Below are 55,914 nucleotides of genomic sequence, written 5' to 3' on the forward strand. Positions count from 1 at the left end.
GGATATTCACCGTCAATCTCAACCTCAACTGGTCGGCGAATTAGTGGGGCGACCTCGGCCAATGCCATGTTTTCAACGCCATCCGTGATTTCTACGAAAGCGTTGAGTAACATCGCTCGGGTGTCGTTTTCTATCGCCTCAAGCTGATCCTGCCGCCTGCGAAGCTGTTGCTCCACGCTATCCAGACGCTCCACCAAGACCCGTTGTTCGTCCAACGGCGGAAGTGGAATTGTGAGGTTCAGAAATTTGCTTTCGTTCAGTCGTACACGGTTTGTCGATCCCTTGCTTGCCTGCCTGCACAAAGAAACGAAGGTCTCTGTACGTGAAAACCACGCCAAAAACCGTGGATCAAGAAGATCGCCATTCACCTTGAAACATGGGAAATCGTTACTGACTACCGCGCCTGAAAGCTTTGCCGGTACGAGACCGAAAGCTCCATGACGTGCGTCTATCTTTGAGATTAGAAAATCATCGGTATGCACTGGTACTTGGCTGACAGCAGCAATGTCCGATCCGTCGCGTACACCTCGTAGCGTAAGCCCTTTTCCCCACAAACGAACGGTAATCTGTCTGTACTCGGATCCCGGCTCAATCGGTATGCGCTCGCGCCTTTGCTCCAGTAAATCGGCGAGTTTAACCTGAGGCCAAGCCATTAGCCCATCTCCGACAGAGTACGCTTGATGTCCTTCAGAATGGAAAAGACAGCTTGCTCTTTTTCTTCGATGCTCGCGATAATCTCCGTTGGTGTCCGATGGTCAGCCACGCCGCCAGAGTTCGGATTCTTTATGTCCAGATTGCAGGCCATTACCCTGCCTGCATCGTCAGTCTTAACGATATTCGGGCCTTGAACTTTCCACGCCCTTTCATTCTCCTGTCTGTCTCTCCACCAGTCTAGGCAGGGCTGTAGCTCGTCATAGGTTAGCGGGGCTGTTTTTGAGTATTTTTTCCGGCCCTCGGGCTTGGGCTGCTCATAGAACCAGATGTCATCGGTCTTTTTCTCCGTGTCGAAAAAGATGATGTTGGTTGCGATGTCTGTATATGGCGCGAAGACCCCTTCCGGGAGGCGGACAACTGTATGCAGGTTGAAGTTCTTCAGGAGATCGGCCTTTATGCGGGCCGCAATACCGTCACCGAACAAAACCCCATGTGGGACGACGACAGCAGCGCGACCTTTCCCTTTGCGCTTCAGTTTTCGCATGATGAGTTGCAGGAACAGCAATGCCGTCTCCGCCGTGCGGCGGTCTTCCGGGAAGTTGTTTAGGATTCCGGTCTCTTCCTCACCACCGAACGGCGGGTTTGTCAGAATGACATTAACGCGGTCGCGGTCACCAATCTCCGAAAGCCGGACTGTGAGCGAGTTTCCGGGGGTGATTTTGGGTGCTTCTAGCCCGTGCAGGAGAAGGTTCATCTGAACAAGCAGGAATGGCAGCGGCTTCGCCTCCCCACCGAAAATGCTTGATGATTGAAGCACCTCCCGCTTTTCGACCGTGTCGGCTTGCTTGGCCATGTGCTCATAGGTTTCGGTCAAAAATCCGCCCGTGCCGCACGCTGGATCAAGTATCGTTTCACCCAATTGCGGATCTGTCACTTCAACCATGAAGCGGACAATCGGACGTGGAGTATAGAACTCGCCAGAATCCCCGGCGGCGTCACGCATCTCGCGCAGCAGCGTCTCATACAGACGACCCAGAGTGTGGATTTCCTCCGAGGAGTCAAAGTGAATGCCGTCAACCAGATTGATGACATCACGCAGCAGGTACCCGCTTTCCATGCGGTTCGAAAGGCCACGGAAGACAGTTGCGATTACATCTTTTCGGCCCCGCATTCCGTTCTCTCCACGGAGATTCCGAAGATAGGCAAACAATCCTGGTCCAATGCTGCCATCAGGGCGCGTGGTTTTTTCTAGTGTTAGGAAGTCGATCAGGTCAGGGCCGGTGATACCACCTTCATCAGCGGCCCAGTCACGCCAGCGATACGGAGCTTCAATCGCCCCGCGGTACGTCTTCCCTGCAATATCCGCTCGTTCTTCTTCGATATGCTCCATGTCGTCCAAAAACTTCAGGAACATAATCCAAGTCAGCATTGGAAGGCGGTCGATATCGCCGCTCAATCCCTTGTCTTTGCGCATGATCTTGCGAGCAGACTTGATGATACTGTCGAGTCTCTGGGCGGTGGTTAGGGGTTTGTTTGGTCGGCGTGCCAAGTCTTTTCACTTTCTTATGCGCCGTACAGGCGTTTTTGCAGTTCATTTACGGACTCCCGCATGGCCTTACCACCACCAAATCGGGCGGCGATCTCGACAACGTTCCCCCAGCTATTGAAAGGGGGGATTTCGAGAACGTCCGGCATCTTGAATTGAGCGGTCCCGTGCTCCGCGTATTTTTCAACGAGGGCGTCAAGGACTTGCCGCGCACCATCTCCGTGTTTCTCGAAGAATTCTGACTCATCACGCTTTAGTCTCTCAGCCCGCTCCCTCCGCGTTCTGAGGGGAGCGTTGTAGGCGAGGTGACATAACAAATCGAAAGGGTCGGCTTCTGGCTTCCCTACGGCCTCTCCGAGAGCCTGTGCGTCGATACCTTTATGTTCAAGTTGTACGATTATTTCGGCACGCCGGGAGGGGTCCAGCCAGTCCTTCCGGAGTTCTGATGCGTTGGGGTAAAGGGTGCGAACCTTGTCCCCCGTATAGTCGGTTAGTTGACGGCAGGCGAGTTGCCTGCCTTCGGAGTCCAATTCATAGACAAGTTGCCGGATTATTTCGACAGTACCACCATCAAAGTAGAATTTGCGTGGCAGGATCGGTTCGTCGTTGTTCGGAAGTGCGTCCACAACTTGATCGATGTCCGTCGTACTGGTCTCGTCAATGGAACTGGTTTGGTCTGTGACATCTGTTTCCGAAACCACTTCGCCTTCTGCGTCGATAGCCTGCTCTCGCTCTCGAACCGGCTCGCCATCGAAGGAAGGGTCCGCGAACTTCTCAGTGGCGGTTCCTGTATAATCGATGATGTTGAAGGCGAGCTTACCGTAGTCTGGTCTAAGTCGAGTGCCCCGGCCTATAATTTGCTTGAATTCAGGCATCGATCCGACAACACGAGCGAGAACCACGTTCTTACAAGTCGGTGCATCTACTCCTGTGGTCAGAAGTTGCGACGTAGTCAGGATGACCGGTGAATCCTGATCTATGTCCTGAAACTTGGCTCGGTGGGCCGAACCAATATCGCCTTCATCAGAGGTGACGCGGCAAACGTAGTCTGGGTGTTCTTTGACTAGATCAGCGTTCAATCGCGCCAAGGCATTTCGCATCTCAAGGGCATGTTCTTGGTTGACGCAGAAAACGATGGTTTTCGCCATCCGATCGGTTTGATGAAGAAACGAAGTCAGATGAGAAGCAAATGCTTCGGTTCGGGCGCGCAACGCGACTACGCGTTCGAAATCACGAGTCCCATATTGGGCATCGGGGATTTCTCGCCCAAAGCGGTCGAGTTCGCCCTGAGATGGGCGCCAACCTGCTGCATCAAAGTCGGAGATGACGCGGTGAACGCGATAAGGGGCCAAGAACCCGTCTGAGATACCTTGAGCTAAGCTGTACTCGTAGACCGGGTCGCCAAAGTATTCATATGTATCCGCATTGTCTTCGCGCTTAGGGGTAGCGGTCATGCCAATTTGATAGGCAGGTTCGAACCACTCGAGAATCTGACGCCAGTTGCTGTCATCGCGGGCGCTCCCCCGATGGCATTCATCCACGACTATGAGGTCAAAGAAGTCCTTGGCGTACTCTTTGAATAAACCCTCTCTGGATTCATCTCCGGCGATTGCCTGATAAATGGCAAAGTAGATATCTCGCCCCTTGCTGATCTCACCACCCGAGATTTTGAAGCGGGCATCGCCGAACGCGGAAAAATCCTTGTCCTTGGGGTCATCGACCAAAACATTGCGATCGGCCAAGAACAGCACCTTTGGCTTCCTGTGTTTTCCCTTGGGGTTCCACCCGCCATTCCAGAGCTTCCACGTGATCTGAAATGCCACTGCGGTTTTCCCTGCCCCGGTGCAAAGGGTCAGCAGAACGCGTTTCTCTTCCTGCAGTATGGCCTGCACAGCTCGATTTACCGCTATTTCTTGGTAGTAACGAAGCGGTTTTTCCTTGTCAGGGAAGGTCGGTGCAAGGAGCTGTTCCTTCACCGTCTCATCCAATCGTTCCGAACGCGTCAGACGCTGCCAGAGTTCGTTTGGGGTTGGAAAGGTAGATAACTCTCGCTCGACGCCAGTCGTGTAATCAACTTCGATGATTTCCCGCCCGTTGGTCGCATAGGCAAACTTCAAGCCCAAAATTTCGGCATATTCTTTCGCCTGTTGTAGACCGTCTCCCGCGTGTTTGTACTTGGACTTAGCCTCCACCACTGCAATCGGAAAATCGGGTCGATAACGAAGAATGAAGTCCGCTCGCTTTTGACGCCCACGACGTGCTTTCCCTCCAACGAAGATAATTCGACCGTCGGTGAAGGTCCTTTGCTCATTGATTGCATAGGGAGACTGGTCCCATCCAGACTCCACAAGCCTCGGAATAATTTCCTTTCGACAGGTATCGGCTTCACTATCCAAAATAGGGAACTCCCACGATTTGCTTATTGATTAGAATTCCCGCCCGCGCGCGATGAGAGTGAACACTTAAACTCGCACAATAAGCAAGTGTGGAAGTCGGGATTTCGGGATGATCCGACCGGGTTTTGAATCAAAATACGCAGCGGGCTAGTAGCGCTTTCAAGCGGTCGGTTGAACGAAGAACCGCGTCAGCGGTTTTTTGTCTCGTGGTGGGCAAGTCAAAGTCCTATAGAATGACCTGATCCAACCAACGGAACGAATGGGACCCAAAGGGGGTATCAGTCGTTTGTAATATAAAAAATATTAAAATTGTTAGCGAACAGTAAACACGTGGAAGATGATTTATTCTCCGTGAGACAGCTTAAGGCGGCGCGAGCGTTGATCGGTTGGTCTCAAGAAGACCTGGCTGTGGCATCTGGTGTTTCTCTGCCAACTATCGCGCGGTTAGAAGCCCAGGACACCGAGGTGTTGGGTGGGCGTGCCGTCACAATCCAAGCAATCCGCTCCGCCCTTCAAGCGGCGAACATTGATTTCATAGGGTCCACCGGTGGGGGTCGCGGCGTTCGACTGGTGCGCCGAAGCTAGACTTGCCTTTTCCACTTCCACGCCCCCGCTCCCCCGAACCACAAAATCCAGGGCATTGTAGGGAGTTAGCGCTTGGAGAAAGTCGCGAATTGCACAGTATGATTGACGCAGAATGACATAATGCAGGGATCAACAGGGAACCACAGGGAGGAACTAGGGAGGTCGAATTTGGGGCGAGAACTCAGCATTATTGTTTAAATACAAGTAGTTATGGTTATTCTTGTTATATATAGGGAGTTAGGGAGGATATTACCTACCCCCCACGCAAGAAACAGGCAATTTGACCAATAATACTTAGCCCCAATAGAAACCGCTCCCTAACTCCCTGAGCGGCTTTTTCGAAGCAGCGTCGGGTGGAAATCCACTCAATAATCTAGTTTTGGGTCCTTCTAGCGATGTGCAACGTGGGTATATTCGCACCACGTTACTCTGGCCGACGAGCAATTTTGGGCAAGTGGGCTTTTCGATTGGGGTTGTTGTTAAAGCCCTAGTATTACTTTGGCCCAAGCAGGTCCTTGAGATTAAGGTCCACTTTAACCGACATTACACGAGAAATTTTAGCTATCAGCCCTTCGCTTGGTCTGATGTTCACCACTTTCCGAACGGCACGGCCTTCGTCTGTCAATTCCGTGCTGAATTCTCCTTCGATAGCGTATCCGTTCGCTTTAAGTGCCTCTACTATCCCAAAAAGCTCATCGACATCCGGCACAATTGCGTTTTCTGACAATTGATGCCCTTGCGTTTGAGCAAGCGCAAACCCGTCAAGAACCTCCCTATCTGTTGCCATTCCTCTGTCGATCAAACCGAGCGCTAGGCTATCCGCAGGAGGGAAAAAATATTGATAGATATCAAGGTCACGCAATCGCGCTTGAATTTCATCAATGTGTTTATTTTGATGGAATAAATCCCAATCAGACTCAGTCAATTCATAAGTTGGCACCGGGCATATACCTTGTTCCCGGTCTCCGGCGAGATTGTCCATGTTCGAAAACTGAGTGAGTAGATCCGTGGCAGTTTGTATGAAATTGCTGTCTTTGGGTTTTGCTACCTTAGACCAGTCCAGGAAACCAAATTGCTCTACCAAGTTTAGGATGTGCGTTTTCGCAGGAAGCGAACTTAGGTATACGGACATAATTAGCTGAGAGGCAGGTTCACCAAACAGCTCTGTGAACATGTCCTCCTTTTTATCCTCCTCTTCTTGGAGGATAGAGGCAACCTGCAACAGTTTGGAAACGTCGATTGTTCCTTCTTCTGTGAAGAACATTTTCTTCGCAGCGTAGGCTAGGTCAATCGCTAGGGGTCGAGCAACGATCACCTTCATTCCCGGCATTGTAGCCTGAACATCGCCCCTCATTAGTGCCGATACTCGCGGGTTGTACTCGCCTGACACTAGAACGACGCGCTTGCCCTTGTCATCTACACCAATAGCTTCAACCGGATGTACCAGACCGCTAGCGCCGGTAATTTCTTTGGCTTCGCGGTATTCAGTATCCAATGCGCTGCAAAACGCTCCCCAGATAGGAGGTTTTTCTTCTTTGTCCTCGCTCATAAAACCTCTTGATAGTTCGCTTCAAATTTTTGCTTCTTGAGATTTGTACCGGCACCTTAAAGCTGTATCGGTGTTTGTCGAGATCGCGATTTCAGGATCGCATCGCTTTCCCACCTCTAACGGTTTTGGGGAGAGGGTTGCACGCACATAGGGGCGCGGGGAAACCAGAGTTCAACGTCTGTAACGACGGCGCATGTTACGTCCGATTCTAATTCGTATGCCTCGCTCCTGCAGTTCTCGTTGCATCAGAACTGCAAACCTGGTTTCCCAACCATCGGTGTGAATGATGCGATCAAATTGACTCGTTCTTTGCTTAAGAAGTTCATTTCGGGGTTTCTGAGACAACTCTTCCCAGTTCTCGTATAGCACGTATAAGGCATTCCCGTATTTCAGGTTTTCAAACACAACGAGATCATCTGAGTATTTAGCACCAATATAGTGGTCGTTTCCTCCAAGACCGCGCATGTACTCTGTCGGCTGGAATTGTTCAAACAGCTGCAGTCGCTCACGAACTGTCTCTTCCGGCACGGGCCTCCGACCGCGTGACAACTCCGAGACTGCTGCTTCAAGATCGCCTGGTGGGAAAAGCTCCCAGTTCAAGCTGCTGGTAAACACAAACTCCGGGTTTTCTGCAGAAACAACACCGGACACTCCAGTGTTCTCTTGTAGCAGATTCACTGCGAACAACAGGTCGTTGTCGAAGTCAGGGGTGTCGCGAAGCAAAACTTCGTCAACAGAGAACACGACACCGAATGAACCATCCGGTCGAACCTCCTGAACTCTGGCCTCGATATGAAACAAGAACGGTGGAAACTCGTCCCGCTCATATACCTCTCGAGGAATAGCTACCGTTGACCAGCCATAGCGAGCACCATCACCAAAATTCTGAATATCGTGATAAAAGTACTTTGTGAATTTGGGCAGGTCTTTTCTAACTTGGACCCAGCCTTCAACGTTGCGTTTTGACCGCGTTCCCATAGTCGATGGTGGAAGCACTTCCCACGAGTTGACAGGGATCAGTCTCTCCTCAGTTAATCCCAGATGATCATACAGCCCCGCGTCGACCTCTTCAGGTGTAATGATCTTCCCCGCCAAAACCTTAATGTTCTCGCCTTCAATGTTCGCCAAATCGGCTCTCAGCTTGGCTGGAATTGACCGGAAACTCTTCTTCCACTTTCCCATAAATTCTTTCCTTAAGAAATTCTCCTAACGCCACCATAGCGAATGTAAATTTTACTTCCATCAACTTAGAAGCACTTCGCACAACAAATGAACTACGTGCCTCACCGCACAGTTTGCATCGGTCTCCAGCCGAATAAAATATACATGTTCTCAATATATTTTCTGACGTCGCTTCTTCGAGGAAGACGATAGCTACACTGATCGTTGCACGATCTGTCGGAGCGGCTCGTTCACTGCTCTTTAAGCCTTTGTACACCTGCTGGCATCAACAAGCTAACAACTTAGGGAGCCAAAGGTGACCTGCTCGAAGCAATCGTACTCTCTACCGACAAAATTGGCCCGCGAGGTCGGCCATGCGGGCATAGAAACTCAAGAGGCATTGGACATCCTGCGAGACACCCCAGACAAAGTTGAGGCGGCGGTGACGTGCGGCCCCGACGCCCTGGTCGTTTACCGACTCGACCCTAACGGGGCGCGGGGGATCGTCAGTAACAAAGATGCAAAGCTGCGGCGCTTTGTGGCCGCCGCCGAACAAGACAACGCCCCGTTGTTTGGCTTCTGCCCGGCGGTTGTCGCTGAGTTTGCTGCACACATAAATATGGGTGTCGCATCCTTGAGAAACGATGCGTGACCGATGTTGCACCAGCGTTTCAAAGATCAGAAAACCCCCGCATTTGGCCCCGAGATTTCGGCCGATGCGAAGTTGGAAGAAGGCGACCGTTTAGTCCGCCTATCATTCTCAAGCGAAATTCCGGTCCTGCGAAATACCGAGATGGGACCGGCATATGAGGTTCTGGGACACGAACCGAGCGAGGTTGACCTGGTGAGGCTCAACAGCGGTTCTGCCCCTGTCCTCAAAGATCACCGGCGTGATGTCGACTCGATGGTTGGGACGGTTGTTTCCGCCCAGATCGAGGACCGCCGGGGCCGCGCAGTTGTTCGGCTGGCAGACACCAAAGAAGGCAACTCAATGCTATCCCGTATCGAGGCGGGCGAAGTGCAATCGGTGTCGGTGGGTTACGCCGTCCATGAGTTGAAACCGGCGGGCGAACCCAACGGTTATGTTCCAACTGCCGTATTGGCTGGCCGTAACCTGGTCACAACCACAAACGCCTCGTCGCTGATCGGAACCCAGCAGATGCACGACGCATTTATTGAGGTATTGAAACCCCAGGTCCGCGTGATGGAATTGGGCGCAACCGTTCTGCCCGGTCTGGTAGAAAACGTATCCATCCCCCGGCAGACGGCCGGATGTTCGGCCGAGTGGATTGAAGAAAATGCAGAGGCAACCGAATCCACACCTGGCTTCGATGCAGTCACGCTGACAATGCACCAGCTTTCAGCCAACACCCGGATTTCCCGCCGCCAACTTAAGCAAAGTCTACCCGCCGTGGATCAAAGACTATCTAACGATCTGCGCGCCCAAATCGCGGTAGCTTTGGACAAAGCTGCAATTGCGGGGAGCGGGGTAGCCGAACAACCAACGGGTATCTTGAACCAAACCGGCATCGGCTCTGTTGAATTGGGGGCCGATGGCGACCTCGTGACCTGGGCAAAGCTCATGGAACTTGTGAGCAAGGTAGAGTCGGCGAACGTCGATCCGGCGACTTTGGGCTTCCTGAGCAATCTCAAAGTCAAAGGCTACCTCATGTCCACTCCGCGCATCGCTGGCACTGACACAATGATGTTGGACCCTGATGCGGCAGCGACTGCAGAGGACTTGCGTCTGGCTGGATACAAAGCCCGGTTCTCCGGCAACGTACCATCCGATCTAACTAAGGGCAGCGGAACCGACTTGTCGGCCGTAATCTTTGGCGCCTGGGAGGATTTTCTGATTGGCCAATGGGGAGGCATTGACCTCATAGTGGACGATGCGACCGAGGCCGCGAAAGGGAATGTCCGGCTGGTGGCTCATTCCGAATGGGACATTGCCGCCCGCCATGCAGAATCGTTCGCGGCAATCCAGGATATACAGACCCCGTAACCGCCTCTGAACGAACTTCCTGCCCCTTCAACGTCTACTCTGTTGGGGCAGGCCACTCTGCGTCAAACATGCTGAGGTCCACATGCTTCAATCAGCCTCAAGTCAAAGTGCTGGCCTTGTCCCGCTTCCAACACGACGCGGCCTCTCAAGGGTGGAATCCGCCGAGTACATTGGTGTCGGCGCGTCTAAGTTTGACGCAATGGTGGCTGACGGTCGAATGCCGAAACCCAAGAAAATTGACGGCAGAAGGGTGTGGGACGTCCGTTTACTGGACATTTCATTTGAGGCTTTACCTGGTGGTGAGGACGCGGACTATAATCCTTGGGATGATTAAATGACCGAGGAGCAAATGAAATTTCGATTGAAATATGTTGTCGAGGATACAGATCGGCACGGCAATGTGCGGCTTTATTACCGTCGCCATGGTCGAAAGATTCGACTACGCGGCCCAGCCGGTTCACCTGAATTCCTGGCAGACTATCGAGAGGCAGCAGCAGGGCTTTCTGAACGCAAAGATAAAAGCCTTGAGGTTGGAAAGGTAATCCCGCGCAGCGTTCGCTGGCTATGTGTTCAGTATTTCAAAAGCGCAATGTTCAAAGAGTTGGACCCACGCACTCAAAAGGTGCGTCGTGCAATCTTGGAACGCTTCTGCAAGCACAAGAACGACGGGGACAAACCTTTTGCTCTGCTACAGCCCAGACACGTCCGTATTCGACGCGATGAAATGTCAGACCGCCCAGAGGCCGCAAACAGCATGGTCAAGGCATTGCGACAGCTTTATCGGTTCGCGCTGCGATACGACCACCACGACGACAATCCGGCGGACAAGGTGGAATATCTAAAAGGTAACGCTGATGGCTTCCACTCCTGGACGCTGGACGAAATCGAAAAGTACGAGGAGGCATATCCCGTCGGTACGACCGCGCGCCTGGCTTTAGCCCTCGCCCTGTACACTGGACAACGACGCTCTGACCTGGTGCAGTTTGGTAAGCAACACATCCGCGACGGTTGGTTAGTCTTTACGCAGCACAAAGGGCGAAATCGCAATCCTGTGCGAATGGAAATTCCAATCATTCCTGAGTTGCAATGCGTCATAGATCAAACACCGACCGGCGATTTGACCTTCCTAGTAACGGCCTTCAATCGCCCTTTCACTTCGAACGGATTCGGGAATCGGTTTCGTAAGTGGTGCGATGATGCGGGCTTGCCGCAATGCTCCGTCCACGGACTGCGCAAGGCTGCGGCAGCGCGGTTGGCTGAGCTAGGTTGTACCGAACAAGAGATCATGGCGATCACCGGACACCGCACCAGCAAAGAGGTAACGCGATACACACGCGCAGCGAGTCAGAAGACACGTGCGCAGAGCGCATTGGAACGACTGTCCGGCAGCAAGAAACCGAGTTGATTCAATTCCAGATTTTCTGGCCTGGCCCTTCTGAGCCAGGAAACTGAAAGCCCATACTGGTCACAGTGTTGATAACCTCCGCAGCAAGCTCTGCGGCATGTCTTTGAGTTTCCAGCAAAAACTGAGTATCGACCGCGCTGTCAAAACGCTGCATGTCTTTCTTTTCAACGTAAAATAGGCGAGAAGCACCGTCGGCATTGGGTGCGCGCCAAGAACCATGGCACAGTGCGTTGCGGAGTCTTGTTGCATTCCTGAGGTCTTTCTCGAAAGCCTCAATGTTAGTGATTGTCGCGTCCGGATTGGTTTCCACAGCCTTAACGTATTCGTTTATTAGTCCTCCCAAGGGATCGGACACTGCTCGCTCTAACGTCTTCCGCCATTTTTCTAGCTCAGCTTCAATCTCTTCTTCCGGATATTGCTTCGTTCCGGTTATCACAAAAATGGCCTTGCCTAAAACTTCCTCCAGGAAACCAAACGTCGCCACCACGCGCCCCAGAGATTCCCAGAACTTCGGCTCATGCCTGTGAGTTGGATAGAACTCAGGAAGGGCGGACTTGTTGACAACGAATTTCATGTGATTGCCTTTGGAAAATCGGTTGGAGTTGGGAACAGAACAAATACAAAAGTGTCCCACTTTCTTGCCCCAAATGGTTCGGTGAGACAATATCTCTAGGTAACATTTTGATATTAAAGGGATATTTTTTTGAATGGTGCCCGGGGGCGGAATCGAACCACCGACACGAGGATTTTCAATCCACTGCTCTACCCCTGAGCTACCCGGGCACGGGAATGGCAATAGCCATTGGGTGGAGGCCTTCTATGACTTGCACCAAGCAGTGTCCAGAGGCTTTTTGATATTTTTTCAGTGCGGACGGCGGGGGATGTCTTCGGGTTCGGAAATCGCGTCCTCGATATCTTCTTCGCGTTGCGAGGGCACGGCGTAGGATCCGTTCAGCCACTTTGCCAAGTCCAGATCCGCACAGCGTTTCGAGCAGAACGGGCGGTATTTGGAAACCGTCTTTTCCTGACAGATCGGGCAGGTCATCGAAGCACCTCGCTTAGAGGGATACGTCCGCGTTTGCGCTGCAGTTCGAAATGGCCCAGTGGTGTCCAGCCCGCGAGCGTCGTTTCGATCCCGTCCGCCTTGAACGCGGCGCGTAGAGCTTGCTCCAGACCGCGACGGTCTTTCTTGGGCATTGGGGCCATGTCGATGGTGATTTGCCCGCCCAGACCGCGCACCCTCAGGGCGCGTGGAAGGGTCTTGGCGCAGGCGAAATTGGCTTTTGTACCGGCTGCGAGCGACGTGTCGGCGCCGGTGTTCACATCCACTGCAACAAGCGCGCGAGTGGGTTCGATGTATAGATGCCCTCCGCCCGGCAGAGGCTCGGCACTGCCACGGGCAATGTCCAGCGCGTCCAGAACGCCGTGGTGTTCGAAACCACCGGCCTCGGTCACGACATCCACCGGGTCGGTCCAGTCTCGCCAGGCCAGGATATGTGGGCCGTCACCCTCGGCCAGGGTTTCAGGCTCGGTGCCCGGATCGTTCAGGACCTGTTCGGCTTGCGTCAGCATGGCGCCGATGTCTTCGGCAATGTCATCCGCATCCGCACCAACGCAGCAGGATCGCAGAATCAGGCCGTAGGCGCTGTCAGCCATGACCTCGTGGGCGATTTCCAGCAGGCGGTCGCGCTCATCCTCATCCTTGATGCTGCGCGAGATGTTCAGGCCCGGAGCCTCGGGCGTGACAATCGCATAGCGGCTTTTGAACAGAACGCGGTCGGTGACCGGAATGGCTTTGCCCGGTTCGGCAAAACCTGTCACCTGCACCAGAAGTAGCGCTCCGGGCGCGAGGCCCTTGACCTGACGCAAAAAGGCGGGCCCGTCTGGAGTGGTGAGGAACATGCCGCCTTGGCCTTTGACCGGGCGATCCGCGCGGGCGCGGTAGATCGTGCCGGGGGGCGGTGCGTCTCCGGCGATCAGAAAATCGTCGAGCTTGCCGTCGACCATCAGCGCGGCTGCTTCGCGGCCCTCGATATGGTCCAGAACGATTGTGCGGCCTTTCATGGCGCCTCTCTGTACAATGGGTAACCGATTGCCTGCAAAAGTGCGGCGGTCTCGGACAGGGGCAGGCCCACGATGCCGGTGAACGATCCGGAAATCCAGGGAATGAACGCCCCGGCGGGACCTTGGATGGCATAACCACCCGCCTTGCCCTGCCAGTCATCTGTCGCAAGATAGGCGTTAACCTCGACATCCGACAAGCGTTTCATCTTGACCTGAGAGACCACGTCGCGCTGCAACATCTGATCGCCGCAGCGCACCGCGACCGAGGTCACGACCCGGTGCCGACGCCCGGACAAGGCGTGCAGAAACTCGGCCGCTTCGCCTGCGTTTTCGGGTTTGCCCAGAATGCGGCGCCCCAGCGCCACCGTGGTATCGGCACACAGGACGATATCCGCCCTATCCGCCTGAACGGCCTGCGCTTTTTCGCGCGCAATTCGGCTGCAATAGGGAACCGGAAGCTCGCCCTTCAAAGGCGTTTCGTCAATGTCAGGAGGGCGCACGGCATCGGGCTGCACGCCAAGCTGCGCCAGCAGGTCCAGCCGCCTTGGGCTGCCCGATCCGAGGATAAACGCCATAAGGTAGAGCGTTACTTGAAGCGGTAGTTGATCCGACCCTTGGTCAGATCGTAAGGGGTCATCTCGACCTGAACTTTGTCGCCGGCCAGAACACGGATGCGGTTCTTGCGCATCTTGCCTGCCGTATGTGCGATGATCTCATGGCCGTTTTCCAGCTCGACCCGAAACGTCGCATTAGGCAGGAGTTCCTTCACGACACCGGGAAATTCGAGCGTATCTTCCTTGGCCATGTTGTCTCCATCATTACGTTGCACTCGCAGAATCTGCGAGGATGTGCGCCTAAATGAGCCTATTTGCCCCTTATTTCAAGGGCGGAATCATCAAAGCGCGGAGAATGTGACAGATTCGACTCGGGGCGGTTGCTCGTCCCAGTGGGTTCGATTCAGGACATGCCCGTCGGCGCGGACATCGGCGATGGCGCTCAGGTCGATATCGGCATAGGTCCAGCCCGGTTGGTTCAGTGTCCCTTCGGCCAGAACGCCGGTTTGCGGAAAGCCCTTGTCAGGCGGGCCAAAAATGCCGCCCGTCCCGGTGTTCATATCCACAGCCTCGGACCAGTCGTTGTTTCCCACCAGCGATGCCATGACCGTAACACATTGATTTTCCAAGGCACGCGACATCGCCCCGATACGCACGCGCCAATATCCGGACAGCGCTTCGGTACAGGAGGGGACAAGGATTAGATCCGCCTCACTCAGCGCGCGGCCCAGCAGGGGGAATTCGCTGTCATAGCAGATCAACACGCCGATCTTGCCCAATGCCGTGTCGAACAGTTTGAGAGGACCGCCGGGGGCGATATCCCATTGCTCGCGCTCGAAACGGGTCATGATCTGTTTGTCCTGATGATCCTGACGGCCATCCGGCGCATAAAGTTCCGCCCGGTTCACCGGACGCCCCGCACCTGCCACAACTGGGGCCGAGGCCCCGAGGATGTAAGTTTTGTATTCCTTCGCCAAGCGCTGGTGCAGGTTTTGCACCTCCTCCATCCGGTCCGAGACCGCCTGAATCGACCGCTCCAGATCGCCTGCCACGTCGACCCCATCCAGTGTCGACAGCTCCATTGCGCCGTATTCGGGAAAGACCAGCAACTCGGCTCCGTTCCCAGCGGCCTGCGCTACCCATGCGTTCAGCTTGTCCTCATACTGCGCCCAACTGTCGAGCCAATCGAGGTCATAGGCGGCGGTGGCGACTCTCATCGATCTGTCCTTCGATACTGATTTGTCGGGACACTAAGTGACGATGGCTGGGCGTGTACAGGCCCAACCTTTCGGTCTGATGAAACGACGACAAAGTGAATTGGAGGTCTCAGGCCCATGTGGTTTAATCGTAACTGGAGGGCACCATGCAAAAACCGGAAAGCTTCGAGAAGTTCTATTTCGCCAAGGTCGGCATGGGCGAGGCCTGCGGCTGCGCGGAACGTGTCATTGACGTATATGAGTTCAATCGCAAAGGCGGCGCGCAGAGCAAAGACAGCATTGCCTCTAAGCGGCGCAAAACGAGGTCTCTACGGGGCTGGGCTGTGAAATACGGTCTGATCAGTCGAAGGCGCCAGGGTTGAGAAAAAGACCTTTCTGAAGGTCCTGATTGGCATCACAACAACTGTGTTGCGTGCGCCCTTGAAGAATGACAACCATCGCGCATGGTTCGAATTGCATTTCATATTCTCATCGTTTTGATTTTAACGCTTCTGACACAAATTGGCGGCATCGCTTGGGTGATTTCACGTTTCTTCAAACGGCATCTCTTGGCATTTGTAGCCGCCTACATGACTCTTTCTTTGGCAAGCATCTGGATCGCACCGCATTTCGGGCGCGTGGCGCTGAGTTGTACGAAAGAGGGTCCTCTAGAAGTACAACGTTGGATGTACTGTGCGTTGAACAGAAACTACGTCTCTCCGGAGATGTATGACGTCCTGACCAGCACTGCGGAGGAAATGGAAAGAAGGCATCCGGGCACAGTTACAGTTGTGCTTGATGCCAACTTTCCCTTCTTGGACGGGTTCCCGCTACTGCCTCATCTGTCACATGATGACGGGGAAAAGGCAGACCTTGCCTTCTACTACGCGGACGAAACGGGCTATTTGAAAGGCGCGACGCGTTCACCGATCGGCTATTTCGCATTCGAACAGGGGCCAACAGAGTGTTCAAAGACGTGGCCCACACTCAGATGGGATTTCGATGCGCTGCAACCCCTCTGGCACGGTTACGGCATCGATGAAGACCGCAACCGATCCGTGCTAGAGGTTCTGGTCGAAGATGACCGTGTCGGGAAAGTCTTTGTTGAGCCTCACCTTGTGGATCGCTTGGGCGTTGCGCATCCGAAAATCCGGTTCCAAGGGTGTCGCGCGGCGCGCCACGATGACCATATCCACTTTCAGTTGTAGGCCAGATTCCATCTCTGCGACGATGCTCACAAATCCCGGATCCAAAACTGCAATGGCTTGAGCGTCTCGCCCTTGTCCCCGACATCTTTCCACGAGAATTGAGCGATCGCGCCGGGTAATGGTTCGTAGCCGCGGGATTTCCAGAACGTATCAAGTGGGCGATAGGTTGCGGGCCGCATGGGGTGATCTGCCGGGCGTTGGACGCTGCAGAAAGCACATTTGGTGAAACCCTGCGCGCGGGCGTGGGCCTCGCGTTGGTCGAAGAATTTGTGACCAACGCCTTGGCCTCGGTAATCGGACAGAAGGACGGATTCGGCACAGTAGAAAATCTGTGACAGGTCCAGACCCGTGCCTTGAAACGCGGCGGCAAAATCGTCAGCGTGGTCGGTCAACGGCGCGCCCGTCGAGGCTCCGATCGGGCAGTCATTGTCGAAGGCGCCGACAACGATGGCTTTGTAGCTGTCGCGATAGGATTGCAGGTAGCTACGCTCGTATTCCAGATCGCCGTCATAAAGGTAAGGCCAGGCCCGAAATACCTCGATCCGCAGGCGCGCGACGTCGTCCAGAGCGGCTTCAAGGGTCGCTCCTGTCAGGGGCCGGACGGATGTGACCTCAGCCATTCGAGACCTGTTTGGTCCAGTCCGCAAGGTTATAGAAGGTAGTGACGCGGGTGATCTTGCCGTCATGCAGGTCAAAGAACGACCCTGCAGGCAGGCGGTAGCCCTGGCCGTGCGCTTCGGGCAGGCCCTCGTCGGTTTCCAGATAGGTGCCGTTGACGACGAACTCGGCCGCAGCGCGGGTGCCACCTTGGGCATCGAACACCACGATATCGGTCAGGTTCTCTTTATAGCAGCGGTTCATATGGGCGCAGAAGGCTGCGAATTTCTCTTTGCCGACGCGGATCTGGCCTTCGTTCACATGATGGGCCACGTCATCTGAGAGACAGGCCAGCATGCCATCGACATCACCTGCGTTGAAGGCGTCGAAATAGGTCTTCACGGTCTGGTTCATGGGTCACTCCGTTGGTTCGCCCCAGCGGTCTTTCAGATGCTTGATGATCTGATCGCGGGTCTGTCGGTAGTGATGTAACTTTGATTCCCGCGTCTCGCCCATCCCGGTAGGGTCCATTATTGGCCAATAATCGACATCGAGGTGGAAAATCCGGGTCAGCTCCAGCGCCCGCCGCTGACTGGCCGGGGACAAAGCGACGATCAGGTCGAACGAGCTGAGATCGTCGCCCCATTCCTGCATCTCGTCAAAGGATCGGGTGCGGTGGCGGGACAGCTCAACGCCCATTTCCTGACAGACCGCGATGCAGAAGCCGTCAATATCCAGATCGTTTCGCACACCAGCGGATTGCACATAGGTGCCGGTGCCGTAGAACTTTTTCATGATGCCTTCGGCCATCGGAGACCGAACCGAGTTGTGGTCGCAACAGAACAGAATGGACTGCGGCAGAGGCGTCACCCGTTAGCCTCCGAAATGTAGCACGCAGATCAGCGTGAACAGGCGTCGGGCGGTGTCGGTGTCTACGTCGGCCTTGCCTTCCAGCCGTTCCTGCAGAACCCGGCTGCCTTCGTTGTGAATGCCGCGCCGGGCCATATCGATGGTTTCGATCTGGCTGGGCGGCAGAGATTTGACCGCGTCGAAATAGCTTTGGCAGATCTGGAAATAGTCCTTCACCACCTGCCGGAACGGCCCGAGGGACAGGTGGAATTCGGCCGCTTTCTGGCTGTCTTCGGTGCTGATATCAAACACCAGTCGTTTGTCGCGGATCGAAAGCTGCAGGTGATAGGGGCCGTCGGGAATGGCACGATCCTCCCGCTGAGGCAGGTCAAAGCGGTTCTCCTCAAGCAGATCATAGATGGCGACCTTGCGCTCCTGCTCGATCTCGGGGGTCGGCGGGGGCAGGTTCCGGTCATCCAGTTCGATATGCGAGATACGGGTCATTTTAACGGTCACAATCCTTCACGTCTGCTCAGACCTATAACAATGGATTTCAATGGGCAACGCACAGAAACGCCTCAAGCTGGCGATCTGTGCGTTTCATCAGCCGTTCAGCCGGTTCAGGCGTGCAGTGACGGACAAACCATGCGCTTCGAGGCTTTCCGATTGCGCCAATGTCTCAGCCGCGGGGCCGATCGCGCGCAGCGCTTCTGGGGTCACCTGGCTGAGGGTGGTACGCTTGAGGAAATCCATCACGCTGAGGCCGGATGAGAACCGCGCCGAGCGTGCGGTGGGAAGCACATGGTTGGGGCCGCCGACATAGTCTCCGATGGCCTCCGGAGTATATTGCCCAAGGAAAATCGCGCCTGCGTGGATGGTCTTTTCGCTCAGTGCGACCGGGTCGGCCACGCAGAGTTCCAAATGCTCTGGCGCGATGCGGTTCGACAGCACGGCAGCCTCATCCAGATTGCGCACGGTGATGATCGCGCCAAACTCGCGCCAGCTGGCCCCGGCGATGGCGCGGCGCTGTAGGGTCTCAAGGCGTTTTTCGACGGCCTGCGCCACGGTCTGACCGAACCCGGCATCATCCGTGATCAGGATCGACTGCGCGCTTTCATCATGTTCGGCTTGGCTGAGCAGATCCAGTGCGATCCAGTCGGGCTCGTTGTCCTTGTCGGCAATTACGAGGATCTCCGAGGGACCCGCGATCATGTCGATGCCGACCTTGCCGAACACCCGGCGTTTGGCTGCGGCGACAAAGGCGTTGCCAGGGCCGGTGATCTTGTCGACCGGAGCGATGCTGTCGGTGCCATAGGCCAGCGCGGCGACGGCTTGCGCACCGCCGATACGGTAGATCTCATCCACACCGGACAGTTGCGCGGCCAGCAGGACCAGCGGGTTTGCCTGCCCGTCCGGCGTGGGCACGACGATAGCCAACCGCTCAACCCCTGCCACCTTGGCCGGGATCGCGTTCATCAGAACGGATGAAGGGTAGGAGGCCAACCCGCCCGGCACGTAAAGGCCCGCCGCCGAGACAGCCGACCAGCGCCAGCCCAGCGTTGCGCCGGCTTCATCGGTCCACTGGTGATCCTCGGGCATCTGCTTTTCGTGATAGGCGCGGATGCGCTCTGCGGCCAGTTGCAGCGCGGCGCGGTCTTCGGGGGTTACCTGTGCGACGGCTTCGGCAGTTTCGTCGGCCGAAAAGGCCAGTGTCTCGGGCGTCAGTTCCAGACGGTCGAATTTCGAGGTCAGCTCGATCACCGCCGCATCGCCACGGCTGCGGACATCGTCGATGATCCCGGCCACCACCGCATCCACATCCGGGCTGTCTTCACGCTTGGCCGATAGCAGCGTTTGAAAGGCGGCCTCAAACTCGGGCGAGGTGGTGTTGAGGAAAACGGGCATGATCTGGCACTCCGGAGCGTTTCTCGGGGACATATCGCCCGTAAGGGTTGGTCTCAACCCTTCTCGGCAGGGTGCAGCGATTTGCGCAGGGGGAATTGGGTCATCCCGTGCCACTCTTCTACATCGCCTGCCGAAACCCAGCCATATCTGAGGTAGAAGGCCCGGGCTGTATGGGTTGCATCAAGATAGGCCTGCGCACAGCCCTGATCCGCCAGCTCCTGCTCCAGCCGGGCCAAAAGGGCCCGCCCGATTCCACGCCGCACTTGTCCGGGATCGACATAGAGCAGTGAGATCATCGAACCGTGGCGCAGCCCGCCGACGGCTACGATCTGTCCGCCCAACTCAGCCACCCAGATATCCGAGCCGCTTTGTATCCACCCACGAACGGTCTGCGGGTCTTTGTTGGCGGTCCATAGCGCCACAAGTTCGGGGTTTTTGTGGTGATCCGCCGCGCAGAGATGGGTGATGGAGCGGATCAACACCTGGCTGATCTGGAACACATCGAACACGGTCGCACGGCGCAGCTCCAGACCCGAGGCGGGTCCGGAGAAGGCCTGCGATATGCCGCGTTTATTCTGGATGGTGCGGTGCCTGGCCCGAAGGGGCCTGATAGGGGCGCGTCACGTCTTTCAGGGTGGCTTCAATTGCCTCGACCGTCAGGCGGATCGCGCCGTCACCCGCAAGGGTCAACAGGATCTGGCCTGCTCCGTCCTCGCCGGCCTCGAAATCGACCGAGAGCAAGGACATCACCATATCCGTGTCGCGGCGGTCGATCCCTTGACTGGCAACAGACAGCACCGAGTCGAACACCAGAACCGACTGCACGCGCTCAAAAGGTCGGTCACGGCGGGTGGCGGCATCCTTGTCCTCCCACCTAAAGCGGTTCAGCAACAGCCCGAAACGGCGCTGCGAGGGCTGCCATTTCATCTCGGTCACAGGGAATACCGCATCCTGCGCAAGCGATGAGATCACCTGCAGGTCATCGCCGTCCTCGGCGCCCAGATTCAGCGGCGCTTCGCGGCCGTCTTCAAAACTTGCGTCTGTCATTCGCCCTTGATCCGTTCGATTTTGGCACCCACGCCTTCCAGCTTGCGCACCACATGCTCATATCCGCGGTCCAGATGATAGACCCGGCTGACAGTTGTTTCGCCTTCTGCCGCCAGACCCGCCAGTATCAACGAGACCGAAGCCCGCAGATCTGTGGCCATAACCGGTGCGCCTTTCAGCTGCTCAACCCCTGTGACCGTGGCCGTCCCGCCATGCACCTCGATCTGCGCACCCATGCGGGTCAGCTCCGGCGCGTGCATGAAGCGATTTTCGAAAATGCGCTCCTCCAGAACCGAGGTCCCTTCGGCCGTACACATCAGCGCCATCATCTGCGCCTGCAGGTCAGTGGGGAAGCCGGGGAAAGGTTCAGTGACCACGTCCACGGCCCGCACGCGACCATTCTTGCGCGCAACTTTCAGGCCCTTTTCGGTTTCCGAAACGCTGACGCCTGCGGCTTCGAGTTTTTCCACGAAGGAACTGACCAGCGACATGCGCCCGCCCAGTAGTTCTACCTCGCCACCGCAGATCGCAGGAGCCAACATATAGGTGCCCAATTCGATCCGGTCCGTTACCACCTGATGAGTCGCACCGTGCAGGCAGTCGACGCCCTGAATTTCGATCGTCGATGTCCCTTCACCCGAGATCTGAGCGCCCATCTTGCGCAAACACTCCACCAGATCGACAATCTCGGGCTCGCGCGCTGCGTTCTTCAGGACAGTGGTGCCTTTGGCCAGGGTTGCAGCCATGACGATGTTCTCGGTCGCCCCGACCGAGGCAAAGCGCATCTCGTGCACCGCGCCTTTCAAACCGCCCGGAGCCTTGGCATGCAGATACCCGTCTTTCAGTTCGATCTCGGCGCCCAGAGCCTCGAGCCCTTCGACATGCAAATCCATCGGCCGCGCGCCAATGGCACAACCACCCGGTAGCGACACGACCGCCTGCCCGAATCGCGCCAGCAACGGCCCCAGCACCAGATTTGAGGCCCGCATCTTGCGCACGATGTCATAATCCGCCGTCTGGCTGGTCAGATCATGGCTGGACATCGCGATGACCTGCCCGTCCTGCAGCGCGGACACCTCAGCCCCCAGCGATTGCAGTAGCGCTGTCATGGTCTTGATATCGCTGAGGCGTGGCGCGTTGGTCAGCGTCAGCGGTTCTTCGCTGAGAAGCGTCGCGGGCATCAGCGTCAGGCACGCATTCTTGGCCCCCGCAATCGGTATCTGACCGTTAAGCGGGCCGTTGCCCGTCACCAGAATCGAATCCATCTGCTCTTATCCCTCGTCCTTGTCGGCTTTGTCATCCGAGGCCGCCCGCGCCTTGGCCTGCGCCTTGCGCCGCGCCATGTTGACTTTGAGCGCCGCTTTCAGCCGCTCTTCCCGCGCATCACCGGATTTGCCGTGTTCTTTAGGTGTATCTTTGTTTGCCATGGTCTTTCTCTACAGGAGGCGAAAAAAACCGTCCAGACACCCTTGCGCCGCGTTTCGTTTGAGTCTAATCACCCGCCCACGATGCTGCTGTAGCTCAGAGGTAGAGCACTCCCTTGGTAAGGGAGAGGTCGAGAGTTCAATTCTCTCCAGCAGCACCATGATTTCCCTTGATACATCAGAAACTTACGCCAAACTAAAGGCTTACGTCGCCCGACTCCTACACAGGAGTCCTACACAGTGACCCTGACAATGCCCTCACCGACCAAAGACAAGAATAGCGGAATTTTTTACCTTCGGGTGAACGAAGCGGCAGCGGTCATAGAGGTAAAGGCGCTGGGCGATTACTCAGACAGCGGTTAGACGGACAAATACCCAGAATACGTTGACCCGAATGCACAGGAAAAAGATCACGATAATGGCGGCAACAGCAAAACCCTAAAAGATGTTCTGGATCAACGGATCGAAGACAAAGCGCTGGGGAAAGACGCCGTTCCGGTTAAGAAAGGTACTGAAGACAAACTACGCATTGTTATCCGAAGGTTTAGCGACTTCAGAGGTCACGAGACCATCAATACAATAACCACTGAACAAGTGGACCAATGGAAACGGGCAATGCTGAAAAAGGGTAGGCTGAGCAACAATACGATTGCCCAGCGCATCCAAAACCTCACGACTTTAGTAGAATGCGGGCGGGTACAGGCTCACGGAAAGTTCTTCCCCGAAGGAAATCCTGTGGACTTGGTGGAACGACCAGAAGCCGCTGCAGTACCCAGTTCAGAACACACATTTCGGCTTGAAGAAGCAAGGGCGGTACTGCTCGCTACGCGCACCAAGTCACTCAGTGATGAGACACGCTGGCTCCCATGGCTCTGCGCGTATAGTTGGGCGAGGATCAGCGAGCCTACCCAGCTACGAGCTGAGGACATATTCGAGGTAGGCGGGCGCTGGTTCATGCGGTTGACAACCATGGGCGGAAGGTCACTGAAGACCCAACACAGTGAACGGCGCGTTCCTACTCATGACGACGAGTTGAGCGAGGGTTTCCTTAATTTCGTGGAAGACAAAGAGGCGGCTTCCAAAGGAAATCCGTCATGCCGTCTCTTTGCTGCGTCCGGCCAGTCGAAAATGGGCGATTGGGTCAGGAGAACCCTCAAGATCACGCGGGCAGAGCTGCAGCCTAACCATGGTTGGCGACTCCTATTTGAAGACATGGCGTTGTCCGCAGGGATGCAAGACAGCGCTCGCAATTACATCACTGGACGTACAAGGGGCAGATCGGACGAAGGGTACGGTAATAGCGAAGCAATGCTCCCCGGATTGGCCGTACAGATGTGGTAGGTGCGCCTCTATCTTTTCTTAGCCTCTGCTGCTGCGTATATCACCTGGCATACTTTGAGCCAAATTCATCTACTTTCGTGCGCGCTTTACAGTCATGCCTTCGGACACCAATTTGTATTGAAATGTGTTTTTCGAGTAGACACCATGTTTGAAATAGAACTTTTTTGATTTGAAATAGCCATCACCTTCTGGTGGAGTATAGCTTCCTTGAGCCGCGAGTTTGCCATCAAGAGCGACTTGTACATTGAACTGGGAACTACCGAGAAACTGGACAACAACTTGGAGTTTCTGAGGAGATCCATCCCGCTTGAAGGTTACACTCGTCGGACGCTGAGAAAAGACATCTCGAACACAGCTTTCGCCCGGTCCAGTCTTGTAGTCGGCATCAAGCTTGAAGCGATTGTTCTTCAGAACTGTAACTTTAAGTGGTGGCGCGCATCCATTTCGACCGTCATGCATCTGAAATATATCAAACGGCTCGTTTCTTTCACTCTTCATAGAAACCATCGTAGAGAAGACGTAGGTTCCCTTGGTATTGGGATCGACCGACTTCGAATTTATTTCTGCTCGTTGGCTAAAAGTGCCTCCAGTGCACTTGTTCGAGCTAGTGGTGAAGGTCCACGTCTTTCCTTTCTTCTTTATTGATCCTTTATCGACACCGCATGATATCTCCCATTTGTTTAGCGGGGTCGCGTTTGATAATTCGGCAATACAACAAAAGGCAAAAAACAAAATTACAATGCGGAACATCGGGACTTCTAACCTCTACATTCTTTGGTACGCTGAGGTTAGAGCTGATATAAGTGTTTGTAAATCAATTGAACTTTTCGGATTATTGATTAAACTGAAATTCTTAGCCTTTACTTTTGGCGTCATGGCGACCTGTCGGGAAATCGGTTTGATTTCGCAAGCAACAAATTGGCGTTTGCCTAGGGTTCAAACGTAGGCAAACAACTTTGCCAAGCAATCTAGCAATATGCGAACTTGAACAGGCAACTGTGCTTCTGGGCCAGAGGTGGTATCTAGGGAGGTAGGCTATCTATGAAGCGCGTATTCAAGTTTAGTGTGTTAGCCGTAATCGCAGCGTTTCTTTCAGCTTGTGATACCGGTCCGAACGGCTTTGGAACAGCGCCTCCGGGTGTGTCGCAATCAGAATGGGACGCGCAGCAAAGAGCCAAGCGCGAAGCTTATAGAAAGTGCATGAGCGGCCCAAGACCAGGTGGCGGCACTGAGAGATGTGATCGACTCAGGTGAGGTTTGCCACTGAGCCTCAGTTGAACAGAGTAGGCTCAATTTCTCGATCCATGAACCCGCAGGGTTAGTCATGACTTGCAACTTTTCCGGCAAAAGGCATTGATAACGCTTGAAAAAAGCGAGGCTATCTTGCCCTTGGACTCTATAGTTCTTTCGGCATTGCCCATCTGTAGCGTATGGCATTGGCTGACCTATCCATTTTGCAACTTTATTGCGTCGTGATGGCTACGGCGGCTGTTTTTGGTTTTGGCTGCTGGGCAATGTGGAGCGTATTGGTCGATACAGACCGCCAAATGTCCTTTCTTGGTTGTGCCTTTGTCGATTGGGCTGCGCTTTGTGGCGTACTAGGCCCCGCGCTGTTCGGAACCTATATTCTTTACTCGAGCTTAAACCGAGGCCCAACGCCGTTCAGCATCAGCGCCCGCACTATCGCTTCTTTCACCTTGCCCGGGGCTTTCGCAGCCACTTTCCGAACGCTAACCGGCAACCCCGCATCTGGGAGAATCTTTGCAATGACATGGGCAACTCTTGCCTCGCGACCAGCCGTCGCGCCTCTAAGAGCCGCAGCGCCGCCATGACGGGCTAACAGTGCCGCTGCTACGCCAACCCCTGCGCCTGTAACATATTCAATGGTTACAAAGCCCAGCGCGCCACCAGCGCCGCCTATCAGGCTTTGTTCAATCAACTGTCGTGCAGTGGTGGAATTGCGAACCGCCACCTTGGCGCTTGTACAACCACAAAACGCGTCCATCTGAATACTCGCCCGGCGGATGGGCCTTGGCAGCAGCAGCGGTCAGCTTGTTCAATGCAAGGGTCAAGTCGATCCACTTTCCAATCCCCCTTCAGCATATAGTAAACGATGGAGCATGCTGGAACACCTTGGTGCACATTTTATAAGTACTTGTGCAGGAATCTAGACTGTTTGGAAAATAGTGAAACACCAAGACATAGAAGTTCAATTCTCTCCAGCAGCACCATGATTTCCCAGACGGAACCGAGACGTGTTTACCAAGGTTTGAGACGGTGCCCGAGCTTCGTTGGAGAAACCCGGGCAGAGCTATGTCAAAGCGACAGTGTTTTGACGCGGTCACGCAGTTGGAATTTCTGGATCTTACCGGTTGAGGTCTTGGGAAGCGTCTCAAAAACAACCGCTTTTGGGGCTTTGAACCCGGCCAAGTTATCGCGGCAAAAAGCGATGATGTCCTCAGCGGTTGCCTCGGCCCCGTCGCGTAATTCGATAAAGGCGCAGGGGACCTCGCCCCATTTCTCATGCGGCATTGCGACCACGGCGGCGGCCTGAACCGCGTCATGGCGATACAGCACCGCTTCGACCTCGACGGATGAGATGTTTTCGCCACCCGAGATGATCACGTCCTTCAGACGGTCGCGGATCTGGATGTAGCCGTTTTCATGCATCACAGCTCCGTCGCCGGACCAGAACCAGCCGTCCTCGAAGGCGTTTGAGGTCGCCTCAGCGTCTTTGTAATACCCGGCCATGACCGTGTTTCCCCGAATGGCGATCTCACCTTGTGTGGCGCCATCGCGCAGTACCGGCGCGCCGTTGTCGCGGTCGATCACCGTGACCTCTTCGACCATCGGGAAGGCGATGCCCTGTTGGGCCTGCAACTCAGCCTGTTCCGCAGGGCTGAGATCGTTCCACTCCTCCTGCCAGAGGCATTGCGAGATGTGGCCGTAAGTCTCGGTCAGACCATAGACCTGCATGACGTCAAACCCCATCGCGCGGGTCTTCTCCAAGACCGAAGGGGGCGGAGGTGCGCCGGCGGTCAGCACCCGGATCGCAGGATCAAAGGGGGCAGCGTCGCTTTCGGCTTCGGCCAGCATTTGCAGAACGATGGGGGCGGCACCGAAATGGGTCACGCCATGGGTGCGGATCGCCTCCAGAATACGGTCTGCGGCCGGGATGCGTGTAAAGACAACCGTCCCCCCGAGCATTGCCATCAACCAGGGATGGCCCCAGCCGTTGCAGTGGAACATCGGCACGACGGACAGATAGACCGGATAGGGCGGCATCTGCCACGCGGTGCCCGTACCCAGCGCCATCAGGTAAGCGCCGCGATGGTGATAGACGACACCCTTGGGGCGGCCCGAGGTGCCCGAGGTGTAGTTCAGCGCAATCGCGTCCCACTCATCATCGGGCAGATCGACTGGCAGGGGCGGGGCCGTGGTCAGCGCCTCATAGGTCTGGCCGCCGAGGCTTTGACCAGTGGCGGCAGGATCAGCGATTTCAACCACGGGTATTGTGCGACCCAGCAGATCAAAGGCTTTGGACAGAAGGGGCACCAGTTCCCGGTCCACAATCACCAGCTTGGTGTCCGCATGGTCCAGGATATAGGCGATGGTTTCGGGCTCGAGTCGGGTGTTGAGCGTATTCAGCACCCCTCCGGTCAGGGGCAGGGCAAAATGCAGCTCAAACAGTTCGGGGATGTTCGGGCTGAGGACCGAGACCGTATCGCCCTTTTGCACGCCAAGTGTTGCCAACCCACTGGCCACCGCGCAAATGCGGGCGGCGGTTTCCGCCCAGCTTCGTCGGACATCACCATAGATCACAGCGGTGCGCGCGCCGTGCAGGGATTCCGCGCGGCGCAGGAAGGACAAAGGTGACAAAGGCACATGGTTGGCCCGTGTCTTCTGAAGAGCTTCGAAATGGTGACGCATCCGGGTCCTGCCTGTCTTAGCTGTTGGGCCGCACGCGGGCGGCGGTTTTGTTGGCAAAAGCTTCCAACCGTTCGCGGGCGGCAGGCTGGGTGTTGACCACACCGCCCACCACGGCTTCGGCATAAGCTGCATCCATGCCGGACATGTTGTTCAAATGGCTGATCGCCGAGCAGATCGCAAAATTGGTTAAAGGCAGGTTCTGCGCGATTTGGTCTGCCAGTTCCATTGCCTTGGCCATGCTGCCACTGTCTTCGGTGATGTACTGTGCCAGGCCCAGATCGACGGCCTCTTGCCCCTGATAGACGCGACCGGTCAGGATCATGTCGATCATGCGATATTTGCCGATCATGTCCGAGACGCGGATGGTTGCACCTCCGCCTGTGAAAATCCCGCGCTGACCCTCGGGCAAAGCGAAATAGGTGCCGGGGTCAATGACGCGGATATGGGCGGCGCTGGCAAGCTCGAGCCCGCCGCCAACCACCGCGCCTTTCAGGGCGGCGATGATCGGCACACCACCATATTCCATCTTGTTGAACGCCTCATGCCAGCGTAGGCAGACATGCATGAAGTCATCGGGGCTGCGGTCGGCTTTCCAGTGTTCAACCAAATCAAGACCCGCGCAGAAGTGGTCGCCCTCGCCGGTCAGCACCACAGCCCGCACGCCGGCCATACGTGCGCCGCTGAAAAAGCGGATCAGTTCTTCGATCGTGGCCACGTCCAGTGCATTGCGCTTGGTCGGGCGGTTCAGGGTCACGACATAGAGGCCATTGTCACGCTCGGAAATCGCGAGGTTCTCATAGGTGGCGGGGTTCACGACATCATTCATTTTACGGATCCTTTTAAAGGCGTTATTCGGGAAAGGCCGCGTCAAGCAGGCTGCGCGCGCCGTGTAAGATGCGGGCGTGTTCGGCACTGCATTCAGGCAGGATGTGCTGGGCAAAGAACAGCGCGGTGGCGATCTTCTGGGTCATGAAATGCGTGTTCTGCCCATCATTCAACGCCGCTTGCGCCGGGGTGACACCTTTTGCCAGTTTCCAACCCGCCGCAAGCGTACCTGCCAGCATCAGGAACGGGACCGAGCCCGCAAAAGCCGCGTCGATGTCCTTGCGGCTGTTTTCCAACAGCCATTCCAGCGCGGCTTCAAACGCGTTTCGCGCCTGTGCAAGGCTTGCACCGATGGCTTGCGCGGTAGCATCGCCCTTTGCAAGCTCGGCCTCGGTTGCCGTAATGCGGGCGGCGAACCGGCGGGCGGTCTCGCCCTCGTCGCGCATGACCTTGCGACCCAGAAGGTCGTTGGCCTGAATGGCAGTGGTGCCTTCGTAAATCGGCAGAATGCGAGAGTCGCGGTAGTGCTGAGCGGCTCCGGTTTCTTCGATGAAGCCCATGCCGCCGTGGATTTGAACGCCTAGTGAGGCGACTTCGACCGCACGTTCCGAGCAGAAGCCCTTGACCAGCGGAACCATGAACTCGGCCAGGGCGGCCATGTCCGGATCATCCTGATGGTGCGCAATGTCCAGCAGCCCGGCTGTGGCCGCCGCCATGGCGCGCCCGCCTTCGGTGAGGCTGCGCATCCGCATCAACATGCGGCGCACGTCTGGGTGTTCGATGATCGCCACAGCGTCCTTGACCTGCCCATTCACGGGGCGGCTCTGAACCCGGTCCCGTGCATAAGACAAGGCGCGCTGATAGGCGCGCTCTGAGGTCGCGATGCCCTGAACACCAACCGAAAAGCGCGCAGCGTTCATCATGATGAACATATATTCCAGCCCGCGGTTTTCCTCACCGATCAGGAAGCCCGTGGCGTCTTTGTATTCCAGCACAGCCGTCGGGCTGGCGCGCACGCCCAGCTTGTGTTCGATGCTGATACAGTTCACCGAGTTCTCAGCCCCGACCGAGCCATCCTCTGCCACCATCTTCTGCGGGACGATGAACAGGCTCAGCCCCTTTGGTCCGGCGGGCGCGTCAGGGGTGCGGGCCAGAACCAGATGGATGATGTTCTCGGTCAGGTCATGAGCGCCATATGTGATGAAAATCTTGGTGCCGGACACGCCATAGCTGCCATCCGCGCGCCGCACCGCCTTGGTCGAAACGCGACCCAGATCGCTGCCCGCCTGCGGTTCAGTCAGGTTCATCGTGCCCGACCAGCGCCCAGCAATGAGCGGCTCTAAGTAAGTGGCTTTCTGTTCGTCCGAGCCTGTCAGCAGCAGCGCTTCGATCGCGCCGTCGGTCAGCAATGGGCACAGACCAAAGCTCATGTCGGCGGCATTCAGCATCTCAACCGCCGCCGCACCAACCGTTCGCGGCAGGCCCATGCCGCCAAACTCAGGCGGGTGCGTGAGGGCCTGCCAGCCCATCTCAACAAATTGCGCATAGGCCTGTGCATCCCCTTCGGGCATTTTCACGCGACCGTTGTCAAACTGTGCGCCCAACGTGTCTCCGATATGGGACAGGGGCGCGATCTGTTCGCTGCAGAACCGCGCATAGCCTTCCAGCGCAGCGTCGATATCGGTCAGGTCGAAACCCGAGTATGCGTCCAGAGTGGACACTGTTTCCCAATGGGACAGGTGTTCGATACAGAACATCAAATCCTGTACGGGTGGCTGATAAGACATGCCAGATTCCCCCAATGGTCACTATGGTTTCACGTCATTTATCTTCTGTTTAGCTTGCCGAAAAGCTCATATTTTGCCAAGTTACTATCCGATATTGCCAAACTGGGGGCGATTATGGTCAGCAATGACCCCATCTCACTTACAACCGTTTCTGCCGGTTTCATCCAGGATTGGCTTGAGGCGCTGAGGGTGTGTTGCAGCGCAGATCAGATGCAGTTCCTGCTGAGCCGTTCGGGCCTGCACGTCACTGCGTCAGAACCTACGCAGCGCGTGACGCTTCAGGAAATCGCCCGCCTGTACCAGCTGGCCGCGCCTGAGACTGGGGACGAAATGATGGGCCTGTGGAGCCGTCCCATTCGGCCACGTGCCCTGCAGCACCTTGTGACTGTCCTGCGGGAAGCAAGCAGCCTGACCTCGGCGCTGTATCGTTTCTCGACATTCTGGAACTTGTTGCTGGATGATTTCCGTCTGGAACTGTGCACCGGGCCAGATTTGGCTGAACTTTCGCTGGTACCGTATCGGCAGGACACTGTACCTCAGCGCTTTGGCCATATGCTGATCCTCAAACTTGCACATGGGCTGCTGTCATGGCTGAGCGGATCGGAAACGCCGGTTAAGGCCGTTCGCTTTGCCTTTGCGCGGCCCGATTTTGCGGCGGACTATGCGGTTGTCTTCCCTTGCGCGGTCACATTCGATGCCCCGCAGACCAGTATCCTGTTCGATCCGCGCCGCTTTGATCCCCCGATCACGCACAGCCCGGCTGAGGCGTCCCTTTTTCTGGAGCGCGCACCGATCGACTGGATTTTCACCAACTCGCGCGCGCACACGAACAGCCTGCAGGTCCGTGCGTTTCTATATAGGACGTCCTGGAAAAGCAGCCAGCTTCCTGATGCGGCCCTTGCCCTGAAGATGACACCTCGGACCCTGAACCGGCGTCTCAAGGACGAGGGCACCTCGTTTCAGGACATCAAGGACGCCCTGCGCCGCGATATTGCGATCCGAGCCCTGCAGCAAAGCGGTGACAGTATCGAGCAGATTGCGTTCGACACGGGGTTCTCGGCCCCGGCGAATTTTCACCGCGCATTCCGGAAATGGACCAATCGCAGCCCGGGTTCGTATCGCGCACAGGATCGCGTAGTCTGAACGTCGCGGCGCTTGCATGTCTCTGTCATATTGAGCCTTTATGGGTCGCAGTACAGCAACGGTTCGGGGTGTCTGCCCAAGGGTCAGCTTTTGTATTGAATGGGGAATGAATGTCATCGGATGACAATAACGGCATCGGCTTCATCGAAAACCGGCCGTTTGATGAGATCAACATCGGAGATACGGCCGAGCTATCCCGCACCCTGACCGCGCAGGATATCGACGCCTTTGCGGCGGTCTCAGGTGATGTGAACCCGGCCCATGTGGATGAGGCCTTCGCGCAGGAGGACATCTTTCACAAGGTGGTCGCACATGGCATGTGGGGCGGCGCGCTGATATCCAATGTGCTAGGCACGCAATTGCCGGGGCCGGGGACGATTTATCAGGATCAGACCCTGAAGTTTCTCAAACCCGTTGGCATCGGCGATACGGTCACTGTGCGTGTCACCGTGACCGAAAAGCAGCCCGACAAGAAGCACATCACTCTGGATTGTCTCTGTACGACTGGCGATGGCAAGCCTGTGATTACCGGGCAAGCCGTCGTGATCGCGCCGGACAAAAAGGTCAAAAGGCCCCGAATGGCGATGCCGGATCTGGTTTTGCATCACCGGGGCGCCTCCTATGACCGATTGCTGAGCGCGGCTCAGAAAATGGATCCGTTGCCGACGGCCGTAGTCCATCCCTGTGATGAAAGTGCATTGGAGGGGGCGCTCTCGGCCCGCAATTTGGGTTTGTTAGAGCCTGTTTTGGTCGGTCCGCGCAGTCGGATCCAACATGCGGCGGATACGGCCGGGTTGGATATCAGCGGGCTCGAGATCATTGATACGCCGCACAGCCATGCCTCGGCCGAACGGGCGGTGCATCTGGCGCGGGATGGTCGTGTGAAGGCCCTGATGAAGGGCGCGTTGCACACGGATGAGGTCATGTCGGCCGTCGTCTCTAAGGCCAACGGTCTGCGCAGCGAACGCCGGATGAGCCATGTCTACGTAATGGATGTGCCGACCTATTCCAAACCGCTTTTGATCACCGATGCGGCCATCAACATTGCGCCCGATCTGCAGACCAAAGCGGATATGGTTCAAAACGCGATTGATCTGGCTCGCGCCATCGGGATTGAGATGCCAAAAGTAGCGATCCTTTCAGCGGTTGAGACCATCACACCCAGGCTTCAATCCACGGTCGAGGCCGGTGCCCTGTGCAAAATGGCGGATCGCGGGCAGATCACGGGTGGTATGCTCGATGGCCCTCTGGCCTTTGACAACGCGGTGTCGATGCGCGCGGTCACGACCAAGGGCATCAAATCCGACGTGGCGGGGCAGGCCGATATTCTGGTCGCGCCGGACCTTGAGGCCGGCAACATGATCGCCAAGCAGCTCATGTATTTGGCAGGGGCCGAGGCTGCGGGGATCGTCCTGGGCGCGCAGGTGCCGATCATGCTGACCAGCCGCGCCGATGACCGGCGCACCCGCATCGCCTCGGCGGCGATTGCGGTACTGTATGATCAATCATTGCGCTGATTAGGTTACTGCGTCGCGGGTTCGGGAAACCGGGCCCGCGTGCGGTTGGCGAAAGCAACCAGTGACAACATCACCGGTACCTCGACCAGCACACCCACCACAGTTGCAAGCGCCGCGCCGGAGTTCAGGCCAAACAGGCTGATAGCGACCGCAACGGCCAGCTCGAAAAAGTTCGAGGTACCGATCATGGCGCAAGGGGCCGCAATGCGGTGCGGGACCTTCAGGGCAAAGGCGGCCCCATAGGCCAGAGCGAAGATACCGTAGCTTTGGATCAGGATCGGCACGGCAATCAGGACGATGACCATGGGTTTGGCCAAGATCGTCTCTCCCTGCAGGCCGAAAAGGATCACCACCGTCGCGATCAGGCCCATGATCGACCAAGGTTTGACGCGGGCAGAGAAGGCGTCGATGGCCTCCTGCGAGCCCAGCCGCTTGCGGGTGATCAAACCGGCAATCAGGGGCAGAACCACATAGAGAACGGTGGCCAGAACCAGCGTTTGCCATGGGACTGAGATATCGGTGACCCCCAGCAAAAAGGCCACAATCGGCGCAAAGGCCACGACCATGATCAGGTCATTCACCGACACCTGCACCAGAGTATAGGTCGCGTCCCCTTTGGTCAGTTGCGACCAGACAAACACCATCGCGGTGCAGGGTGCGGCCCCCAACAGGATCAGACCCGCGGTGTATTGTGCTGCGTCCTCTGGTTGAATCCACGGGGCAAAGACGTAGTCGAAGAACAACACCGCCAGCAGGGCCATGGTGAAGGGTTTGATCAGCCAGTTGACCACCAGCGTCACGATCAGGCCTTTGGGCTGCCGCGCCACGCCAGCGACGGCTTTGAAATCGACGCCCACCATCATCGGATAGACCATGGCCCAGATCAGCAGGGCCACGACCAGGTTGACGCTGGCCACCTCGGCCCCGGCGATCAGGCCGACCAGACCGGGCGCGGCCAGCCCGATCAGCACGCCGCCGATCATGGCGAGGGCGACCCAGATGGTCAGATAGCGCTCGAAGATGCTCATGAATATGCCTCAGTTGTTTGGTCGGTCAGTTTGCCCGAAGTGAGCGCCGCAAGCGCCACCATGACAGCCGCTGTGCCCAGCACAAGGGGCAGGCCGCCGACCTGATAGGTAAAGCCGGACAGGACGGTGCCCAAAAGGCGCCCCGTCGCGTTGGCCATGTAGTAGAAGCCGACATCCATCGTGACCCGTTCGGACTTGGTGAAGGCGAGGATCAGGTAGGAATGCAGGGATGAGTTGACGGCGAAGATTGCCCCAAACACCAGAAGGCCTACGACCAAAGTGATTGTCAGCCATGTCTCCGGCCCGGAAGACAGCAAAACTGCCAGTGTTAGAGCCGCAGGTATGCAGAAAAGCATTACGGCCCAGCTGCGCGCGGCGCGGATCAAATCGCCCTCGGACCGGTCTGAGGCCCGCAGGATTTTGGGCGCGTTGGCCTGAATGACGCCGTAGAGGATGATCCAGAATGCCATGAAGGTGCCGATCATGAAAAAGGCTGCGCGGTTGCCCTCTTCGGTGCCATCCGAGAGGACGGCGTAGAAATAGATCGGGATGCCGACCACGAACCACACGTCGCGGGCACCAAACAGAAAGACCCGCGCGGCGGACAGCCAGTTTACGTTGGCAGATTTCGAGAAGACCTCAGAGAACTTCGCGCCCTTGCGCCCTTTGGGCAGGCCGGGGGGCATCAAGCGGATGACGGCGAACAGGATCACCGCCAGAACCACTGCCATCACGATGATTGCCGCCTGAAAGCCCAGCGTTGCCAGCATCGCCGCGCCCAACAGGAAGCCCAGCCCTTTGACGGCGTTCTTGGAACCGGTCAGCACCGCCACCCAGCGAAACAGCCCGCCGCCCTCGGTCGGGGCCAGCAGTTTCACCGCAGATTTCGAGGACATTTTGGCCAGATCCTTGGCCACTCCGCTTGCGCCTTGGACGATCATGACAAAGGCCACAGATGCGCCAATCGCCCAATTAGGGTCTAGTTGCGTCAGCGCCAGCAGCGCCACAACCTGCAACCCAAGCCCGGCATAGAGCGTCGAGGTCAAGCCAAACCGCGCCGCGATCCAGCCCGCTGCAAGGTTCGTAACCATCCCCGCGATTTCATAGAGGACAAACAGATAGGCCAGCTGCACCGGCGAGAAGCCCAGCGTATGAAAGTGCAACAGCACCAGCATCCGCAAGGCCCCATCGGTCAGCATAAAGGCCCAATAGGCCGCCGTGACCGCGATATAGGCCGACAGCCCCTCGGGCCGGTCGGTCACAGCGAGGCCCCAACCATCAGCGCCACATCGACCAGACGGTGGGCATAGCCCATCTCGTTGTCATACCAGGCGTAGATTTTCACCTGCGTCCCGTTCACCACCATGGTCGACGGCGCATCGACGATCGAAGAGCGCTCGTCATTGGTGTAGTCGGTCGAGACCAGCGGACGGGTCTCATAGCCCAGAATGCCTTGCAGTTCACCTTCGGCGGCTGCTTTGAAGAAGGCATTGACCTCGTCGACGGTGGTTTCACGCTCAACCTCGAACACGCAGTCGGTCAGTGAGGCGTTCAACAGCGGCACCCGCACCGCATGGCCGTTCAGACGCCCCTTGAGTTCGGGGTAGATCAGCGTGATCGCCGTGGCCGAGCCGGTTGTGGTTGGGATCAGAGAGTTCAGCGCCGAGCGCGCACGCCGCAAATCCTTGGCGGGACGGTCGACGATAGTCTGCGTGTTGGTCACGTCATGGATCGTGGTCATCGAGCCGTGGCGGATGCCCAGATTCTCGTGGATGACCTTCACCACCGGGGCCAGACAGTTCGTGGTGCAGGAGGCTGCGGTCACGATCTGATGGGTCGCCGGATCATAGATGTCGTCATTCACACCCATCACGATATTGGCGGTCGGGCCATCCTTGACCGGGGCCGACACAACAACCTTCTTCACGCCCGTCTCAAAATAAGGGGCCAGCTTGGCTTCGGTCTTGAAGACCCCAGTGCAGTCGATCACCACATCGACGCCGTCCAGCGGCAGGGCGCTCAGGTCCTTGGTGCCGATGAAGGGCAGCCGGGTGCCGTTGATGGTGACGCTGTCGTCATCATGCTCGAAAGTGGCGTCCCAGCGGCCATGAACCGTGTCGAATTCCAAAAGATGCGCGTGCATCTCGGCGTCACCCACCGCGTCATTGATCCAGGCGATCTTGGCGCCTTTTTCCAACAGCGGTTTCAGGGCCAGCTTTCCCATCCGGCCCAGGCCATTCACAGCATATGTGGTCATTTCAGTCTCCGACAGAGGTTCTGCCGATGTCATCGACAGCAGATTGTAGGGCGATCCGGTCGAGGCTTTCGACCGGCAAAGAGGTAAACGCCTCAATCCGACGCTTCAGCGCGCCATAGGCGTTTTGAAAGGCGAGGCTTTTCTCGGCGTCGGTTCCTGTGGCTTTCACCGGGTCTTCCATGCCCCAATGGCCGCTGATCGGTTGGCCTTCCCAGGCCGGGCAGTCTTCGTTCGCAGCTTGATTGCAGACGGTAAAGACAAAATCCATTTCCGGCGCGCCGTCGGTTGCAAATTCCGACATATGCTTGGAGCGCAGGACCGAGGTATCGTGGCCCTTGTCCTGCAGCACTTGCACGGCAAAGGGGTTCAACTCGGACGCGGGCTGCGTTCCGGCGGAATAGACGGTGAACCTGTCGCCACCCAATTGGCGCAGCAGTGTTTCGGCAAAGATCGAGCGGGCGGAATTGCCCACGCATAGAAACAGGACGTTGAACTTGCGGTCAGTCATGTCTTCATTTCCCTGTGTGAAAGGCATGCAGATATCGGGACGACCCCGGCAGCAATCGACCACCAGAAAATCCAGCATTCCCTGAACTTTAGCCATGTCGACGGAATAAAGCAGAGACGTGCCTGAGCGTTCCTGAGTCACCAGCCCGGACCTTTGCAGCGCATTCAGATAGTTCGACATGGTGCTAGGTTTGATATCCAGCTCCGAGGCCAGCTCACCCGCTGGCACGGTGTCAGGAAACCGTCGCATTAACATGCGAAAGACTGTGATGCGTTGCGGATGCCCCAGAATGGCAAGCTGATCGGCGATTTCTTCTATCATATTTCATGAATTATGGAAATGGTAGTTGGTGGTCAACCGGAAAACCTGTTGTGTCACAGAATTTTCATGAAGCCTCGGCGCGCTGATCCGGGCTTGCAGGCGCAGACCTGACGAATTAAAGAAGCCTTCGCATCCTTCCGAATTCAGTTTCGGAGGACCAACGGTGCCGCTGTAGCTCAGCTGGTAGAGCACGTCATTCGTAATGATGGGGTCGGGGGTTCGAGTCCCTTCAGCGGCACCACCTGTTTCCAAATATTCATCACGGCGGAAGGGAATACATCTGACGCACGAGTTTAGACGCGCGACTGGCTGTCGGCCCGTCTACGTCCAAGAATCTTCGATCCGTTTTAGGGAAAAAAGATATCAGATGAGGGAAGCTCTGACGTATAGGTTGCCCCCCTCAACGCGATGAGAAGGAGGCAGTCTTCCAGATCAGACCGACAGGCAGACGTATTTCATTTCCATATAGTCTTCCATGCCGTGGTGGCTGCCTTCACGGCCAAGGCCGGATTGCTTGACGCCGCCGAACGGGCCCAACTCGGTCGAGATGATGCCGGTGTTCACGCCGACGATGCCATACTCCAGCGCCTCAGCCACTTTGTAGACGCGGCTCAGGTCCTTGGCATAGAAATACGAGGCCAGGCCGAAGATCGTGTCGTTGGCCATGGCGATAACGTCATCTTCGTCCTCGAACTTGAATAGGGGAGCTAATGGGCCAAAGGTCTCGTCCTGCGCCACCATCATATCCTGAGTCACGCCGGTCACGATCGTGGGTTGGAAGAAGGTGCCGCCCAGATCATGAGGCAGGCCGCCGGTCAGAACCGCGCCACCTTTGTCTGTGACATCTTTGATATGCTCTTCGACTTTGGCCACCGCGTCATCGTTGATCAGGGGGCCGGTCGTTGTGCCAGCGGCTAGGCCGTCGCCAACTTCAAGCGCCTCAACTGCGGCCTTCAGCTTGGCGGCAAAGGCATCGTAGACGCCCGCCTGCACGTAGATGCGGTTGGCGCAGACACAGGTCTGGCCGTTATTGCGGAATTTGCACAGCATCGCACCTTCGACGGCTGCATCCAGATCGGCGTCGTCGAACACGATAAAGGGCGCGTTGCCGCCCAACTCCATCGAGCATTTCATGACCTGATCGGCCGCCTGACGTAGCAGGATACGGCCCACCTCGGTAGAGCCGGTAAAGGTCAGCTTGCGCACGGCCGGGTTCTCGCAGAACTCCTTGCCGGTCTCGCTGGCCTGAGTCGATGGCACGACGTTGAAGACACCCGCAGGCACGCCCGCCTGTTCCGCCAGCAGCGCCAGAACCAGAGCTGACAGAGGGGTCTCGGTCGCGGGGCGCGCAACAAAGGCGCAGCCAGCGGCCAGTGCCGGGCCTGCCTTGCGGGTGATCATCGCGTTGGGGAAGTTCCACGGCGTGATCGAAGCCGCCACACCGATTGGCTGTTTCATCACCATGATCCGCTTGTCGCGCTGATGGCCGGGGATGGTTTCGCCATAGACCCGCTTGGCCTCTTCCCCGAAAAATTCGATGAAAGAGGCCCCATAGCCGATTTCGCCAACAGCCTCGGCCAGCGGCTTGCCCTGCTCGGCGGTCAGGATCTTGCCCAGATCCTCGGCGTTTTCCATCATCAGGTCGAACCAGCGACGCAGGAGGGCGGCGCGTTCCTTGCCGGTCAGCTTGGCCCATTCCTTCTGCGCGGCTTCGGCCTGCGCGATGGCACCAGCGACTTGCGCGCGGCTGACATCGGCAACTTCGGCAATCACGTCCCCGCGCGCGGGGTTGGTCACTGCGAACGTGCCGTTATCGCCATCCACCCATTGGCCACCGATATAGGCTTTGGTCACCAGAAGGTCGGGATTCTTGAGCAGGGATTTCAGATCGGTCGTTGCGTCCAGCATGGGTCAGCCTCCGGCAATATTTGCGTTGCGCGCAACCAAGCAGGTGTCATGCGCTTTGTCTATGTCCATTGTCGCGCGGCGATGAACCCAGTTGTGCCCCTTTTCCACCGTGTAGGGACTTTGGCCCCCCGTCCGTGCCATATGGCTTTCTTTTCCCTTGGGAGTTTGCGACAGTTTTCGAAATTTCCGAGCGATAGGGGATGTAAATGAGCGTTACATTGCCTATCTATATAGAAATATAAAGAAAAAGGGATAGCATAGATGTCGAACCAGCAATTTGAGGCATTGATCAAAGAGACTCAGTCCAAGGTGCGTGAGTCGCAATCGCAGATCGAAGGCCTGACCTCACGGATCGAGGCCGCACGCGCCAAAATAGGTACGGCCGAGGCGGATATCGACATCGAAAACGCCACGCTTGAGGATGTGCATGCCCATACCGAGGTGATGAACGCCAATATCGCCGAGCTGATCATGGGGCTGGACGATGTCACCAGTGCGTTTTCCAAGGATTTCGATGAGATGCGCTCGAAAACCGGGTGGGAGTCGTTTGTTGGCATCTTCTCGAAAGGCAAATCCGAGTCGATGCGGCAGGAGCGGATGCGCACGGCCAATATCGACGACAAGCTGCAGGACCTGATCGCCAAATCGGACGTGATCGTGAGACTGCTGGAGGGGCAACTGTCCGTGCTGGAAGAACAGCGCGTCAAGGTCGAGGACAACCTGACCGTCACGCTGGACGACCGGGAAGCGACCGTTGCGGAACTCGAGGCGCTGCGGGCCGAAATTCAGGGCATGGACCCGACGATCATCACCTTGGAGAACAAGATCAGCGTCGAACAGGATGCCGCCGCACGCACCCAGCTGGAAACCGAGCTGGCCGAGCTGAACAAGCAATACAACGCCAAGGTTCAGGAGGAACAGGTCAAGCTGGCCAAATCGCAAACGCTGGAGCGCTATATCGAAAAGGGCAAAACCTGGGTCGATTCACTGCAGAACCAAGCGGCGACGCAGATGGTGTTGATCAACAAGCTGCAGACAGACACGCAACAGCGCGTGGTGCTGTATGACGCCCTGACCAAATCGCTGAAAACCGCGCAGCAGCAGGACGTGGCCCACCGCATCAACGAGATCGGCGTGCAGACCGACCAGGAGGCGCAAACCGCCATGGCCGCCATCGGCACCGCGACCAACCAGAAAATGGCCGACATGCTCGAGGCGCATGAGGACCACATGGTCTTTGCCCGCGACGTGCTGGAAAAAAAGGCCAAGGCGGATGAACGCTTTGCCCGTCGGTTCGCCTCGATTGTCGAGAAGCATGATAAGAATTTGTATGGGGGTTGAGAGTGTGCGTTACTCCGCACGAGACATCTCTCTAGCCGTGTTGGCAATTCTAACAGTGGCCCTCGCAGTTGCATTTGGTGTTGGACTGATTGCGGATATTCCAACGTTAAGTGAAATTGCGATTTGGACCCTGCTGCCGAGCAAGCTTTTGATCTCGATTTTCGCGGCGCCAGCCGAAGAACTAGACCGGCATATTAGCTTTGGAGAAGCAGTTCTCACAAAAAAATTGTGGCAAAAGTACAGGAGAGAATGGGCTCTGCCCTTCGCAGGTATGTTCCTAGGAATTCCGTTGTTTTTGCAATGGGGGCTGCCTGCGAGCGGTATCGTTGGGCTCTATCTGTTTATTTTTGTAGCTCAACTTGAAGATTGCAGGACAAAAATTTGTCACTCACATATGCCCAATGACTGACCCCACCCAAGACCATGTCGGCCTGACCGACACCTTCGCCTCGCGCCGCTATTTCCGCAAATTCGAGGTGATCACCGTCCACCTCCTGCGCGTGGCCGCGACGATGGAGGCCGAGGGCGCGATCAGCAAGCAAGAGGTGCGGATCGTGTCGCGCTACCTCTCGGGGCTGCTCTACACGTTCCGCGCGCTCTCCATGAAATACCTGCTGGTCGGGCGCGATACGGGGCGGTTCTTTGGCAGCCTCGCCATGGACAAGCGCGACAGCGGGTTTCCGGTGGCGGCCGAGCTGCTGACCATGGCCAATGACGCCCAGCAGGCGCAAGTGCATCTGGCGAATATGCCCTCGGAAGATGATCTGAAAACCGAAATGGTGCGAACAATCATCGGCGATCAGGAAATCCCGACCAAGCTGCAATTCGCTTTGTCCCAAAGGCTCTATTACGAGGAATTGCTAAAAGGTCAGCTGTTTTGGGCACGCAATGATCCCGAATGCCACTGGATCGGGAATGAGGGTGAACGGCGCAAGTTTATGATCCATTGGGCGGTCTATGACAGCCAGATCAATCTGCCGGTCATCTACCTGATGCAGTTGGAGGATAGCGGTAAGACAGCTCTGCCCAAGGATCAGCGACGATGGCCCGAGGTGCAGGCGCATCTGATGGCGCAGTCTTTGGGCGGGTTGAAACTGGTGACCATCGCTAAGGGCTTTGATCAGGATTTTGATGACTTGCACCCCAAACACCTGCGCCGCATTCATGTGGGTCCGATGTATTCCTCGGCCTTTACAGAGCAATCCGGCCCCTTGCGGCAGGTGCTGGAGGATGCGCAGGCGCCCGAAGGGCAGGATTGGGCGCTGGCCTGGACCACCGAGGAACTGGAAAGCGAAGAGGTGATCGAAGAACGCGCCGGTTGGTTTTCCACCGTCGAACGCGAGGTCTTTGCACTGGACCCGTTCGGCGGGCAGGGGGCCGAGACTGGGGCGACGCGGACGCAGCGTTCGATCATTCTGCCTCAGCGTCCGTTTCAGGTACTGGCCGAGCGCGACCCGCCGGGCTTTGCCGATGTGCGCAAATTCGTGGTCAGCAAATCGGGGCAGGTGTTGCGCTATTAGATTTTTTTGCCTCCGGCGGAGGTATTTTTGAACAGAAGAAGAATGGGCGGTTTTTGAGATGAGTTTGACGTCAGATCAGATGGAATTGCGGGAAGACGATATTCGCAAGCATTACCCGGCGGCGACGGCCTTGTTGAACGGGTTCGAACACGCGTCGCGGATTGCGAAACCGGTTGACGTGGCGGTCGAACGGTCCTCGGGCGTGTCGACGGGGCGGAGGTTTCGATCGACCACTCCGGGATTGGTGACGCGGCGCACTGCGCGAGCCGATGGGGTGCATCTGGTTGAGCGGATCGAGGCCTCGGATGATGGTGATACGCTGGTCTCGCCCCCTCAAGCCACCGCGCAGCAGGCCATTCGGCGCGCGCTTGCCATCGCTCTGGCCGTGGCCGAGGCTTATGCGGAGCAGACGCCGTTGGCCGATTTGAAGCGGGCCAATCTGGCGGGGGATTTGCCCGTTGCGCGCAAGACCGAGTTTTCGGAATTGCTTACGGCTGAGGCATTGATCACATCCCACACCTTCGGCAACGCGCTGGCTTATCTGATGTCGTCCCATCTGGGCGAAACCACCGTTGATCTGGGTGAGATCGAAGAGGTTCTGACCGACAATGGCCAGCTCGCCCTGCACGGTGCCTTGTGGGAGTTGGATCAGGTGCTGGCCAAACATGCCCCGGACGATGCGCATCTGATCGCCGCCATCAGTGCCTATGCCGAGCAGTTGATGGACAAGGTCGCCCTGCGCGCGCAATCCGCTGGCCATCTGGCCCCTTTCCAAAACGCGGCCTGGCATATTGAGGCTGACGATCTGACGATCCGGGGGTTTGAGCCGGCCTCAAAGGCCAAATCCACCACCCTGACCATGACGTTCAAGAAACCGAACGAGGTGGTCGGCAACCACATCGCCAAGTATCAGGCGATGAAGTTGGCCAAGATGCTGATGGCCTATGATTTCGACCGCCGCCTGAACCCGTTCGCGGAACTCGGCGGGTTCATCTTTACCTTTATGGGGGACGGCAAACCGGGTACCGGCAAAACCACTCTGATCCAGATGATGGCCGGGCTGATCAACGACTATTGCCAGAACGCGGGCTACCCGTTCCGCTACCAGAACCTCAGCACCGACAATATCGACAGCTATCAGGGGAAATCCGGCCAGAACGCCAAGGCGTTCATCAACACGATCATCGACCCCTCGGTCATTGGGTTCGGCACCATTGACGACATCGACCAGCTGGCGGGCAAACGCGGCGACCGGCAGTCCTCGGCCGGGCAGCTGGAAATCACCGCCGTTCTGATGGAGAGCTTTGCGGGCGCCAACACCGTTGTGCGCGGCAACTGCACCTTTGGCATGTTCTCGAACTACCCCGAGAATGTGGACGACGCCCTGCGCCAGCGGGCAGGCGCGCGGTTCCTTGTGGACGGGCCGCAGACGCGCGAGGATTACATCGATATCCTGCACCTGCTGATGGGCCGCAACCATGACATCCCGCTGGGTGAACACGATGCCTATGCCGCGCAGGAGATCAAAAAGGCCGTCGCCGCCAGTTTCGAAAACCACGCCCGCCCGCATGAGGACGCCTTGCTGCAGATCTATGACCGGGTCTCCGGCGAGATCGGCCAGATGGACACGATCGCCAAGCTGGGCACTTACCTAAAGGCGATCCAGCAGGCGGATGAGCGGTTCACAGGCCGCGCGATCAAGAACATCACCGACGCGGTCAAGGTCCGCGCGATGGATTTCGAACTGCCAGACGAATGGATGGAGAACCCCGACCTGTTCCTGTTCCGCGACTACGAGACCAAGAAGGCGATGATCGAGGACCTTCGCCAGCCGATCACGGTTGAGATGGTGATGCAGGAGATCAACCGCTACGCCGACAGCGAATTCCGCTATGCCGACAAGAGCGATGAGGTCGCCATCGAAAACGCCGTCCGCGAGATGGGCCGTATGGAGGAGGCCAAGCGGCGGTATCTGGAGGGGAAGGGATAATGCTCGTCTACGCGATTTCCGGTTTTGCGCTTGTACTGGGCCTGATCCTGCCTCTGCGCTGGGGCGTGATCGGATTTCTGGGCGCTGTGGCGGTGCTGTTCCTGACCCAGTTCGGTGTCAACGCGGGCAGCGGGTTCGAGGGCACCTCATGGGAAGAGTCCCTGATCCTGTTTGAGGGCAGCGTGGTGTCTTACCTCGGGTTCAACTTGCAGATTACAGGGCGGGCGTTTGCATTGCCATTGTTGGTGTTGGCGGTTGTGGTTGTTGGTCGGTTCAAGAGGGCGGGATGAGACAAGTGGCAGGCAAGATGAAAACCCAACTCGACGGTGAGTTCCGCATAGCCAACAAGAGCGACGAGTTCGCCATCGAGAACGCCGTCGGTGAGATGGGCCGGATAGAAGAGGCCAAGCGGCGGTTTGTTGAAGGAAAGAACATTGAATAGAAGATTTGTGATTGAAGCAGAAGGCTACCCGGAGATGCCGGGCATGATGCTGGCAACTGTAGAGGCTATGAAGCAGGTGGGGGGTTCAGCAAGTATTTACGAACTGGACGAGAAGGTTGCGGAAATCGAAGGCGTCTCTGAGGAAGAACAGTCTTACATGATGACCGGAACCAATCAGGGTCAACCACGATTGAACTACTATCTCGCTTGGGCTCGAACTTTTTTGAAGAAGGGCGGAGCCCTCGAGAATTCCGCTCGCGGTATTTGGGCGCTAACTGAGTTTGGAAGCACGATTGAGACTATTGGTGATACTCAACGGATAATCGACCAGGTTAACGAAGAAGAAAAAGCTAGAGCGCGCGAAAGACGGAAAAAGAAACAGCAGAACGGAGACGAGCCCGAGTTGTTTTCATCGTCTGATCAGAGCGACAAGTCCGAAGAGACACCTGACACAGAGACGTGGAAATCTAGGTTGCTCGCGACATTAAAGCAGATGGACCCTTATGCTTTTGAACGTTTGGCACAGCGTTTGCTACGGGAAGCGGGTTTCACCAAAGTCGAAGTCCGAGGGAAGTCCGGTGATGGTGGAATTGATGGTGTTGGTGTACTTCGCGTGAACCTCGTTTCTTTTCAGGTTTTCTTTCAGTGCAAACGCTACAAAGGAAGTGTCGGGTCGTCAGAAATTCGCGATTTTAGAGGCGCGATGATGGGACGAGCTGACAAAGGGTTATTCATCACAACTGGCAACTTCACCGCGCAAGCATCGGACGAGGCCACACGAGATGGAGCTACTGCGATTGACCTCATTGATGGAGATCGCCTGTGTGATTTGCTCAAAGAAAATGATCTTGGTGTGGCGACACAAATGATTGAGGCGGTGACAATAGATGAGAAGTTTTTTGCCAGCGTCTAGTATCAAACAAAGGGAAGGAAAGTTCGCTTCGTGATCCGCCTCATCGAAAAAGGCCTGATGTTCGGCAACCTCGTCCACATCTCCAGCCCGGCTCTGGTGGAGCGGTATAATCGCGCGTTGCAGCATCTGGCGGGCAGAACCACGGAGCTGACTGATTTCCATGTCGATATCTCGGGCTATTCGCCGGAGGTGGGGATTGAACTGGACGACCCGCTCTACCTCAACCCCAATGGCGTCAACCGGCAGTTCATCCTGCTGACGACCGAGCAGAAACGCGCGCCTCTGCTGAACGTCAAATTCTCGACCTCACGTGATATTCTGTGCGAGTTTATCGAGATGAACGAGGCACAGCTGTTTGCCCTGACCGCCACAGATGCGGTGGCCGGAGAGTTGGTGAACTCGGTCTTCAAACTCACCACGCCCAATGATCTGCTGAACCTGCGCAAGATCGAGATTGAGGCCGACACTGCAGGCGGCACCCTGCGCAAGGCCGAGCAACTGGCGGGCATGGTCGAGCAGTTCAAAACCGAGGAGGATGCGTGGTTCGATGATGTGCTGATCGCCCGGATGATCGAAACGGCGAAAGAAACCGGCGACGTCACTCGCAACCCGGTCCACCTCCGCCACACGGCATTTGAGCAGCGCAACTTCTGGACGGCGCATTTCGGCGGGCTGTACCTGTTCCCGGACATGGATCACCCGGCGGCGATTTGCATGGGCGAAAAGCCCGACGATCTGAAAATCAAAAATACCTTTTATCCGTCCCAAAGGAACCAGATTGCCAAATTCCTCGACTACAACGATCTAGTCGAACCCATCGTGAAGGCGCGCGGCGTGGATGCCGCAGCGATCCTTCAGCAAAAGATGGATTTTCTGACCGTTGCCGCCGCCGCAGATGCTGATGTTGATCTGATGGGGCTGGATCGCCGCGATATGAGGCGTTTGGCGCGAAACCACTCGGATCGCTTGCCCGAGGCATATCACGGTCTCGCCCAACTCTTGCGCTGGGCGACGGATGGGGGGCCTTGGCCGCGGATCACCTCGGACCATCCGGCGTATTTCTACACGTTGCGCGCCGCGGATACGCCGTACCGCGATTTGGTGAATATGTTGCTGTCCGAACTGGCTCCGCTGGACCCCCGCCAGATGTTCATCTGTCACAAAGAGCTGTTCTACAAAACCTATGCCACGTGGCCCGAGGCCAAAAAGGCCTATGTTGCCGAGTTTCTGGCCCGCGAGTATCAAGTGGATAAATCCGGTGCCCGTGCGGCTCTGTTCGGTCATGAACCGGACATGAGCGGAGAAGATCGTGTCAGCGATACAATCATCGCGCGGGTCGGCCCCTGGGGCGCAGTCGGGAGGAGTTGATATGTTCGGAGCGATGCGCCTGTTTCTGGTCCTGCTGGTTCTGCAGACAATTACCTATTTCGCGCTGTCGCTTTATTCGCGCGGCGTCCGCCGTCGCAAGCTTGAGACGTGGTGGGACGAGAAGGGCAAACAGGGAAATAAAGAGGCCTTTGTGGAACGCGGGCTGCACGTCTATGACAATTCGTTCCGGCGCAAACTGATCCTGGCGGTGTATATTGTCCCTTGGGTGGCAATCGGCGCATTGATCTACATCGTGAATTATATGTGAGGGTTACAGCATGGCCTATGTGAAATGGGCATTCATTATCATCTTCTGGGGCACTGTCGCTGTGATCCTGCAATATTCGCTGCCGCAGCATGATGTTGTGCGCATCGTCAACACCTATGAAGAGCGACAAGACCTGAACGACTGGACACGTATTTTCTGGTCCGAACCCGAAGATCAGTCCGCCAGCCTGTCGAACCGCGACGTGCAGTTTATCCAGGCCGTCCGTGCTAACGGGAAGCCCATCGTCTATCGGAACGAGGATACCGGCTGGGGCTGGCCGTTCTATTTCAAGTTCGACACCGCCAATCTGTACACCGAGGCCAATGACGCGATCTCGGACAAGAACAACCCCGACTGGGTTGTTGTAACACATTATGGCTGGCGCAATGAGTTCATGTCGATCTTCCCTAACGCCGTCTTTATCAAACCGGTCGAGGGGCCGGACGTGCAGATTATCCCGTGGTTCAACATTGTTTTCCTTACGGTCTTTGCTGCCATTGTCTGGGCGCTTTGGGTACGCTGGCGCCGGTTCCGTCAGGCGCGGATCGACCCGATGCTCGAGTCGATGGAAGATGGGATCTATGCGGCAGGCGACGCCATCGATGAACGACGCAGTCGATTCCGCCGTTGGCTGGACAGCTGGAAATCAAAATAGGGGCCCGGCCCGTGAAGGGGGCCTCTATCGTACGATGAATTCGGCATGCAGGGCGCCCGCGGCTTTGATCGTTTTCAAAATGTCGATCATGTCGCGCGGCGAAACCCCCAGGGCGTTCAGCCCGGCCACGACCTCTGACAGGGTGGTGGCTTCGGGGATCTCGGCCAGGCCGGTGCCTTCTTCCTCTTCGATGCCGGCGAAGGTTCTGGGGACCACGACGGTCTCTCCGTCAGCAAAGGGGTTGGGTTGAACCGCGATCGGAGCCTCCTCTACCGTCAGGGTCAGGTTGCCTTGGGAAACCGCGACCCGAGAAATCCGAACTTCTTGCCCCATGACAATCGTGCCCGAGCGCTGATCCACCACAACGCGGGCCTTGGTTTCAGGCTCAACCAGGATGTTTTCGATCCGACCGATAGCGTGCGCTGTTGACACGGACTGAGTGGCCGCGATGTTCAGCTCAACAGTTCCGGAATCGCGCATGATGGCCACGGCGCGGTTGAATTCGCGGTTGATGGCCGTTTCGATCCGGCCCGCTGTCGTAAAATCAGGCTCACGCAGGGCCAACCGCATTTGGGTCAGGGTGGACAAGTCAAAGTCGATCTCGCGCTCGACCCGCGCGCCGGATGGGATCACGCCCGAGGTGGGAACGCCCCGAACGACGGTCGCGGCTTCACCTTCAGCCGATGCACCACCCGCCAGCACTGTGCCTTGGGCAACAGCGTAGATTTGCCCGTCCGCTGCGTTCAGAGGGGTCATGATCAACGTGCCGCCCAACAGGCTGCTCGAATCCCCGATGGCCGAGACAGTGACGTCGATTTGCCCTCCGACCCGCGAAAACGGGGGGAGGCTGGCCGTCACAAGGACGGCGGCGACATTCTTGGGGCGAAAATCTTCACCATTCACATTCACGCCCAACCGTTCGAGGATGTTGGACATGATCTCTTCGGTGAAGGGGGAATTCCGCAACCCGTCGCCGGTTCCATTCAGGCCTACGACAAGGCCGTAGCCGACCAGGTCGTTGCCGCGCACCCCGTCGAAATCAACCAGATCTTTCAGACGGATTGCGCCGGCGAAAGCAAGGCTGGGCATCAGAGCCAGAAGAAAAACAAGAACCCTCATCTCAGGAAGTTCACCAGTGATAGGTTCGCATTGCGAACGGTGACGGAATAGAGGCTTTCCAATTGGAACTGCACGGCCTGAAGCTTAGTGGCCGTTTCATAGGGATCGGCCTCGATCAAGGCATTGCGGGTGTATTCCAGGCTGGTGCGCGCGGCGGCATTGCGGCTTGTCGCCTGTTCGACGCGCGCTTCGGCTGCACCGACCTCGGCCCGCAAAATGACCGTGTCATCCTGCGCATTTGCCAGGGCAACGCCCAACTGCTTGAACAACCCGGTGCGCTGATCGTTCGGCACCGCCAAGGCATCGTCGGCAACCAGCGCGGCGATAGCAACATCCCTGAGCGCCGCCTTCAGCGCAGGGTCCGTCGCCGTGATATCGAGAGTAACGCGTTCATTTTCGGCAATCTGCATCGATGGCAGCGCGGCGTTCGACCCTTGGTAGATGACCGCGTCAAAACCTGCGGGGTCATTGAACCAAGCCTCGGCTGCGTTGCGAATGTCGGTCACAGTCACCAAGCCCGTCAACTCAGCCTCAAGCGCGGTCAGCAAGGTCTCGGCCGAAGGCAGCGGCGAGACATCCGTCGCAGTGCCGGAAAACAGGCTGCGGCCGCCAATCCGGGTGTTCAGCGCGGACATCATCGTATCAAGCTCGTTCCGGGCCTGGACCGAGGCCTGTTCATGCGTCACAGCGTGGTTTGCTGTGCCAAAGGCCAGCAACGTCGCCGTCATCTCGCCAGTCGAGTCACTGAACACGCCAAGGCTTTGCTGCATCGCGTCCGAGAACAGCTTGGCCTCGGACGTGGCGATGCCAAACGCATCCAAACGCGTCAGGCTGCGGTCCAGATCGAGGAGGTGCGAATAGTCCCCGCCCAGATGGCCTGAGACGTCCTGCACCGTGCCGGTCGACATTTCATACGAAAGCGTTTCAATCTGTTGCTTGATCTGGGTGGACCGGGTCTGCAAGGTCAGACCTCGGGCAAGATCGCCTATGGATGTCAGCGTCATGTTCATAGCCTCAATAGGGTGTCCATCAGCTCATCCACGACCGAGATGAGACGCGCGTTGGCCGCATAGGCCTGTTCGATTTGCATCAGCTGTTGCAGTTCCTGATCGGTATCAACACCCTGCTCCGCCTCTAGCTGCTGCATCTGCTTCTGGGCGCCGGTTGCGAATGTTTTGCGTTGTTCGGCAACATGGGCATCTGCGCCGACGCGCGACATCATCGCTTCGGCGATCTCAGAGGCGCGCATGTTTCCGGTGCCAAAGATCGCCCCGGCGACTGGGCGGGCTTCGACCAGAACGGTGCTGAAGGCCTGCAGCTGAGTCGAATCTCCTGGGTCGTTCGGGGCAGCAGCGCCGAGACCTGCACGCAGCCTCCAGCTGTCGCCACCGGTATCCGGGTTTACGACCGCGTTGAGGCTGATGCGAGAGGCAATCCCGGTCAGCATCGTCAGATTCAGACGGTTTCCGCCATCAGTAAACAAGCCCGGATCAGTGGCCAATGCGGTCGGATCCAACCCGGGTGTTTCAAACCGCTCGACTAAATCGCGCGCAACCGTGTCGAGTTGGGTTTGCACCTCGGGTGCAAGCCGGTCGCGGATTTCAAATTGGGCCGCCAGCGCCCCGCCGCGGATCTGTGCGGTATCACCGCTGGTCCGGACCGGGTTTCTGTTCATCTCCAGCCCCGACAGCAGGCCGTTGCCAATTGTCATATGGGGCTGGGTGTCGCCTGTGGTGGTAAAGGAAAACTCAGCTGCTTTGCCCTCAAGCAGGATCAGCCCGCCATCGGAGTAGAGAGAAACACGGTCATTGTCGCGCGGGACGACGTTGACCGGAATCACTTCATTGACCTGGTCGATCAGAACCTGCCGCTGATCCAGAAAGGCATTGATGTCACCGCCCGAGTTTCGGATCGCAGGGATTCTGGCGTTCAGATCCTCGATATCCTTGAGGGTCTGGTTCAGGCTGGCGATCTGCGAGCCGATCGTCCGGTCTGCGTCCGAACGCAACTGCCGCAATCCTTCGGATGCCCGATTCAGATTGGCGGCCAGGTCGCTGCCACTGCGGGCCACTTGATCCAAACGCTCGACCGAGTCAGGCAGGCTGGCGGCTGTGATCAGGCTGCTTTCGAACTCGGCCAGACGATTGGAGAGAGATGCCGTGTCCTCCGGCGTGCCCACGACCCTTTCCAGTTGAGTGTGAAAGTCGGCCACAGCGGATTGGTGCGACAGATCGGCGTCGGTGGCGCGGCGATTGGCCGTCAGAACCGGGTCCTGATGCCGAATGATGCCTGCGGTGCGGACGCCATTGCCTGAAATCAGGCTGGTGGTCAGCTCCAATGAGCGCTTGGCGTAGCCGGGTGTCAGGGCGTTTGCGATGTTTCCGGAAACGACCGACGCACCCCGGCTGGTGGCGGTCAGGCCGGTCATGGCGTTGTTCAAAGCTGTCGACAGGTTCATCCGACGGGTCCTTTCCGAGGGTCAAAGTCAGCGTTTGATATTGGTGGTTTCCTGCAGCATCTCATCGACGGTCTGGATCACCTTGGCGCTTGAGGAATAGGCGCGCTGGGTCTTGATCATCGAGGTCAGCTCGGTCGCGACATCCGTGGTGGATTCCTCGCGCGCGAAGGATACGAGGTCACCCGTTGGGCCCTCGCCCGCATTCCACAGGAAGAACGTGCCGCTCTCACGCGACGGTGCGTAGGTTTGGCTATCCAGCGCGGTCAGGCCGTTGGGGTTTGGGACATCTGCCAGAGGGATCTGGAACATGCGACGGCTGACACCGGTGTCGTAGAAGGCATAGACGTACCCGTTTTCATCGACCTGAACACTGGTCATCGTTCCCACCGCTGACCCGTCGCGCGTGATCGAGACGGGGGCGAAGGTGTCCGACAATTGCGTGATCCCGTCTGCATCGCCGATCTCGCCGATATTGATCTCCATAGGGCCGCCTGCGACGTTCACCACCACGCTGCCGGTTGCCGGATCATAAGCCCCGCCTGTTACCGCAGCGACCGTTGCAAGCGTACCGCCTGCGGTCCGGCTGTCGGTGAAGGTCAGAGTGTATTCGCCGATCACTGCGCCACCCGACGCCGAATCGCGCATGATCATGGTCCATTCATTGCTGGACCCTGTTGCCGGAACGGTTGGCACCAGCTCGATGTCGACGCTTTCGGATTTGCCCAGGTTGTCGAAATATTCAACGGACAGGGGCTGCGTATCACCTGGTGCGCCCGCATCTGTGGCAGTGGCGGGCAGGTTCATGCGCAGGTTCATCTGTGTTGTCGGAGCACCGGACAGCTGGTTCACACTCAGCTGAATGGGCTCAAGCGCCGCGGGCGTATCCCGCGGCACAGCAGGGATCGAGCCATCCGGGTTCGCGCGCCATCCCAGAAGCACCAGACCAGATTCGGTGACCAGATAGCCCTGATCATTTGTGCGAAATGATCCGGTGGTGGTCAGCAGCATCTCATTCGAGCCACCCGCAATCTGCGAGCTTGGCCGCACCGGCAGCATCCCCCGCCCGCGCACGGCCAAATCGGTCGAGTTGTTGGTGGTGACCAGAGAGCCGCGTTGATCAATCAGCCGCTGACTTGTGGTGCGCACACCACCAGCGGAATAGCTGCCCCCTTGGCCCGAGGTGACCATGGAATGAAAATCCGTCTCCACCCGCTTGTAGCCGTAGGTCGAGGAGTTGGCGATGTTGTCTGAAATCGTAGCCAGCCTGTTGGCATTGGCCTTCAACGCCGCCACACCGGCATTCAGCGAAGAGGAAATGGTCATTGGCACGCCCTTCTGTTGCGTCAATCGTTGATGCAACAGGTAACGCGCTGGGCCTTAACAGCGCGCTAACAGGTAAAATGCCACCTATCCTTTAGCGATTTCGCAGAAAGATCACCTCGATCCGGTTGTTGCGAACGGCCATGGGATTGCTGTTCGACAACTCTCGGTCCGCGTGCCCGGTCACCCGGTCAAGCCTCTGTTCTGAAAAACCTTTATCCTCGAGAAGCTGCCGGACAACCTGCGCCCGCGCGGTGGACAAATCCCAGGCCGGGTTGTCTGCCAGAACCACCGGAGACGCGCTGACATGCCCTTCGACGGCGACGTCATTGCGCACGAGATCCGATGATCGGGCCACCAACAGAGCAAGCGCGCGCATCATCGTGGTCGGCTTGTCTGTTCCCGATTCGAACAGAAGCTGATCCTCGGTGTCGAACAGTTCGACCACCAGTCCTTCGTCGGTGACCCGCGTGACGATGTGCTTCAGCACCTTGTCCGATACCATACTCTCACCCGTGCGCCCCAAAAGCTGCGCCTCGAGTGTCGAGAAATCCTCGGTCGTGCCTTTGCCTGCGCCGTCGGCATCCACCCCGGTGGAGCCGCGCGCCTTTCGGGCCTCGGTCGGGAAACGGGCGCTTGCACCCGATCCGTCCATCACCATCGTTTTCTCGGAAAACATATTGTTGCCGCCAAAGGCCCCATCACCCCCACCCGAGACCGGGTTCACCGGAATCGTTGGCGAGAAGTAATCCGCCAGCCCTTTGCGTTGTTTTTCGGTCGTTGCATTCAGCAGCCACATCAACATGAAGAAGGCCATCATGGCCGTGACGAAGTCCGCATATGCGACCTTCCACGCGCCACCGTGATGGCCATCGCCACCTGATACACGCTTCTTCTTGATGATGATTGGCGCCGCATTGGTTTGCGCACCCATCTCCACCACCTTTTTATCACCCAGTTACAGGCGTAGCAGTGCAGGTCTTAAGGGCGGCTTAACACTTAAAATGCTTCGGACTTCGCATCATCGTGGCAAGCCCGCCGACGCCCTGCGCAGGATCAGGGACAACCGGTTGAAGCTGTTCTCAATACCCTCCGGATCGGTTTTGCCGAAGAAGCTGTCCAGCTCATCATGAACACGTACGGCCTGATCCAGCAGCGGGTCCGAACCCTCGGCATAGAGACCGGCCCGGATCATCACCTCGGACTGCTCGTAGCTGCCCACCAGTTTCCGGGTTTCCGAGATCATCTGGTTCTGGGCCTCGGTCGCGGCGGCAGGCAGGCTGCGCGACACCGACCGGCTGAGGTCAATCGCGGGGAACCGTCCGCGCTCGGCGATGTCGCGGCTCAGGACGATATGCCCGTCCAGAACGCCGCGCAGGATATCCGCAACAGGTTCGTCCATATCGGAGCCAGCGACCAGAACGCTGAAAACGGCGGTGATGTCGCCCTGCGCCTGTGTGCCCGGACCGGCGCGCTCACACAGATTGGCAATCAAGGGGGTCACCGACGGAGGGAACCCGCGCAGCGAGGGGGACTCCCCCATCGCCACGGCGATTTCACGATGCGCCTCGGCAAAACGCGTGACCGAATCGGCCAGGAACAACACGTTGAGGCCCTGATCGCGCAGATACTCGGCCACCGACATCGCCGACCACGCGCAGCGGCGACGGGCCAGAGCGGACTGATCCGAGGTCGCCGCCACCACAACCGCGCGTTTCATCGCCTCGGGCCCCAGAGCATGGGCCACGAATTCATTCACCTCGCGCCCGCGTTCCCCGACCAGAGCCACCACAACCGCATCCGCCTGCATTGACCGGGCCAGAGTCGCCAGCAGCGTCGATTTACCCACACCCGAGCCAGCGAAAAGACCCACGCGCTGGCCCTGCACGATCGGCAGCATGGTGTTTAGTACAGACAGACCCGTGGCCATCCGCTCACCCAGCGGCTTACGCTCCACGGCGGGCGGAGGGGGTTGCACAATGTCCCGCGCCTGCGCCCCCGGCAGCAGCGGTTTTCCGTCCAGCGCCCGGCCAAACGGGTCAATGACCCGACCCAACCAATGCATCCCCGGCGCAAACTCGGGCGAGGCCTTCAGGCTTACACGGTTGCCAAGGCTGACGCCATCGGGCGCGGATCCGGGAATCATGTGGATATGATCGGCCTCCACATGCAAAACTTCGCCCTCAAGATCGGGACCTGCGCGGCGGTGGAGCGTCAGCAGGTCACCGATTCGCGCGTGTTCGGTCAGGCCGCTGACCTCGATCACCCCATGCGCCACGCCGGACACAAGGCCCACATGGCGCACCGCGGACAGCCTGTCGAATTCGTATTTCAGAAGCATCGGATCGAGATCGGACATTGTGGGTTCTCCAACTGGGTTCTGAAAACGGTTTCTAAAGGAATCGGGGTTAAGCCTTGATTGAAATTGATCGAGGGAGAAGCCCCGATGTTCTCTGACCTGAACGTCTTTAAGACAGCGTACGCAATGGCAACCCATGCCGGACAACGGCAGGCCGTCATTGCGCGCAACATGGCCAACGCTGATACGCCGGGCTACCAGCCCCGCGATATCGAGGCCTTCAAAACCGCATTCGAAAACACCTCGGCTAAGACCGAAATGACCGCCACCCGGCAAGGTCATCTGAACGGCAGCAGCCCAACCGGGCAGAACTGGGCCGAGTATGAGGCTGAGTCGCATGGCGATCCCAATGGCAATGGCGTGTCGTTGGAAGGCGAGATGCTCAAAGCGATTGAGGTCAAGCGCCAGCATGACCGCGCCCTGGCGATCTATCGCTCGTCCATTGGTATTCTGCGCACCAGCCTGGGTCGTGGGTAAGGAGCGTTTGATATGAGCGATTTTTCCCATTCCCTATCCGCCTCGGCCAGCGCGTTGCGTGCGCAGGCGGCCCGGTTGCGGCACGTGTCCGAGAATATTTCAAACGCGGATACGCCCGGATACCGGCGCAAAACCGTCCCTTTTGAGACCGTCCAGCAGGACGGCAAGGCGATGGTGCAGGCGGGCCGCGTGCAGCTGGATCGCCGCGACCTGTCGCGTATTCACGACCCGAGCCACCCGCTTGCGGATGAAAGCGGGCACTACCTCGGCTCGAATGTCGATCTGATGATCGAGATCGCAGACGCGCGTGAAGCCCAGCGCAGTTACGAAGCCAACCTCAAGATGTTCGATCAGACGCGGCAGATGTCGTCGTCCCTTATGGAATTGCTTAGAAAATAAAGGAGAGCCAGAATGGATATCCGTTCCCTGACCGCCGCACAGAACTACACGGTGGCCCGCCCTGCAACGCAGGCCAATCCCGACCATGAAGGCATGGCACAGGGCCTGCGTTCAACGTTTCAGGACTTTGCCACGACCCTCAAGCAGAGCGAACAGATGTCGCAGGCCGCGATGACCGGGCAGGCCGACCCGCATGCGCTGGTGCAGGCTCTGGCCCAGACTGAACTTGCGGTCGAAACAGCCGTGATCGTCCGCAACAAGGTGGTCGAGGCCTATCAGGAAATCCTGAGAATGCCGGTCTGAGCCATGCTGAGCGAAGGTCTTTTCTACGACATCGTCCGTCAGGCGCTTTGGGTCGCGGTGATCACCTCGGTCCCGATCCTGACGGTGGCGCTGATCTCGGGCCTGATCGTGGGTCTGTTTCAGGCCCTCACCTCGGTGCAGGAGATGACGCTGACCTTCGTGCCCAAACTGATCGCCATCGTCGTCGTGTTCTGGATTTCGATGGGGTTCATGACCCAGACACTTGTCACGTTTTTCGCGGGAACCCTGGTTCCGCTGATCGCAGGAGGTCG

Annotated in this window: 58 protein-coding genes and 3 tRNA genes (2 of these 61 only partly in view); 24 read left to right on the plus strand and 37 right to left on the minus strand. The window is 57.3% G+C overall.

The annotated features are described in order from the left end of the window. The 3 genes in view from J7394_RS09880 to hsdR are tightly spaced (at most 14 nt apart) and all read right to left on the minus strand, a layout consistent with a single transcriptional unit that may run on beyond the window. Window positions 1–653, minus strand: the 5' portion of a protein-coding gene (locus J7394_RS09880; RefSeq protein WP_209252701.1) for a restriction endonuclease subunit S. 1,132 nt of this gene lie to the left of the window's left edge; only the first 653 of its 1,785 coding nucleotides appear in the window; the start codon lies at window positions 651–653; the stop codon falls past the left edge of the window. Next, window positions 653–2,203 carry a class I SAM-dependent DNA methyltransferase gene (locus J7394_RS09885; RefSeq protein WP_209252703.1) on the minus strand — a complete coding sequence of 517 codons (1,551 nt, stop codon included), beginning with the start codon at window positions 2,201–2,203 and terminating at the stop codon, window positions 653–655. Before J7394_RS09885 ends, J7394_RS09880 begins: the two co-directional genes overlap by 1 nt. 14 nt (window positions 2,204–2,217) lie before the next feature. Next, window positions 2,218–4,596 carry an EcoAI/FtnUII family type I restriction enzme subunit R gene (gene hsdR / locus J7394_RS09890; protein WP_209252705.1) on the minus strand — a complete coding sequence of 793 codons (2,379 nt, stop codon included), beginning with the start codon at window positions 4,594–4,596 and terminating at the stop codon, window positions 2,218–2,220. 351 nt (window positions 4,597–4,947) lie between these two features. On the opposite strand from hsdR, the gene J7394_RS09895 reads away from it, so the two are divergent. Then, window positions 4,948–5,181: a helix-turn-helix domain-containing protein gene (locus J7394_RS09895; RefSeq protein ID WP_371811993.1), complete on the plus strand. Its 234-nt coding sequence runs from the start codon at window positions 4,948–4,950 to the stop codon at window positions 5,179–5,181. A 493-nt stretch (window positions 5,182–5,674) separates the two neighbouring features. On the opposite strand, the gene J7394_RS09900 is transcribed toward J7394_RS09895, so the two are convergent. Then, window positions 5,675–6,730, minus strand: a complete 1,056-nt coding sequence (locus J7394_RS09900; RefSeq protein WP_209252709.1) for a hypothetical protein — start codon at window positions 6,728–6,730, stop codon at window positions 5,675–5,677. Between the two features lie 171 nt (window positions 6,731–6,901). Beyond that, a complete protein-coding gene (locus J7394_RS09905; protein WP_209252711.1) occupies window positions 6,902–7,912 on the minus strand; it encodes a hypothetical protein in 1,011 nt (336 codons plus the stop codon). A 295-nt stretch (window positions 7,913–8,207) separates the two neighbouring features. On the opposite strand from J7394_RS09905, the gene J7394_RS09910 reads away from it, so the two are divergent. The 3 genes from J7394_RS09910 (at window position 8,208) to J7394_RS09920 (ending at window position 11,301) form a co-directional block, all read left to right on the plus strand. Next, window positions 8,208–8,543 (plus strand): hypothetical protein, encoded by a 336-nt coding sequence (locus tag J7394_RS09910; RefSeq protein ID WP_209252713.1) that lies wholly within the window; start codon window positions 8,208–8,210, stop codon window positions 8,541–8,543. Between the two features lie 3 nt (window positions 8,544–8,546). Next, entirely contained in the window at window positions 8,547–9,896 is a 1,350-nt protein-coding gene (locus tag J7394_RS09915; RefSeq protein WP_209252716.1) for a phage major capsid protein, read from the plus strand. 334 nt (window positions 9,897–10,230) lie between these two features. Continuing rightward, a complete protein-coding gene (locus tag J7394_RS09920) occupies window positions 10,231–11,301 on the plus strand; it encodes a tyrosine-type recombinase/integrase (protein WP_209252718.1) in 1,071 nt (356 codons plus the stop codon). A 1-nt stretch (window position 11,302) separates the two neighbouring features. Here J7394_RS09920 and J7394_RS09925 read toward each other — a convergent pair whose 3' ends face one another. The 7 genes from J7394_RS09925 to J7394_RS09955 all read right to left on the minus strand — a co-directional run bounded on the left by J7394_RS09925 (window position 11,303) and on the right by J7394_RS09955 (window position 15,136). Beyond that, on the minus strand, window positions 11,303–11,875 hold the full coding sequence (locus J7394_RS09925) for a hypothetical protein (RefSeq protein ID WP_209252720.1): 573 nt from the start codon (window positions 11,873–11,875) through the stop codon (window positions 11,303–11,305). A gap of 134 nt (window positions 11,876–12,009) precedes the next feature. Continuing rightward, window positions 12,010–12,084, minus strand: a tRNA-Phe gene (locus tag J7394_RS09930). Window positions 12,085–12,163: 79 nt separating this feature from the next. After that, window positions 12,164–12,346: a DNA gyrase inhibitor YacG gene (locus J7394_RS09935; RefSeq protein WP_170462961.1), complete on the minus strand. Its 183-nt coding sequence runs from the start codon at window positions 12,344–12,346 to the stop codon at window positions 12,164–12,166. Next, entirely contained in the window at window positions 12,343–13,365 is a 1,023-nt protein-coding gene (locus J7394_RS09940; protein WP_209252722.1) for a ribonuclease E/G, read from the minus strand. Before J7394_RS09940 ends, J7394_RS09935 begins: the two co-directional genes overlap by 4 nt. Then, window positions 13,362–13,940 (minus strand): nucleoside triphosphate pyrophosphatase, encoded by a 579-nt coding sequence (locus tag J7394_RS09945; protein WP_209252724.1) that lies wholly within the window; start codon window positions 13,938–13,940, stop codon window positions 13,362–13,364. Before J7394_RS09945 ends, J7394_RS09940 begins: the two co-directional genes overlap by 4 nt. Before the next feature lie 11 nt (window positions 13,941–13,951). Then, entirely contained in the window at window positions 13,952–14,170 is a 219-nt protein-coding gene (gene infA, locus J7394_RS09950) for a translation initiation factor IF-1 (RefSeq protein ID WP_005978431.1), read from the minus strand. A gap of 90 nt (window positions 14,171–14,260) precedes the next feature. Further along, window positions 14,261–15,136 (minus strand): carbon-nitrogen hydrolase family protein, encoded by an 876-nt coding sequence (locus J7394_RS09955; protein WP_209252725.1) that lies wholly within the window; start codon window positions 15,134–15,136, stop codon window positions 14,261–14,263. 146 nt (window positions 15,137–15,282) lie between these two features. On the opposite strand from J7394_RS09955, the gene J7394_RS09960 reads away from it, so the two are divergent. Together J7394_RS09960 and J7394_RS09965 are read left to right on the plus strand one after the other, a co-directional pair. After that, window positions 15,283–15,498 carry a hypothetical protein gene (locus tag J7394_RS09960; RefSeq protein WP_209252726.1) on the plus strand — a complete coding sequence of 72 codons (216 nt, stop codon included), beginning with the start codon at window positions 15,283–15,285 and terminating at the stop codon, window positions 15,496–15,498. A gap of 207 nt (window positions 15,499–15,705) precedes the next feature. Then, entirely contained in the window at window positions 15,706–16,323 is a 618-nt protein-coding gene (locus J7394_RS09965) for a hypothetical protein (protein WP_247748145.1), read from the plus strand. 26 nt (window positions 16,324–16,349) lie between these two features. Here the strand turns inward: J7394_RS09965 and J7394_RS09970 are convergent, their stop codons facing one another. From J7394_RS09970 to J7394_RS10010, 9 genes are all read right to left on the minus strand, one after another. Then, window positions 16,350–16,943 carry a GNAT family N-acetyltransferase gene (locus J7394_RS09970; protein ID WP_209252728.1) on the minus strand — a complete coding sequence of 198 codons (594 nt, stop codon included), beginning with the start codon at window positions 16,941–16,943 and terminating at the stop codon, window positions 16,350–16,352. Continuing rightward, window positions 16,936–17,334, minus strand: coding sequence for a ketosteroid isomerase-related protein (locus J7394_RS09975; RefSeq protein ID WP_209252729.1), 399 nt, complete (start codon window positions 17,332–17,334; stop codon window positions 16,936–16,938). The genes J7394_RS09970 and J7394_RS09975 overlap by 8 nt, the downstream gene beginning before the upstream one ends. Window positions 17,335–17,337: 3 nt before the next feature. Further along, complete coding sequence (locus J7394_RS09980) at window positions 17,338–17,790, minus strand: low molecular weight phosphatase family protein (protein ID WP_170379877.1); 453 nt, start codon at window positions 17,788–17,790, stop codon at window positions 17,338–17,340. 3 nt (window positions 17,791–17,793) lie between these two features. Then, window positions 17,794–18,273, minus strand: a complete 480-nt coding sequence (locus tag J7394_RS09985) for a UPF0262 family protein (RefSeq protein WP_209252731.1) — start codon at window positions 18,271–18,273, stop codon at window positions 17,794–17,796. Window positions 18,274–18,372: 99 nt separating this feature from the next. Beyond that, the gene (gene hisD / locus J7394_RS09990; RefSeq protein WP_209252733.1) at window positions 18,373–19,674 is read right to left on the minus strand and encodes a histidinol dehydrogenase; all 1,302 of its coding nucleotides are present in this window, start codon (window positions 19,672–19,674) and stop codon (window positions 18,373–18,375) included. A gap of 53 nt (window positions 19,675–19,727) precedes the next feature. Next, window positions 19,728–20,183 carry a GNAT family N-acetyltransferase gene (locus J7394_RS09995; protein ID WP_371811994.1) on the minus strand — a complete coding sequence of 152 codons (456 nt, stop codon included), beginning with the start codon at window positions 20,181–20,183 and terminating at the stop codon, window positions 19,728–19,730. Window positions 20,184–20,244: 61 nt separating this feature from the next. After that, window positions 20,245–20,721, minus strand: a complete 477-nt coding sequence (locus J7394_RS10000; protein WP_170470878.1) for a DUF2948 family protein — start codon at window positions 20,719–20,721, stop codon at window positions 20,245–20,247. Further along, window positions 20,718–21,986 (minus strand): UDP-N-acetylglucosamine 1-carboxyvinyltransferase, encoded by a 1,269-nt coding sequence (murA, locus tag J7394_RS10005; protein WP_209252734.1) that lies wholly within the window; start codon window positions 21,984–21,986, stop codon window positions 20,718–20,720. The genes J7394_RS10000 and murA overlap by 4 nt, the downstream gene beginning before the upstream one ends. Window positions 21,987–21,992: 6 nt before the next feature. Further along, window positions 21,993–22,148: a hypothetical protein gene (locus J7394_RS10010; RefSeq protein ID WP_209252735.1), complete on the minus strand. Its 156-nt coding sequence runs from the start codon at window positions 22,146–22,148 to the stop codon at window positions 21,993–21,995. 83 nt (window positions 22,149–22,231) lie between these two features. Between J7394_RS10010 and J7394_RS10015 the strand changes: the two genes are divergently transcribed. Next, a tRNA-Thr gene (locus J7394_RS10015) sits at window positions 22,232–22,306 on the plus strand. 1,249 nt (window positions 22,307–23,555) lie between these two features. Here the strand turns inward: J7394_RS10015 and J7394_RS10020 are convergent. The 5 genes from J7394_RS10020 to J7394_RS10040 form a co-directional block, all read right to left on the minus strand. After that, window positions 23,556–24,236, minus strand: a complete 681-nt coding sequence (locus J7394_RS10020) for a hypothetical protein (RefSeq protein ID WP_209252736.1) — start codon at window positions 24,234–24,236, stop codon at window positions 23,556–23,558. Between the two features lie 880 nt (window positions 24,237–25,116). After that, complete coding sequence (locus tag J7394_RS10025; protein WP_209252737.1) at window positions 25,117–25,491, minus strand: hypothetical protein; 375 nt, start codon at window positions 25,489–25,491, stop codon at window positions 25,117–25,119. 311 nt (window positions 25,492–25,802) lie between these two features. Then, the gene (locus J7394_RS10030) at window positions 25,803–27,416 is read right to left on the minus strand and encodes an AMP-binding protein (RefSeq protein ID WP_209252738.1); all 1,614 of its coding nucleotides are present in this window, start codon (window positions 27,414–27,416) and stop codon (window positions 25,803–25,805) included. A 16-nt stretch (window positions 27,417–27,432) separates the two neighbouring features. Further along, a complete protein-coding gene (gene dmdD / locus J7394_RS10035; protein ID WP_209252740.1) occupies window positions 27,433–28,242 on the minus strand; it encodes a methylthioacryloyl-CoA hydratase in 810 nt (269 codons plus the stop codon). Window positions 28,243–28,264: 22 nt separating this feature from the next. After that, complete coding sequence (locus J7394_RS10040) at window positions 28,265–30,028, minus strand: acyl-CoA dehydrogenase (RefSeq protein WP_209252742.1); 1,764 nt, start codon at window positions 30,026–30,028, stop codon at window positions 28,265–28,267. Between the two features lie 114 nt (window positions 30,029–30,142). Here J7394_RS10040 and J7394_RS10045 point away from each other — a divergent pair, with 114 nt between their 5' ends. Beyond that, a complete protein-coding gene (locus tag J7394_RS10045) occupies window positions 30,143–31,171 on the plus strand; it encodes an AraC family transcriptional regulator (protein ID WP_209252744.1) in 1,029 nt (342 codons plus the stop codon). A 110-nt stretch (window positions 31,172–31,281) separates the two neighbouring features. Further along, window positions 31,282–32,688, plus strand: a complete 1,407-nt coding sequence (locus tag J7394_RS10050; RefSeq protein ID WP_209252745.1) for a bifunctional enoyl-CoA hydratase/phosphate acetyltransferase — start codon at window positions 31,282–31,284, stop codon at window positions 32,686–32,688. A 5-nt stretch (window positions 32,689–32,693) separates the two neighbouring features. On the opposite strand, the gene arsB is transcribed toward J7394_RS10050, so the two are convergent. The 4 genes from arsB to J7394_RS10070 are packed head-to-tail and all read right to left on the minus strand — an operon-like array spanning window position 32,694 to window position 36,802. Then, window positions 32,694–33,716, minus strand: coding sequence for an ACR3 family arsenite efflux transporter (gene arsB, locus J7394_RS10055; RefSeq protein WP_209252746.1), 1,023 nt, complete (start codon window positions 33,714–33,716; stop codon window positions 32,694–32,696). Further along, entirely contained in the window at window positions 33,713–34,978 is a 1,266-nt protein-coding gene (gene arsJ / locus J7394_RS10060) for an organoarsenical effux MFS transporter ArsJ (protein WP_209252747.1), read from the minus strand. Before arsJ ends, arsB begins: the two co-directional genes overlap by 4 nt. Beyond that, window positions 34,975–35,973: an ArsJ-associated glyceraldehyde-3-phosphate dehydrogenase gene (locus tag J7394_RS10065; protein ID WP_209252748.1), complete on the minus strand. Its 999-nt coding sequence runs from the start codon at window positions 35,971–35,973 to the stop codon at window positions 34,975–34,977. Before J7394_RS10065 ends, arsJ begins: the two co-directional genes overlap by 4 nt. A gap of 1 nt (window position 35,974) precedes the next feature. Continuing rightward, window positions 35,975–36,802, minus strand: coding sequence for a helix-turn-helix domain-containing protein (locus J7394_RS10070; protein ID WP_209252749.1), 828 nt, complete (start codon window positions 36,800–36,802; stop codon window positions 35,975–35,977). A gap of 165 nt (window positions 36,803–36,967) precedes the next feature. Here J7394_RS10070 and J7394_RS10075 point away from each other — a divergent pair. Beyond that, a tRNA-Thr gene (locus J7394_RS10075) sits at window positions 36,968–37,043 on the plus strand. Between the two features lie 191 nt (window positions 37,044–37,234). Here the strand turns inward: J7394_RS10075 and J7394_RS10080 are convergent. Beyond that, a complete protein-coding gene (locus tag J7394_RS10080) occupies window positions 37,235–38,710 on the minus strand; it encodes an NAD-dependent succinate-semialdehyde dehydrogenase (protein ID WP_209252750.1) in 1,476 nt (491 codons plus the stop codon). 261 nt (window positions 38,711–38,971) lie between these two features. On the opposite strand from J7394_RS10080, the gene J7394_RS10085 reads away from it, so the two are divergent. Genes J7394_RS10085 through J7394_RS10130 form a run of 10 tightly spaced genes read left to right on the plus strand, consistent with a single transcriptional unit; the run spans window position 38,972 to window position 47,207 of the window. Then, entirely contained in the window at window positions 38,972–40,051 is a 1,080-nt protein-coding gene (locus J7394_RS10085; RefSeq protein WP_209252752.1) for a hypothetical protein, read from the plus strand. A 4-nt stretch (window positions 40,052–40,055) separates the two neighbouring features. Further along, the gene (locus J7394_RS10090) at window positions 40,056–40,460 is read left to right on the plus strand and encodes a hypothetical protein (RefSeq protein WP_209252754.1); all 405 of its coding nucleotides are present in this window, start codon (window positions 40,056–40,058) and stop codon (window positions 40,458–40,460) included. Then, window positions 40,453–41,571, plus strand: coding sequence for a hypothetical protein (locus tag J7394_RS10095; RefSeq protein WP_209252756.1), 1,119 nt, complete (start codon window positions 40,453–40,455; stop codon window positions 41,569–41,571). The genes J7394_RS10090 and J7394_RS10095 overlap by 8 nt, the downstream gene beginning before the upstream one ends. Before the next feature lie 58 nt (window positions 41,572–41,629). Further along, a complete protein-coding gene (locus J7394_RS10100; protein ID WP_209252758.1) occupies window positions 41,630–43,561 on the plus strand; it encodes an ATP-binding protein in 1,932 nt (643 codons plus the stop codon). Continuing rightward, window positions 43,561–43,851 (plus strand): hypothetical protein, encoded by a 291-nt coding sequence (locus tag J7394_RS10105; RefSeq protein ID WP_209252760.1) that lies wholly within the window; start codon window positions 43,561–43,563, stop codon window positions 43,849–43,851. The genes J7394_RS10100 and J7394_RS10105 overlap by 1 nt, the downstream gene beginning before the upstream one ends. Beyond that, complete coding sequence (locus J7394_RS10110; RefSeq protein ID WP_209252762.1) at window positions 43,848–44,003, plus strand: hypothetical protein; 156 nt, start codon at window positions 43,848–43,850, stop codon at window positions 44,001–44,003. The genes J7394_RS10105 and J7394_RS10110 overlap by 4 nt, the downstream gene beginning before the upstream one ends. Beyond that, a complete protein-coding gene (locus tag J7394_RS10115) occupies window positions 43,996–44,916 on the plus strand; it encodes a restriction endonuclease (RefSeq protein ID WP_209252764.1) in 921 nt (306 codons plus the stop codon). The genes J7394_RS10110 and J7394_RS10115 overlap by 8 nt, the downstream gene beginning before the upstream one ends. 30 nt (window positions 44,917–44,946) lie before the next feature. Next, a complete protein-coding gene (locus J7394_RS10120; protein WP_209252766.1) occupies window positions 44,947–46,284 on the plus strand; it encodes a DUF6638 family protein in 1,338 nt (445 codons plus the stop codon). 1 nt (window position 46,285) lies between these two features. Then, a complete protein-coding gene (locus tag J7394_RS10125; protein ID WP_209252767.1) occupies window positions 46,286–46,552 on the plus strand; it encodes a hypothetical protein in 267 nt (88 codons plus the stop codon). A gap of 10 nt (window positions 46,553–46,562) precedes the next feature. Next, on the plus strand, window positions 46,563–47,207 hold the full coding sequence (locus J7394_RS10130; RefSeq protein WP_209252769.1) for a DUF1523 family protein: 645 nt from the start codon (window positions 46,563–46,565) through the stop codon (window positions 47,205–47,207). A gap of 24 nt (window positions 47,208–47,231) precedes the next feature. Here J7394_RS10130 and J7394_RS10135 read toward each other — a convergent pair whose 3' ends face one another. From J7394_RS10135 to J7394_RS10160, 6 genes are all read right to left on the minus strand, one after another. Further along, a complete protein-coding gene (locus J7394_RS10135; RefSeq protein ID WP_170491490.1) occupies window positions 47,232–48,326 on the minus strand; it encodes a flagellar basal body P-ring protein FlgI in 1,095 nt (364 codons plus the stop codon). Beyond that, a complete protein-coding gene (locus J7394_RS10140) occupies window positions 48,323–49,330 on the minus strand; it encodes a flagellin (protein ID WP_209252773.1) in 1,008 nt (335 codons plus the stop codon). Before J7394_RS10140 ends, J7394_RS10135 begins: the two co-directional genes overlap by 4 nt. A gap of 2 nt (window positions 49,331–49,332) precedes the next feature. Then, complete coding sequence (gene flgK / locus J7394_RS10145; protein ID WP_209252775.1) at window positions 49,333–50,784, minus strand: flagellar hook-associated protein FlgK; 1,452 nt, start codon at window positions 50,782–50,784, stop codon at window positions 49,333–49,335. Between the two features lie 27 nt (window positions 50,785–50,811). Then, the gene (locus J7394_RS10150; RefSeq protein ID WP_209252779.1) at window positions 50,812–52,107 is read right to left on the minus strand and encodes a flagellar hook protein FlgE; all 1,296 of its coding nucleotides are present in this window, start codon (window positions 52,105–52,107) and stop codon (window positions 50,812–50,814) included. 91 nt (window positions 52,108–52,198) lie between these two features. After that, the gene (locus tag J7394_RS10155) at window positions 52,199–53,038 is read right to left on the minus strand and encodes a flagellar motor protein MotB (RefSeq protein ID WP_209252780.1); all 840 of its coding nucleotides are present in this window, start codon (window positions 53,036–53,038) and stop codon (window positions 52,199–52,201) included. An 87-nt stretch (window positions 53,039–53,125) separates the two neighbouring features. After that, window positions 53,126–54,463, minus strand: a complete 1,338-nt coding sequence (locus tag J7394_RS10160) for a FliI/YscN family ATPase (RefSeq protein WP_209252786.1) — start codon at window positions 54,461–54,463, stop codon at window positions 53,126–53,128. Window positions 54,464–54,550: 87 nt separating this feature from the next. Between J7394_RS10160 and J7394_RS10165 the strand changes: the two genes are divergently transcribed. The 4 genes in view from J7394_RS10165 to J7394_RS10180 are tightly spaced (at most 12 nt apart) and all read left to right on the plus strand, a layout consistent with a single transcriptional unit that may run on beyond the window. Then, a complete protein-coding gene (locus tag J7394_RS10165) occupies window positions 54,551–54,940 on the plus strand; it encodes a FlgB family protein (protein ID WP_209252787.1) in 390 nt (129 codons plus the stop codon). 12 nt (window positions 54,941–54,952) lie between these two features. Next, window positions 54,953–55,339, plus strand: coding sequence for a flagellar basal body rod protein FlgC (gene flgC, locus J7394_RS10170; RefSeq protein WP_170479807.1), 387 nt, complete (start codon window positions 54,953–54,955; stop codon window positions 55,337–55,339). A 12-nt stretch (window positions 55,340–55,351) separates the two neighbouring features. Beyond that, window positions 55,352–55,642, plus strand: coding sequence for a flagellar hook-basal body complex protein FliE (fliE, locus tag J7394_RS10175; protein WP_170463000.1), 291 nt, complete (start codon window positions 55,352–55,354; stop codon window positions 55,640–55,642). Between the two features lie 3 nt (window positions 55,643–55,645). Continuing rightward, window positions 55,646–55,914 carry the 5' portion of a flagellar biosynthetic protein FliQ gene (locus tag J7394_RS10180; protein ID WP_209252788.1) on the plus strand. 4 nt of this gene lie beyond the right edge of the window, so the window shows 269 of its 273 coding nt (coding positions 1–269); the start codon lies at window positions 55,646–55,648; its stop codon lies beyond the right edge, outside the window.

Origin of the sequence: Ruegeria sp. R13_0 (assembly GCF_017743995.1) — a bacterium.
Classification (GTDB): Bacteria; Pseudomonadota; Alphaproteobacteria; order Rhodobacterales; family Rhodobacteraceae; genus Ruegeria.

What these genes read in the sequence shown, in the direction of transcription:
- J7394_RS09900 (WP_209252709.1), bottom strand. Translation starts at nt 6,730, where the DNA reads ATGAGCGAGGACAAAGAAGAAAAACCTCCTATCTGGGGAGCGTTTTGC.
- J7394_RS09905 (WP_209252711.1), bottom strand. Translation starts at nt 7,912, where the DNA reads ATGGGAAAGTGGAAGAAGAGTTTCCGGTCAATTCCAGCCAAGCTGAGA.
- J7394_RS09915 (WP_209252716.1), top strand. Translation starts at nt 8,547, where the DNA reads ATGTTGCACCAGCGTTTCAAAGATCAGAAAACCCCCGCATTTGGCCCC.
- J7394_RS09920 (WP_209252718.1), top strand. Translation starts at nt 10,231, where the DNA reads ATGACCGAGGAGCAAATGAAATTTCGATTGAAATATGTTGTCGAGGAT.
- J7394_RS09925 (WP_209252720.1), bottom strand. Translation starts at nt 11,875, where the DNA reads ATGAAATTCGTTGTCAACAAGTCCGCCCTTCCTGAGTTCTATCCAACT.
- J7394_RS09935 (WP_170462961.1), bottom strand. Translation starts at nt 12,346, where the DNA reads ATGACCTGCCCGATCTGTCAGGAAAAGACGGTTTCCAAATACCGCCCG.
- J7394_RS09940 (WP_209252722.1), bottom strand. Translation starts at nt 13,365, where the DNA reads ATGAAAGGCCGCACAATCGTTCTGGACCATATCGAGGGCCGCGAAGCA.
- J7394_RS09945 (WP_209252724.1), bottom strand. Translation starts at nt 13,940, where the DNA reads ATGGCGTTTATCCTCGGATCGGGCAGCCCAAGGCGGCTGGACCTGCTG.
- infA (WP_005978431.1), bottom strand. Translation starts at nt 14,170, where the DNA reads ATGGCCAAGGAAGATACGCTCGAATTTCCCGGTGTCGTGAAGGAACTC.
- J7394_RS09955 (WP_209252725.1), bottom strand. Translation starts at nt 15,136, where the DNA reads ATGAGAGTCGCCACCGCCGCCTATGACCTCGATTGGCTCGACAGTTGG.
- J7394_RS09960 (WP_209252726.1), top strand. Translation starts at nt 15,283, where the DNA reads ATGCAAAAACCGGAAAGCTTCGAGAAGTTCTATTTCGCCAAGGTCGGC.
- J7394_RS09965 (WP_247748145.1), top strand. Translation starts at nt 15,706, where the DNA reads ATGACTCTTTCTTTGGCAAGCATCTGGATCGCACCGCATTTCGGGCGC.
- J7394_RS09970 (WP_209252728.1), bottom strand. Translation starts at nt 16,943, where the DNA reads ATGGCTGAGGTCACATCCGTCCGGCCCCTGACAGGAGCGACCCTTGAA.
- J7394_RS09975 (WP_209252729.1), bottom strand. Translation starts at nt 17,334, where the DNA reads ATGAACCAGACCGTGAAGACCTATTTCGACGCCTTCAACGCAGGTGAT.
- J7394_RS09985 (WP_209252731.1), bottom strand. Translation starts at nt 18,273, where the DNA reads ATGACCCGTATCTCGCATATCGAACTGGATGACCGGAACCTGCCCCCG.
- hisD (WP_209252733.1), bottom strand. Translation starts at nt 19,674, where the DNA reads ATGCCCGTTTTCCTCAACACCACCTCGCCCGAGTTTGAGGCCGCCTTT.
- J7394_RS10000 (WP_170470878.1), bottom strand. Translation starts at nt 20,721, where the DNA reads ATGACAGACGCAAGTTTTGAAGACGGCCGCGAAGCGCCGCTGAATCTG.
- murA (WP_209252734.1), bottom strand. Translation starts at nt 21,986, where the DNA reads ATGGATTCGATTCTGGTGACGGGCAACGGCCCGCTTAACGGTCAGATA.
- J7394_RS10010 (WP_209252735.1), bottom strand. Translation starts at nt 22,148, where the DNA reads ATGGCAAACAAAGATACACCTAAAGAACACGGCAAATCCGGTGATGCG.
- J7394_RS10020 (WP_209252736.1), bottom strand. Translation starts at nt 24,236, where the DNA reads ATGTTCCGCATTGTAATTTTGTTTTTTGCCTTTTGTTGTATTGCCGAA.
- J7394_RS10025 (WP_209252737.1), bottom strand. Translation starts at nt 25,491, where the DNA reads ATGGACGCGTTTTGTGGTTGTACAAGCGCCAAGGTGGCGGTTCGCAAT.
- J7394_RS10030 (WP_209252738.1), bottom strand. Translation starts at nt 27,416, where the DNA reads ATGCGTCACCATTTCGAAGCTCTTCAGAAGACACGGGCCAACCATGTG.
- dmdD (WP_209252740.1), bottom strand. Translation starts at nt 28,242, where the DNA reads ATGAATGATGTCGTGAACCCCGCCACCTATGAGAACCTCGCGATTTCC.
- J7394_RS10040 (WP_209252742.1), bottom strand. Translation starts at nt 30,028, where the DNA reads ATGTCTTATCAGCCACCCGTACAGGATTTGATGTTCTGTATCGAACAC.
- J7394_RS10045 (WP_209252744.1), top strand. Translation starts at nt 30,143, where the DNA reads ATGGTCAGCAATGACCCCATCTCACTTACAACCGTTTCTGCCGGTTTC.
- J7394_RS10050 (WP_209252745.1), top strand. Translation starts at nt 31,282, where the DNA reads ATGTCATCGGATGACAATAACGGCATCGGCTTCATCGAAAACCGGCCG.
- arsB (WP_209252746.1), bottom strand. Translation starts at nt 33,716, where the DNA reads ATGAGCATCTTCGAGCGCTATCTGACCATCTGGGTCGCCCTCGCCATG.
- J7394_RS10065 (WP_209252748.1), bottom strand. Translation starts at nt 35,973, where the DNA reads ATGACCACATATGCTGTGAATGGCCTGGGCCGGATGGGAAAGCTGGCC.
- J7394_RS10070 (WP_209252749.1), bottom strand. Translation starts at nt 36,802, where the DNA reads ATGATAGAAGAAATCGCCGATCAGCTTGCCATTCTGGGGCATCCGCAA.
- J7394_RS10080 (WP_209252750.1), bottom strand. Translation starts at nt 38,710, where the DNA reads ATGCTGGACGCAACGACCGATCTGAAATCCCTGCTCAAGAATCCCGAC.
- J7394_RS10085 (WP_209252752.1), top strand. Translation starts at nt 38,972, where the DNA reads ATGTCGAACCAGCAATTTGAGGCATTGATCAAAGAGACTCAGTCCAAG.
- J7394_RS10095 (WP_209252756.1), top strand. Translation starts at nt 40,453, where the DNA reads ATGACTGACCCCACCCAAGACCATGTCGGCCTGACCGACACCTTCGCC.
- J7394_RS10100 (WP_209252758.1), top strand. Translation starts at nt 41,630, where the DNA reads ATGAGTTTGACGTCAGATCAGATGGAATTGCGGGAAGACGATATTCGC.
- J7394_RS10105 (WP_209252760.1), top strand. Translation starts at nt 43,561, where the DNA reads ATGCTCGTCTACGCGATTTCCGGTTTTGCGCTTGTACTGGGCCTGATC.
- J7394_RS10110 (WP_209252762.1), top strand. Translation starts at nt 43,848, where the DNA reads ATGAGACAAGTGGCAGGCAAGATGAAAACCCAACTCGACGGTGAGTTC.
- J7394_RS10125 (WP_209252767.1), top strand. Translation starts at nt 46,286, where the DNA reads ATGTTCGGAGCGATGCGCCTGTTTCTGGTCCTGCTGGTTCTGCAGACA.
- J7394_RS10130 (WP_209252769.1), top strand. Translation starts at nt 46,563, where the DNA reads ATGGCCTATGTGAAATGGGCATTCATTATCATCTTCTGGGGCACTGTC.
- J7394_RS10135 (WP_170491490.1), bottom strand. Translation starts at nt 48,326, where the DNA reads ATGAGGGTTCTTGTTTTTCTTCTGGCTCTGATGCCCAGCCTTGCTTTC.
- J7394_RS10140 (WP_209252773.1), bottom strand. Translation starts at nt 49,330, where the DNA reads ATGACGCTGACATCCATAGGCGATCTTGCCCGAGGTCTGACCTTGCAG.
- flgK (WP_209252775.1), bottom strand. Translation starts at nt 50,784, where the DNA reads ATGAACCTGTCGACAGCTTTGAACAACGCCATGACCGGCCTGACCGCC.
- J7394_RS10150 (WP_209252779.1), bottom strand. Translation starts at nt 52,107, where the DNA reads ATGACCATTTCCTCTTCGCTGAATGCCGGTGTGGCGGCGTTGAAGGCC.
- J7394_RS10155 (WP_209252780.1), bottom strand. Translation starts at nt 53,038, where the DNA reads ATGGGTGCGCAAACCAATGCGGCGCCAATCATCATCAAGAAGAAGCGT.
- J7394_RS10160 (WP_209252786.1), bottom strand. Translation starts at nt 54,463, where the DNA reads ATGTCCGATCTCGATCCGATGCTTCTGAAATACGAATTCGACAGGCTG.
- J7394_RS10165 (WP_209252787.1), top strand. Translation starts at nt 54,551, where the DNA reads ATGTTCTCTGACCTGAACGTCTTTAAGACAGCGTACGCAATGGCAACC.
- flgC (WP_170479807.1), top strand. Translation starts at nt 54,953, where the DNA reads ATGAGCGATTTTTCCCATTCCCTATCCGCCTCGGCCAGCGCGTTGCGT.
- fliE (WP_170463000.1), top strand. Translation starts at nt 55,352, where the DNA reads ATGGATATCCGTTCCCTGACCGCCGCACAGAACTACACGGTGGCCCGC.